Annotated in this window: 49 protein-coding genes (2 of these 49 only partly in view); 30 read left to right on the forward strand and 19 right to left on the reverse strand. The window is 64.0% G+C overall.

What is annotated here, in order from left to right; all coding sequences use genetic code 11:
* A protein-coding gene (locus AC0QDI_RS03025) for a CHY zinc finger protein (RefSeq protein WP_474665103.1) crosses the window boundary here: on the reverse strand, window positions 1-137 show its 5' portion. The gene continues 214 nt to the left of window position 1, outside the view; the window shows 137 of its 351 coding nt (coding positions 1-137); its start codon is at window positions 135-137; the stop codon falls past the left edge of the window.
* A gap of 179 nt (window positions 138-316) precedes the next feature.
* Window positions 317-1633: an outer membrane protein assembly factor BamB family protein gene (locus AC0QDI_RS03030; RefSeq protein ID WP_474665651.1), complete on the reverse strand. Its 1317-nt coding sequence runs from the start codon at window positions 1631-1633 to the stop codon at window positions 317-319.
* Between the two features lie 513 nt (window positions 1634-2146).
* Here AC0QDI_RS03030 and AC0QDI_RS03035 point away from each other — a divergent pair.
* Window positions 2147-2419, forward strand: coding sequence for a HalOD1 output domain-containing protein (locus AC0QDI_RS03035; RefSeq protein WP_474665105.1), 273 nt, complete (start codon window positions 2147-2149; stop codon window positions 2417-2419).
* Window positions 2420-2838: 419 nt separating this feature from the next.
* On the opposite strand, the gene gvpO is transcribed toward AC0QDI_RS03035, so the two are convergent.
* From gvpO to gvpA, 3 genes are all read right to left on the reverse strand, one after another.
* The gene (gene gvpO, locus AC0QDI_RS03040) at window positions 2839-3393 is read right to left on the reverse strand and encodes a gas vesicle protein GvpO, halophile-type (RefSeq protein WP_474665107.1); all 555 of its coding nucleotides are present in this window, start codon (window positions 3391-3393) and stop codon (window positions 2839-2841) included.
* A 61-nt stretch (window positions 3394-3454) separates the two neighbouring features.
* The gene (gvpN, locus tag AC0QDI_RS03045; protein ID WP_474665109.1) at window positions 3455-4489 is read right to left on the reverse strand and encodes a gas vesicle protein GvpN; all 1035 of its coding nucleotides are present in this window, start codon (window positions 4487-4489) and stop codon (window positions 3455-3457) included.
* 6 nt (window positions 4490-4495) lie between these two features.
* On the reverse strand, window positions 4496-4774 hold the full coding sequence (gene gvpA / locus AC0QDI_RS03050) for a gas vesicle protein GvpA (RefSeq protein WP_098726914.1): 279 nt from the start codon (window positions 4772-4774) through the stop codon (window positions 4496-4498).
* Between the two features lie 449 nt (window positions 4775-5223).
* On the opposite strand from gvpA, the gene AC0QDI_RS03055 reads away from it, so the two are divergent.
* The 8 genes from AC0QDI_RS03055 to gvpM all read left to right on the forward strand — a co-directional run bounded on the left by AC0QDI_RS03055 (window position 5224) and on the right by gvpM (window position 9898).
* Window positions 5224-5847 (forward strand): GvpL/GvpF family gas vesicle protein, encoded by a 624-nt coding sequence (locus tag AC0QDI_RS03055; RefSeq protein ID WP_474665111.1) that lies wholly within the window; start codon window positions 5224-5226, stop codon window positions 5845-5847.
* Window positions 5848-5849: 2 nt separating this feature from the next.
* Window positions 5850-6104 carry a gas vesicle protein GvpF gene (gene gvpF, locus AC0QDI_RS03060; RefSeq protein WP_474665113.1) on the forward strand — a complete coding sequence of 85 codons (255 nt, stop codon included), beginning with the start codon at window positions 5850-5852 and terminating at the stop codon, window positions 6102-6104.
* Window positions 6104-6703, forward strand: a complete 600-nt coding sequence (locus AC0QDI_RS03065; protein WP_474665115.1) for an Hsp20/alpha crystallin family protein — start codon at window positions 6104-6106, stop codon at window positions 6701-6703. The genes gvpF and AC0QDI_RS03065 overlap by 1 nt, the downstream gene beginning before the upstream one ends.
* Window positions 6696-7619 carry a hypothetical protein gene (locus AC0QDI_RS03070; RefSeq protein WP_474665117.1) on the forward strand — a complete coding sequence of 308 codons (924 nt, stop codon included), beginning with the start codon at window positions 6696-6698 and terminating at the stop codon, window positions 7617-7619. Before AC0QDI_RS03065 ends, AC0QDI_RS03070 begins: the two co-directional genes overlap by 8 nt.
* Window positions 7620-7702: 83 nt before the next feature.
* On the forward strand, window positions 7703-8287 hold the full coding sequence (gene gvpJ / locus AC0QDI_RS03075) for a gas vesicle protein GvpJ (RefSeq protein WP_474665119.1): 585 nt from the start codon (window positions 7703-7705) through the stop codon (window positions 8285-8287).
* Entirely contained in the window at window positions 8284-8628 is a 345-nt protein-coding gene (locus AC0QDI_RS03080; RefSeq protein ID WP_474665121.1) for a gas vesicle protein K, read from the forward strand. The genes gvpJ and AC0QDI_RS03080 overlap by 4 nt, the downstream gene beginning before the upstream one ends.
* On the forward strand, window positions 8625-9578 hold the full coding sequence (gvpL, locus tag AC0QDI_RS03085; protein ID WP_474665123.1) for a gas vesicle protein GvpL: 954 nt from the start codon (window positions 8625-8627) through the stop codon (window positions 9576-9578). The genes AC0QDI_RS03080 and gvpL overlap by 4 nt, the downstream gene beginning before the upstream one ends.
* Window positions 9575-9898 carry a gas vesicle protein GvpM gene (gene gvpM, locus AC0QDI_RS03090; RefSeq protein ID WP_474665125.1) on the forward strand — a complete coding sequence of 108 codons (324 nt, stop codon included), beginning with the start codon at window positions 9575-9577 and terminating at the stop codon, window positions 9896-9898. The genes gvpL and gvpM overlap by 4 nt, the downstream gene beginning before the upstream one ends.
* A 174-nt stretch (window positions 9899-10072) precedes the next feature.
* On the opposite strand, the gene AC0QDI_RS03095 is transcribed toward gvpM, so the two are convergent.
* From AC0QDI_RS03095 to AC0QDI_RS03105, 3 genes are all read right to left on the reverse strand, one after another.
* Complete coding sequence (locus AC0QDI_RS03095) at window positions 10073-10288, reverse strand: hypothetical protein (protein WP_098726923.1); 216 nt, start codon at window positions 10286-10288, stop codon at window positions 10073-10075.
* A gap of 380 nt (window positions 10289-10668) precedes the next feature.
* Window positions 10669-11679 carry a Gfo/Idh/MocA family protein gene (locus tag AC0QDI_RS03100; protein ID WP_474665127.1) on the reverse strand — a complete coding sequence of 337 codons (1011 nt, stop codon included), beginning with the start codon at window positions 11677-11679 and terminating at the stop codon, window positions 10669-10671.
* A gap of 565 nt (window positions 11680-12244) precedes the next feature.
* Window positions 12245-13306 (reverse strand): zinc-dependent alcohol dehydrogenase family protein, encoded by a 1062-nt coding sequence (locus AC0QDI_RS03105; protein WP_474665129.1) that lies wholly within the window; start codon window positions 13304-13306, stop codon window positions 12245-12247.
* Window positions 13307-14495: 1189 nt separating this feature from the next.
* Between AC0QDI_RS03105 and AC0QDI_RS03110 the strand changes: the two genes are divergently transcribed.
* Both AC0QDI_RS03110 and AC0QDI_RS03115 read left to right on the forward strand, forming a co-directional pair.
* Window positions 14496-15260 carry an IclR family transcriptional regulator gene (locus AC0QDI_RS03110; RefSeq protein WP_474665131.1) on the forward strand — a complete coding sequence of 255 codons (765 nt, stop codon included), beginning with the start codon at window positions 14496-14498 and terminating at the stop codon, window positions 15258-15260.
* A 184-nt stretch (window positions 15261-15444) separates the two neighbouring features.
* The gene (locus tag AC0QDI_RS03115) at window positions 15445-16680 is read left to right on the forward strand and encodes a mandelate racemase/muconate lactonizing enzyme family protein (protein WP_474665653.1); all 1236 of its coding nucleotides are present in this window, start codon (window positions 15445-15447) and stop codon (window positions 16678-16680) included.
* 345 nt (window positions 16681-17025) lie between these two features.
* Here AC0QDI_RS03115 and AC0QDI_RS03120 read toward each other — a convergent pair whose 3' ends face one another.
* On the reverse strand, window positions 17026-17892 hold the full coding sequence (locus AC0QDI_RS03120) for a fumarylacetoacetate hydrolase family protein (RefSeq protein WP_474665133.1): 867 nt from the start codon (window positions 17890-17892) through the stop codon (window positions 17026-17028).
* A 113-nt stretch (window positions 17893-18005) separates the two neighbouring features.
* Here AC0QDI_RS03120 and xacF point away from each other — a divergent pair, with 113 nt between their 5' ends.
* The 3 genes from xacF (at window position 18006) to AC0QDI_RS03135 (ending at window position 23519) form a co-directional block, all read left to right on the forward strand.
* Entirely contained in the window at window positions 18006-19445 is a 1440-nt protein-coding gene (xacF, locus tag AC0QDI_RS03125) for a 2,5-dioxovalerate dehydrogenase (protein WP_474665135.1), read from the forward strand.
* A gap of 751 nt (window positions 19446-20196) precedes the next feature.
* Window positions 20197-22527, forward strand: coding sequence for a glycoside hydrolase family 3 N-terminal domain-containing protein (locus tag AC0QDI_RS03130; RefSeq protein ID WP_474665137.1), 2331 nt, complete (start codon window positions 20197-20199; stop codon window positions 22525-22527).
* 83 nt (window positions 22528-22610) lie between these two features.
* Window positions 22611-23519 (forward strand): HEAT repeat domain-containing protein, encoded by a 909-nt coding sequence (locus AC0QDI_RS03135; protein ID WP_474665139.1) that lies wholly within the window; start codon window positions 22611-22613, stop codon window positions 23517-23519.
* Window positions 23520-23594: 75 nt separating this feature from the next.
* On the opposite strand, the gene AC0QDI_RS03140 is transcribed toward AC0QDI_RS03135, so the two are convergent.
* Both AC0QDI_RS03140 and AC0QDI_RS03145 read right to left on the reverse strand, forming a co-directional pair.
* A complete protein-coding gene (locus tag AC0QDI_RS03140; RefSeq protein ID WP_474665141.1) occupies window positions 23595-23828 on the reverse strand; it encodes a hypothetical protein in 234 nt (77 codons plus the stop codon).
* A gap of 59 nt (window positions 23829-23887) precedes the next feature.
* Entirely contained in the window at window positions 23888-25957 is a 2070-nt protein-coding gene (locus tag AC0QDI_RS03145) for an alpha-glucuronidase family glycosyl hydrolase (protein WP_474665143.1), read from the reverse strand.
* Window positions 25958-26213: 256 nt separating this feature from the next.
* On the opposite strand from AC0QDI_RS03145, the gene AC0QDI_RS03150 reads away from it, so the two are divergent.
* The 5 genes from AC0QDI_RS03150 to AC0QDI_RS03170 all read left to right on the forward strand — a co-directional run bounded on the left by AC0QDI_RS03150 (window position 26214) and on the right by AC0QDI_RS03170 (window position 32615).
* Complete coding sequence (locus AC0QDI_RS03150; protein ID WP_474665655.1) at window positions 26214-27884, forward strand: ABC transporter substrate-binding protein; 1671 nt, start codon at window positions 26214-26216, stop codon at window positions 27882-27884.
* A 36-nt stretch (window positions 27885-27920) separates the two neighbouring features.
* On the forward strand, window positions 27921-28919 hold the full coding sequence (locus AC0QDI_RS03155; RefSeq protein ID WP_474665145.1) for an ABC transporter permease: 999 nt from the start codon (window positions 27921-27923) through the stop codon (window positions 28917-28919).
* Window positions 28909-29928 carry an ABC transporter permease gene (locus AC0QDI_RS03160; RefSeq protein ID WP_474665147.1) on the forward strand — a complete coding sequence of 340 codons (1020 nt, stop codon included), beginning with the start codon at window positions 28909-28911 and terminating at the stop codon, window positions 29926-29928. The genes AC0QDI_RS03155 and AC0QDI_RS03160 overlap by 11 nt, the downstream gene beginning before the upstream one ends.
* The gene (locus AC0QDI_RS03165; protein ID WP_474665149.1) at window positions 29928-32150 is read left to right on the forward strand and encodes an ABC transporter ATP-binding protein; all 2223 of its coding nucleotides are present in this window, start codon (window positions 29928-29930) and stop codon (window positions 32148-32150) included. The genes AC0QDI_RS03160 and AC0QDI_RS03165 overlap by 1 nt, the downstream gene beginning before the upstream one ends.
* Window positions 32151-32249: 99 nt before the next feature.
* Complete coding sequence (locus AC0QDI_RS03170; RefSeq protein WP_474665151.1) at window positions 32250-32615, forward strand: hypothetical protein; 366 nt, start codon at window positions 32250-32252, stop codon at window positions 32613-32615.
* A gap of 40 nt (window positions 32616-32655) precedes the next feature.
* Here the strand turns inward: AC0QDI_RS03170 and gfo6 (AC0QDI_RS03175) are convergent, their stop codons facing one another.
* A complete protein-coding gene (gfo6, locus tag AC0QDI_RS03175) occupies window positions 32656-33744 on the reverse strand; it encodes a D-xylose 1-dehydrogenase Gfo6 (protein ID WP_474665153.1) in 1089 nt (362 codons plus the stop codon).
* A 134-nt stretch (window positions 33745-33878) separates the two neighbouring features.
* On the opposite strand from gfo6 (AC0QDI_RS03175), the gene AC0QDI_RS03180 reads away from it, so the two are divergent.
* A complete protein-coding gene (locus AC0QDI_RS03180; RefSeq protein ID WP_474665155.1) occupies window positions 33879-34334 on the forward strand; it encodes a universal stress protein in 456 nt (151 codons plus the stop codon).
* A 262-nt stretch (window positions 34335-34596) separates the two neighbouring features.
* Here the strand turns inward: AC0QDI_RS03180 and AC0QDI_RS03185 are convergent, their stop codons facing one another.
* Complete coding sequence (locus AC0QDI_RS03185) at window positions 34597-36603, reverse strand: endo-1,4-beta-xylanase (RefSeq protein WP_474665157.1); 2007 nt, start codon at window positions 36601-36603, stop codon at window positions 34597-34599.
* Between the two features lie 199 nt (window positions 36604-36802).
* Here AC0QDI_RS03185 and AC0QDI_RS03190 point away from each other — a divergent pair, with 199 nt between their 5' ends.
* Both AC0QDI_RS03190 and uxaC read left to right on the forward strand, forming a co-directional pair.
* On the forward strand, window positions 36803-37741 hold the full coding sequence (locus tag AC0QDI_RS03190) for a mannonate dehydratase (RefSeq protein WP_474665657.1): 939 nt from the start codon (window positions 36803-36805) through the stop codon (window positions 37739-37741).
* A gap of 59 nt (window positions 37742-37800) precedes the next feature.
* Complete coding sequence (gene uxaC, locus AC0QDI_RS03195; protein WP_474665159.1) at window positions 37801-39168, forward strand: glucuronate isomerase; 1368 nt, start codon at window positions 37801-37803, stop codon at window positions 39166-39168.
* Window positions 39169-39172: 4 nt separating this feature from the next.
* On the opposite strand, the gene AC0QDI_RS03200 is transcribed toward uxaC, so the two are convergent.
* On the reverse strand, window positions 39173-39943 hold the full coding sequence (locus AC0QDI_RS03200) for an SDR family NAD(P)-dependent oxidoreductase (protein ID WP_474665161.1): 771 nt from the start codon (window positions 39941-39943) through the stop codon (window positions 39173-39175).
* A 144-nt stretch (window positions 39944-40087) separates the two neighbouring features.
* On the opposite strand from AC0QDI_RS03200, the gene AC0QDI_RS03205 reads away from it, so the two are divergent.
* The 4 genes from AC0QDI_RS03205 to gfo6 (AC0QDI_RS03220) all read left to right on the forward strand — a co-directional run bounded on the left by AC0QDI_RS03205 (window position 40088) and on the right by gfo6 (AC0QDI_RS03220) (window position 46663).
* Window positions 40088-41017, forward strand: a complete 930-nt coding sequence (locus tag AC0QDI_RS03205) for an NAD-dependent epimerase/dehydratase family protein (protein WP_474665163.1) — start codon at window positions 40088-40090, stop codon at window positions 41015-41017.
* A gap of 72 nt (window positions 41018-41089) precedes the next feature.
* Window positions 41090-42535 (forward strand): MATE family efflux transporter, encoded by a 1446-nt coding sequence (locus AC0QDI_RS03210; RefSeq protein WP_474665165.1) that lies wholly within the window; start codon window positions 41090-41092, stop codon window positions 42533-42535.
* A gap of 65 nt (window positions 42536-42600) precedes the next feature.
* On the forward strand, window positions 42601-44841 hold the full coding sequence (locus tag AC0QDI_RS03215; RefSeq protein ID WP_474665167.1) for a glycoside hydrolase family 3 N-terminal domain-containing protein: 2241 nt from the start codon (window positions 42601-42603) through the stop codon (window positions 44839-44841).
* Between the two features lie 748 nt (window positions 44842-45589).
* A complete protein-coding gene (gene gfo6 / locus AC0QDI_RS03220) occupies window positions 45590-46663 on the forward strand; it encodes a D-xylose 1-dehydrogenase Gfo6 (protein WP_474665169.1) in 1074 nt (357 codons plus the stop codon).
* 208 nt (window positions 46664-46871) lie between these two features.
* On the opposite strand, the gene AC0QDI_RS03225 is transcribed toward gfo6 (AC0QDI_RS03220), so the two are convergent.
* Window positions 46872-49127, reverse strand: coding sequence for an NADP-dependent malic enzyme (locus tag AC0QDI_RS03225; protein ID WP_474665171.1), 2256 nt, complete (start codon window positions 49125-49127; stop codon window positions 46872-46874).
* A gap of 97 nt (window positions 49128-49224) precedes the next feature.
* Window positions 49225-49353: a hypothetical protein gene (locus AC0QDI_RS03230; RefSeq protein ID WP_474665173.1), complete on the reverse strand. Its 129-nt coding sequence runs from the start codon at window positions 49351-49353 to the stop codon at window positions 49225-49227.
* A 1255-nt stretch (window positions 49354-50608) separates the two neighbouring features.
* Between AC0QDI_RS03230 and rdfA the strand changes: the two genes are divergently transcribed.
* The 3 genes from rdfA (at window position 50609) to AC0QDI_RS03245 (ending at window position 54809) form a co-directional block, all read left to right on the forward strand.
* A complete protein-coding gene (gene rdfA, locus AC0QDI_RS03235) occupies window positions 50609-51235 on the forward strand; it encodes a rod-determining factor RdfA (protein WP_474665175.1) in 627 nt (208 codons plus the stop codon).
* Between the two features lie 66 nt (window positions 51236-51301).
* Window positions 51302-53254, forward strand: a complete 1953-nt coding sequence (locus AC0QDI_RS03240) for an archaea-specific SMC-related protein (RefSeq protein ID WP_474665177.1) — start codon at window positions 51302-51304, stop codon at window positions 53252-53254.
* Window positions 53255-54023: 769 nt separating this feature from the next.
* Window positions 54024-54809 (forward strand): SRPBCC family protein, encoded by a 786-nt coding sequence (locus AC0QDI_RS03245; RefSeq protein ID WP_474665179.1) that lies wholly within the window; start codon window positions 54024-54026, stop codon window positions 54807-54809.
* Window positions 54810-54863: 54 nt separating this feature from the next.
* Here the strand turns inward: AC0QDI_RS03245 and AC0QDI_RS03250 are convergent, their stop codons facing one another.
* Complete coding sequence (locus AC0QDI_RS03250; RefSeq protein WP_474665181.1) at window positions 54864-55454, reverse strand: DUF2238 domain-containing protein; 591 nt, start codon at window positions 55452-55454, stop codon at window positions 54864-54866.
* 100 nt (window positions 55455-55554) lie between these two features.
* Window positions 55555-56184 carry a metal-dependent hydrolase gene (locus AC0QDI_RS03255; RefSeq protein WP_474665183.1) on the reverse strand — a complete coding sequence of 210 codons (630 nt, stop codon included), beginning with the start codon at window positions 56182-56184 and terminating at the stop codon, window positions 55555-55557.
* A gap of 289 nt (window positions 56185-56473) precedes the next feature.
* Here AC0QDI_RS03255 and AC0QDI_RS03260 point away from each other — a divergent pair, with 289 nt between their 5' ends.
* Window positions 56474-56887 carry a hypothetical protein gene (locus tag AC0QDI_RS03260; RefSeq protein WP_474665185.1) on the forward strand — a complete coding sequence of 138 codons (414 nt, stop codon included), beginning with the start codon at window positions 56474-56476 and terminating at the stop codon, window positions 56885-56887.
* Window positions 56888-56984: 97 nt separating this feature from the next.
* Here the strand turns inward: AC0QDI_RS03260 and AC0QDI_RS03265 are convergent, their stop codons facing one another.
* Window positions 56985-57671 carry the 3' portion of a hypothetical protein gene (locus AC0QDI_RS03265; protein ID WP_474665186.1) on the reverse strand. It continues 210 nt past the right edge of the window, so the window shows 687 of its 897 coding nt (coding positions 211-897); its start codon lies off the right edge, out of view — the gene reads right to left on this strand; it ends in the stop codon at window positions 56985-56987.

The raw sequence follows: 57671 nt of genomic DNA on the forward strand, positions 1-57671 counted from the left end.
CACCGAAAACAGGGATAGTAGCGCTCGCAGCAGGCGAACTCGAACGCGACGACGTCGCGGTCGGTGTCGTAGTGGGCACACCGGGTTTCCGGACCGACGTCGACGCCGTGGACGGCGTGGCCTCCGATCGATTGCACGAGTGGCTCGACGACGAGGGGATGCTTCGGTGTTGTGGTCGGATGGGAGTGTGAGTTGGCTCCAGGATCAGTTCGCCTGAAGCGCTAGTGCCCCTATAGGGACAGGGCCATTGCGCGGCACGCAGAACGCGCGCCGCGGTTCGTGGTCGTGTTCGGGCCCGCTCGAATCGTCGCTAATTCTAAGTCTCCTCGTTTGCCCCCTCTCCCCCCGCATCCAGTGCGTGCACTGATGTACTGTCGGTTGAAACGAAGACGGAACCACCTGCGAATCTCGGCTCGCTAACGTCGGTATCGGCAATAAAGTTCCACTGTTCGTCGCCGGTGGCCGCATCCAGTGCGTTCAACCGATAGGCGTCCTCGAAGTCCGTGTCAGTTCTGCTGACGACATAGAGGGTATCTTCGACGACGGTTATCGGCGAGAGCAATAGATTACCGGCGAGAAAACTCCACTGTTCCCTGCCCGTCTCCGGCTCGATCGCGTGAACGACGCTATCGTCGCCTCGCCAAAACGCCGTTCCGACATAGAGCGTGCCATCGACCTGCGTCACCGTGCCGACGGAATTATCCGCCTCGAATTGCCACTTTTTCTCCCCCGAAACCGCATCAATGGCGTACAGGCTGGCACACGCCGGATGGTCGACGCAATCCTCCGTCCCGGCATACAGGGTGTCGTCGAACACGGTCACGAACTCGAGTCTCGATCGTTCGGTACCGGGTTCCGGATTCACCGTGAACCGCCACCGTTCCTCGCCGGTGGTCGCGTCCAGCGCTGAAACGTAGTACTGAACGTCGAAGTCGTCCGCCTGGCCAGTTTCACTGCCGAACGCCCCGAGGAATAGCGTATCATCGACCACCGAGAGTTCGGTCGTTGCTTGGCTACCGACGTCGGCGCGCCATTCTTCCTCGCCGCTAGCCACGTCCACGGCAAACACGTTCCCTTCGAAATCAGAAACGTAGAGCGTGCCGTCGTCCGTTTCGGCGAAGAAGTCCGTTCCGAGGTAATGGTGATTTATACCGTAGCCGACCTTGAAGTCCCATTGGTGTTCTCCGGTGGCCGCGTCCACCGCGGCGACGCAAAATTGCTTCGGGATGAAGACGGTGTTCTCCGCCACGTGTATCGGTGCGACGGTCTCATCGTAGTCGTCGAACTGCCACTTCTGTTCGCCCGTGTCTGCATCCAACGCGTACACTGCGGCTCCGTTTCCGTCATCCACTTCCCGACCGAAGGAATCGTCAGTCGTCGCGAAGACGGTGCCATCAACCACGATGGGCGAATTGTGAAATCTCGTGTCGTCGACGCCGAATTGCCACTCTTCGTCGCCCGTCGATGCGGACAGTGCGTAAACGGCATCGGGGTTACTCACAAAGAGTGTACCATCCGCTACGGATGACAAGGAAGGCCCACGAAGGTAGTCCGAATTGTCGAAATCGACTCGCCACAGTTCTTCACCCGCACTCGGTTCTGCGTCTCCGTCACTTTCGCCACCGGTAGCTATCCCGGTACCGACTCCCGAAAGGAGGCACGTACCCGCAGCACCGGCCAGGAACCTGCGGCGAGGAGTTGATTCGAACGACCGTTCTCCGAGTGACCCACTATCGTGTTCACCCATACTCCCGCGGAAAGCATTGTCGATCATTATTATATATTAGCTAGATGATTATTATACGTCAAACAGTTTTACGGAACTCCAGTCAATTCTTGCAAAGACCGAAATCTTCCGTTGGCTTAAATACCTCAACAACGCGCGAGTTGTTCGAAATCAACCATCTTTCGTTGAAGAGCCTGAAACTCGAGCCACAGTTGCGCGTTCTATTCAGGACAGCCTCGACAAATTATCTGGCGGGCGTCAGTAGAAGTATGCGAGAGACAGAGGATGAGTTCAGCACGTCAGGTTTGATTGTTTCGCCGTGGGACCTTTGAATCAATCACCCGGTATACCTGCTGATCAAGCGCTTCGGTTACACTTTCAAACTCGGTATTTATCTAGTTACAACCACTGAAATCGATAATGGGACTCGAAGATCCGGATCAGCAGTTGCTGGTTGAGTACGAAATTCCGGAGGGTGAATCTGTGAGTATGGCAGCTATCCATGCTGTAAGCTCGCTAAAAGAGTGTGAGCCGTGGGAATTGAGTCCGTTATATAGGACGATTGATCCAGAACTGCTGGATGATCTCTGTGAGTCACAGGAAAATGGGATAGTCAAATTCGTCTACAGCGACTTTCACATTACTGTTGAGAAGGGCGAGTATCTTTTACTTCGACCAGCAGATCACGAGTGACTGCCAAATTTGCGCTCCGTATCTTGTACGACGCTACGGACAGTATCTGAAATTGGCGGGAAGTCCAGCGTTCAGTTCGCACACGTAGTCATCGCGGTGTTCAGCAAATTTGCGAGTGAATAGAAGATTGTGAACCACCGTTCCGCTTCAACTGTCCCTCAGGTTGTAGTCGACGGAATTTGATCCCCCCGGATATGCGCACGAACCATCGAGCATCGTGTGTATACTAAGTCGAATTACCTGACGCCGACGAGTGATCGGCACTCGCCGCCGACGGCGGCCCCTCGATCTGAGCGATCACACGGTGAAAAATCACGACGAAAAGGGCCCGACGGGAGTGAGCGACAGCGGCCGGCGTTACCACTCGAGCGGCCTCGAGCGAACGGGTCTCGCTCGAGCGGACGAGCACCGATCGGCCGTTACTCGAACTCGGCGGTGTCGCCGCGCCGGTAGCGGTCGAGTCGGCGGTAGCCGTGGACGGTGGCGTCCGTGTCGAGTTCGATCTCGTAGCGGCCGATAATGTCCTGGGTATCGGGGACGGCTCGGCGTTCGACGACCTCGACGACGGCGCGCCAGCCGTCGTCGGTCGGTGAGATCTCGCTGACGCCGTCGAACTCGTGGCCGATGAGTTGCCCGGCGGTCGACTGCACGGTGTTGCGGACCGCGAGGATGCCCGCGATCTCCTCCTGTTCGATGTCGGCCGCCTCGTCGACCTCCTCGGGGTCGGTCTTCTCCTCCGCGGTCATCGTCGTCGTCCCGCGGGATCGGGGCTGCTCGACGTCGCCGCTTTCGGCCGCGTCGTCCGTTTGGTCGGCCTGTTCTTCCTCTTGGGTTGTCTGACTGTCGCTCACTGTTTGATCACTCTCGTCGTGCTGGTAGCAGAAGCCGTCGTCCTGTGCCGGCCGTGAGCAGCGCTCGCCGTCCGTGGTACGTGCCTTGCACTGCTCCTGTGATTGGGTGTCGGCTTCGGCCATTGGCTTGGGTTTGGTTCAGTTTGTGGTTCGCTCGGATCGATCCGATCGCCGCCGTGGTAGCTCAGATCGTCTCGGTGATCTGCGATCGCAGGTCGTCGACGTCGCCGTCGTTCTCGCCGACCATCTTGGGCGCCAGGACGTCCGTGAAGACGTTCGCCAGCGCTTCGTCGCCGAACTCACCGTCCTCGTCGCTCTCGGCGTGGCCGTCGAAGACGGTCAGCCCCTTCGCGGCCGTGATCGCCGCGCGCGTGCCGACCACGATCTCGAGTTCGTCGCGAAGCGCCCGCGTCGTGTCGACGATGGTCGCGATCTCGTCGTCGGAGAGGTCGACGTGGGCGGCGACGATCTCGCGCTCGGTCTCGTCGTCGTAGTAGTCGACGCGGACGCCGATGAACCGATCGAGCAGCGCGTCCTGCTGTTCGTGGACGCCGGCGTACTCCACGTCGTTGGACGTGAGGATCGCCCGGAACTCGGGGTGGACGTCGATCGTCCGATCGTCGCCGCGTTTGCCCGGCCGCTCGAGGACGCCCTCCTCGAAGACCGAGAGGAGCACGTTGTGGGCGGCGGGGTCGCTGCGCGAGAACTCGTTGTAGACGAGCGTCGCGCCCTCTCGCACCGCGACGGACAGCGGGTTGTCCACCCAGCGTTCGCGAACGATCTCCGTCTTCTTGCTGACGCCGCTGACGAACTGATCGTTCTCCTCGTACCGCTCGCCGCCGGCGTGGGAGCCGACGAGCGCGGCGGTGTCGACCGCCTCGTCGCCGTTGAGCCAGACGACCGGCCGGCCCCGCTCCGCCGCGGCCGACAGCGCGAGCGCCGTCTTGCCACAGCCCGTCGGCCCGATCAGGTGAACCGGCTGGTCCGCCTCGAGCCAGCCGTCGATCCGATCGCGCAGCGACCGGACCGCGTCGGTCTCGACGAACGGGTCGGGGACGACCGTTTCGGGATCGGAGAGGGGGCTGTCGCCGTTTCGTTCGCCTGCGTTCGGTGCCGTTCGCGCGAGCTCTTTCTTCGCTTTGCGACCGTTCTTCTGCTCGCGGCTGGCCGTGATCTTCTTGACACGGACCTTGCGCTTGCGCGAAGTGTCGTCGGCCATGGGGAGTTATTCCGCCGATTTCGGCGACGATTCGGGGCGGGGCTCGACCTCGAGCTCTTCGAGTTCGTCGAGGTCGCCCTCCGCCGTGGCCTGCTCAATTTTTGCGATCTCCTCCGCGTAGTGCAGGAAGGTGTCGACCGAGGCCACCACGACGCGGGCCTCGATCGTCAGCAATTCGATCCCGACGACGGAGATGCGCGCCCAGACGTCGATGACGACGCCCTTGTCGAGGACGCGATCGAGTACTTCTGCCAGACTCGAGGAATCGGGTGTTCGTTGTGACATACCATCTTCCGTTTGAGCGCCGTCTCGTAACACGACTCGCACTGCGACTGCAAGTCCCCCTTTCTCGCGGCGGTCTCTCACCGTCTTAACTCCCGATACCGGCGGTCGTCGGCATCGCGATTCGTTCGGGTGATACCGCGGGTTGCAGCTGCAAGCACCACGATAACCCGCCGGGGAACCGAACTATCCGTGACGATACTCGAGTGCTCGACACGGCGCGCACAGCGGCCGCGAGGAGCACAGCTATCGCAGCCCCATGTCATCCAGATGTTCAATCACCGAACCGAACGGATCACGCACGCGTCTATCGAACCGCGTCTCTCACGGATACCACGGGTTCGAGGAGCGGTACGCGCGTCTCGGATACGGAGCGGTGCCGACGGGCGACGACCACCGGGCTCGAATCAGCGACGAGACAACGATATGAGTAACCAACGAGTGATCTACCGATGAATAACCGGTACGTCTACGGCGTCGTCGAGTCGGATACCGTCGAATTCGAGACCGACGCGGTCGCGGGTGCCGACCGCGTCTACACGATCTCACACCGGCGCCTCGGCGCCGTCGTCTCGGATATCGACACGACCGATCCCGAGGAGACGGACGAGGACGCCCAGATCCACGACGACGTCCTCCGAGAGATCATGGCGTACGACGGCGGCACGACCGTCGTCCCCATGCAGTTCGGGATGGCTTTCGAGAGCGATCGGGCGCTGAAGAACGTCCTTCGGGGGGCGCGACCGGCGTTCCGACGCGCGATGAACGACATCGAGGGCAAGATCGAACTCGGACTCAAACTCGTCCGCGAGGAAGACGCCGACGTCGACCGCGAGACGATCGAGGCGGACGTCGCGGACCGCCTCGAGCCCATCGCCGCACAGTCCGTCGAAAACGACCTGTTCAGCGACCGGCTCGTCCTGAACCGCTCGTACCTCGTCGACGAGGACGAACGCGAGACGTTCGACGACGCGGTCGCCGACTTCGAGGACGACCACGACGAGCTGATGGTCCAGTATACGGGGCCGTTCGCACCCTACAGCTTCGTCGACGTGAAAATCGGAGCCAAACAGTAACCATGTTCATCCTCGACGACCTCCTGTTCCGGCCGTTCGTCGGCATCGTCGACGCGCTCCACTCCATCGCGCTCGACGAGATGTACGACGTGGAGGCCCTCGAGGGTGAACTCAAAGAGAACCAACTACTGTACGAACTCGGCGAACGCTCCGAGGCGGAGTATCAGCGTCGCAAGGAGGAACTCGAGGCGGAGCTCGAGACCGCCCGCGAAGTCCACGAGCGACTGTCGAGCGGCCGCGTAGAGGTGAAACGATAATGAGCGAACTACCCCCGAACGACGACCGCGACGAACCGGACGACGATCGATCCGACGAGCACCGAACCGACGACAGCCAGATCGACGAGAACGATCACTGGCTCTCGAGCCTGCTGTCCGCCCTGGAGTCGCTCGATGACGGCCCGGCGTCGCGTTCGGGTCGTCACCGCGGCGATCGAACGATCTTCGATTACGACATCTCGATCCGATCGGGCGACGATCTCGCGGACGATTCGCCGCTCGGACGGAATCCGTTCGGCGACGACGGATCGCGAGGTGGGAACAGCGATCGATCGCGAAAACGACGCATCCGATCGTCGGGTCCCTCGAGCGATCACCACGTCGCGACTCGAAGCCACGACGACGAACTGCTCGTCACCGCGGACGTCGCCGGTGCCGATCCGGACGCCGTCACGGTCGGCTTCGACGACTCGATGCTCGTCATCGCCGTCGAGGACTCCGAACTCGATCGTATCGAGGTTCCCTGGCGCGAGACGGAATCGCAAGCGACGATCAAGAACGGGGTGCTCACCGTCCAGATCAGGCCGGAGCCGACGGACCGGTCGAGCACCGAGGAGACGGAGGGAGACGATGAGTGACGCCGAATCCGAGGAGACGTTCGACGCGCTACTCGAGGACGCGACCGAGAGCCTCGGTCGACTCGAGGAGATCCTCGACGAGAGCGGCGCGATCGACGACCTCGACGACGACACCCTCGAGACGGTCGTCGGCGACCTCGACAATCTCGTTCGGGTCGCCGAGGAAGTCGGCGAACTGCTCGAGGCGATGGATCTCAGCGATCTACCCGAGGCGGTCGACGGGGACGAACTCCTCGACGCCATCGAACTCGGCGAAATTCCCGACGTGCTGGCGAACGAGGACGACGGCGTCACCGAACTCGTCGATTTCACGGAGCTGTTCGACGCGATCGACCTGCTGAGCGCCTGGAACGCCGCGGATTTGACCGACGTTTGGGAGAACAAGCGCGAACTCGACGACGCCGTGGACGACCTCGAGGACGGCGACGACGCCGGGATGGTCGAAGACGCCGTGTCGGATGTCGCGAACGGCGACGACGATGGCGATGGCCTCCTCGAGGGCGAAGACGGGGACGGCGTGCTCGACACGGGAATGGACGCCGGCTCCGCTGCGAAGGAAGCGCTCGGCGACATCGACGTCGCCGAGGACCCGGCGGCCTACCAGGCGGCGATCCAGCAGCAGGCGATGGAAGGCATCGACGCCTTCCGGTCGGCGCTGCTCGAGACGCACGAGACGTTCGAACGACTCTACGAGTTCAACCGCGAGAAGATGCGCCGGCAGGACACGAGCACGAACTCGCGAAATCCGACGGCGTCGTCGACGATTCCGATCGAACGAAACGATCTCGGTGGCGGTGCGCGCTACTCGACGGTGCCCCAAGCGGTCAAGCTCTCGACCGCACCGACGCGGAAACGGATCTACGGCCGCCGGTTCGAACTCGAGCGGGAACGACAGCGGAGAAAGAACAATGAATGACCCACTACCGCGGCGACCGAACGGCTGTGAGGGGAGGACGACTGACTACGGCCCCGAGCGGAGCGACGCCGGAGGTGAGTGCCATGGTCGATGAGTTCCAGCCCAGTCGGCAGCAGGCCGACCTCGCCGAGGTCGTCGAGATGCTCCTGGACAAGGGGATCGTCATCAACGCCGATATCGCCGTCTCGATCGGCGACACCCAGCTGCTCGGCGTGCAGGTCCGGGCCGCGATCGCCTCCTTCGAGACCGCGGCGAAGTACGGCCTCGAGTTCCCCGAGGGGACGGACATGCGCCGCGTCGCCGAGGCGGTCGACGATCCCGAACTCGCGGAGGCGGACCGGCCGAATCCGGTGATCGACTCGACTCGAGGGGTCAACGTCACCGCCGACGAAGACGACGCTGACGGCGAATCGAACGCCGACAGCGGCGACCGCGACGCGGACGGCGGCGAGTCGACCGAGAGTAACACCGCCGGCAGCGACGAAGAGCTGGTGAGCGAGCGCCTCGGGGCCAGACCGAACCCCGATCGACCGACCAGCGGCGGATTCGACCTGCTCAGCGATGAGTCGGAATCCGACGCGGATTCGAGCGAGAACGAAGCGGAGTCGGCTGACGAGGAGTCAGCGGAGAACGAGGCCACCCCGGAAGCGGAGGGTGACGGATCGTGACGTCGATCGACGTCGGCGACGGCGAGGACGCGCGACAGGGGCTCGTTACCCTGGTCATCACCGTCGTCGAAATTCTGATCGACGCCCTCGAGCGCGAGGCGGTCCGCCGCATGGAGTCGGGGAACCTCTCGGACGAGGAGATCGAACGCCTCGGAAGCCAGCTCGCGACCATCGAGGCCGAGATCGAACAGCTCAAAGCCGACGAGGAGATCGAGGACGGGGTCGACGATCTCCGGGGCGATCTGGACGGGCTGGTCAACGACGCGATCGAACAACTGCACGGCGAGCCGACCGCCACGCAGAAACCGGGCTACTCCGTGTTCGGAGGTGAGGGCGAATGAGCTCCGACGGCGCGAACGACGGTGACGGTGCCGCCGAACGGCTCGAGGGGCTCGACGAGCAACCGGCCGGCGAGCGCGCCGAGACACCGTCTATCGACGAGGGGCGCTACCTGTACTGTCTCGTGAGGGCCGACGAGGCCGCCGCCCTCGAGACGACCGGCGTCGACGGCGAGCCCGTTTCGGTTATCGTCGAAGACGGAATCGGAGCCGTCGTTCACGCGTGCGACGGTCTCTACGACTCGGCGGACCTCGCACAGATCCGCCGCTGGCTCGTCCGCCATCAGACGGTCGTCGACGAGGCGGGACAGGCCTTCGGAACGCCGGTTCCGTTCCAGTTCGATACGATTCTGCGCGGCGACGACGCCGCCGTCCGCGAGTGGCTCCGCGAGGAGTCCGAGACCCTCGAGCAGGCGCTCTCCGGACTGGAAGACCACTGGGAGTACCGCGTCGAAGTCGTCGAAATCGATCCGATCAGCGACGAGGCGCTGGTCGAACGCGACGAGCGACTGCGCGAACTCGACGAGCGGATCGGCGGCTCCGAGGAGGGAACGGCGTTCCTGCTCGAGAAGAAGTTCGACCAGCGGTTGACGGAGATCCGGGCCGCGCGGCGGGAATCGCTGACCGCCGACCTCGAGGAGCGACTGGCCGCAAACGCGCGGGAGGTCCACGCGCTCGAGCGATCTCCGAGCGCGAAACTCTCGGACGAGATGGCCGAGAGCGAGTCGGGGACGGGCGGGGACTCGAGCGCGTCGGCCGACGGCGAAACCCTCTGCCGGCTCACGCTGCTGGCCCACGAGGACGACGAGGAAGCCATCGGCTCGATACTCGACGACGTGGCGTCGAACGAGGGTCTCGAAGTCAGGTTCACGGGACCGTGGCCGCCGTACACGTTCGCACCGGAACTAGGCGGCGGGAGCGCAGCGGGCGAACCGGCAAACCAACAGCCATGAGGCCGCAGAAGAACGACGACGCGCTCGTCGACGTGCTCGACGTGTTGCTCAGAGACGGTGCGATCCTCCGTGCCGACGTGATCGTCTCCGTCGCGGAGATCCCGCTGGTCGGGATCAAGCTCACGGCGGCCATCGCCGGCATGGAGACGATGACGGAGTACGGCCTCTTCGAAGAGTGGGACGCCACCCGCCGGAACGCGGCCGTCAGCCGACGCCAGTACGATCGACCGGAACTCGAGGAGGACCGCACCACGTTCGACGAGCTCAGTGTCGGTCGCTCCCACGAGGACGCCGAGGACGGAGACGAGCCGTCGAATTGATGCGATCTCGAGACCTTCGACTCGAGACTGCTGACAGGACCGAGACGATCGAACGCGGCAAACGACGACGGGACGATGCGATCGACGGAGAGAGAACCGTCACTACTGCACTCGTAACCGTCCGACCCAGTTCGGTTCGCCCGTTTCCGTTCCCCCGAGAGGGGAGGGCGATGGTCAGGCGTACTTTGGACGTTCGGTCGTGTGCTCGACCTCGCCGGTGACTGTCTCTTCCTCGCTATCGTCGTCGTAGACGTACTGGCCGGTCGCCCCACACAGGGTGCACTCGTACGTCTCGGAGATCTCGTTTATCATTTCGCCGTCCTCGAAGTAGACGCGACTCTGCGTGATCTGCAGGAACTGGGCGGTCTCGCAGTTAGTGCAGGTGATCATACTCGTTCGATAGCCAGCACCAGATGTAGTTATCCGGCTTGTAACCGAAAGGCGAAGACGACTATGAGGGTCTTACTTGCCGACCGCCATCGAACGGGGATCCGGACGACTCGCCCCGTCGCTCTCGGTCGAGCGAGGGAGAGTAACTGTTTCGTACCCCGGGACGGAGGCGGGATCGGCCCGATGACTCGACGACGTGCATATCGGCGAAAAGCCGCTTTTCCAGACGTAACGAGACGGTTATCCTCTCACTTATCGGGGTGAAACCGAGCGGCGACGACCGTTCGCCGAAGGGCGAAACGAAACCGAGGGAAGCGCGATCGGTGCGACCGTCGGAGCGAACCGATCGCGGCCGCATCGATGCGGTGGCGGAGCGACGATCATCGGTCGACGGGAACTCGATCACCGGTTCGAGCCGCCTCGTAAGCCGCCTCGGTCAGCGCCGTCACCCGGAGCGCGTCCCGGACCGTCGCCGGCGGCTCGGTTCCGTGTTTGACGCTCTCCAGGAACGCGTCGGCCCGGGTCCGTTCGTCGCGGGGATCGATGTAGGGAACGTGCTCCCCGGCGTCGGAGTCGATTTCGACGACCTCTCGGGACCCCCACTGCGTTCCCTCGAGGTAGACCGCACCCTCTTCGTCCCAGAGGTGGACGTGCTCGCGGACCGACGGCGCGTCGCCGTGAAACGAAAACGTGCCGGTCGCACCGTTTTCGAACCGAACGTCGAGGTGAGCGCGGCGGTCGACTCGCTGCTCGTCGTCGTGAAACGCCATGCTCGCGGCGACGGACGCCGGCTCGAGGCCGGTCGTCCAGCAGACGGCGTCGAGGACGTGGCTGCCGGTATCGTAGAGGAAGCCGCCCCCGGACAACTCCGGATCGAGCCGCCAGGTCCCCCGCGAGTCGTCGATCCACCCCTGCGTGATGGAGGCGGTCAGCCACTCCGGTTCGCGCTCGGCGAACCGTTCGCGCGCCGTTCGAAACGCCGTCTGGAGGTGACGCTGGTAGCCGACCATCACGGTCCGATCGCTTCGCTCGACTCGATCCGCGAGGTCGCGGGCTCGCTCGAGGTCGGTCGTCAGCGGTTTGTCGCAGTAGACGTGACAGTCGTGCTCGAGGGCGGCGACGACTTGTTCGGAGTGGAGGGTGTGCGGCGTCCCGACGAGCACCGCGTCGAGGGACGCCTCCGCGAGCATCGTCTCGTACTCGGCGTACTGCCGATCTGCGGACACGCCGAACCCGCGGCCGACCTCGTCGCGGAGCGCCGAATCGAGATCGCAGACCGCTCGGACGGTCGCGTCAGGGTGACGGTGGAGCTGCCCACCGACGGTGGTCCCGATGTAGCCCAGTCCGACGATACCGATCCGAATCGGTCGCGATCCGTCGTCGTCACTCATACGATTCCGAACGGGTTGCAGCCCCATCCCTCTGGAGGCGTCGCAAGCAAGCACCTCCCGCCCGTCGACCGGTTGCATCCGATCTCGAGGCGGGCGAGGGGCGAGGGTCCGACCGGTCGTCTCCTCGAGTTCGTCCGTTCGGCCACGCGAATCCGTTCCGCCCGGTTCGGCAACACGAGTGAGTCCCAACGGCCGGGGTGTATCGAGTACCGCCCGGTAGCTGGGTGCTACGATCGGAGTAGACGGTGCTTGCGTTCGGTTCGGAGCCGCTACCGGCGGCCAAGCGACTGCATAACAATGTGTAACACGCCCAACGTCCGATCTGCGGGGTGGTAACTCCCCGCCGGGTACGCGCTCGGCCCAACTGTGCGCTGACCGGCCGATTGCGTGCGTTCGTGCCCGGATCGCTCGGACGTGGACTCGCCCCCGCTTCGAGTACGCTCATGTCTCTCACGCCCAGGGCGGTTCCCGCCCGCCCGGGTTTCGCGGGCTGCAAACCGGAGAGCTGCGGCTCTCGGGGCGGAGCCCAGCAGTGAAAACCGAGCGGGACGATCCCCGTTCGCGCTCAGAACTCCGTGATGACCGGAATGCCGACCGTTCCGTAGTCGTCCATCGAGGCGAGCGTCTCGGGTGCCTCCTCGAGCGACAGCGTCTCGCCGATGATCTTGTCGGGCTCGAGGGTGCCCTGTGCGATCAGGTTGAACAGTTCCTCGTAGCGGACCAGCGGCATCCCGAAGGAGCCGTGGAAGTCGATCTCCTGCATCGTCATGACGTCGACGGGGAGTTCGATCTGGCCCTCCTCCTCGCCGGTCGTCAGCCCGACCTGGACGTGGCTGCCCCGCGTGCCGAGGCTGTTGACCGAGTTCTTGCAGGTATCGGCGACGCCCAGTGCGTCGATCGAGACGTCGGCACCGCCGTCGGTGATAGCCTGGACCGCCTGGGCCGAACTGTCGACCTCCGTCACGTTGACCGTCTCCCGGGCGCCGAGTTCCTCGGCGCGCTCGAGTTTGTCGTCGACGAGGTCGATCGCGATCGGGTGGGCACCCAGCGCGTCCGCGATGTGGATCGCCGAGAGGCCGACGCCGCCGCAGCCGTGGACGGCGACCCAGTCGCCGGGTCGAAGGTCGGCGCGGTCGGCCAGCGCGTGGTAGGCCGTCATGAACCGGCAGCCGAGGCCCGCCATCTCAGTGAAGCCGACGTCGTCGGGGAGTTTCACGCAGTTGAAGTCGGCTTCCCGAACGGGGAACGCCTCCGCGAACGCGCCCTGGGAGTACTCCGAGAGGCCGAGCGGAAGCACCGTCTCGCAGTTGTTCGCCCGCCCCTCGCGGCAGTGCGGACAGGTGCCGTCGCCGAGGTGGAACGGCACCGCGACGCGGTCGCCTTCCGCGAGCGTCTCGACGTCGCTCCCGACCGCCGAGACGACGCCTGCGGGCTCGTGGCCGAGGATCTGCCCTTCCGGGACGCCCGCGCCGATCCAGCTCCAGTCGCCCTGCCAGGCGTGCCAGTCGCTCCGACAGATGCCACACGCCTCGGTCTCGACGATTACCTGGTCGGCTCCCGGCTCCGGATAGTCGACATCTTTGACCGCCAGCGGTTCCCCATGTTCTTCGAGTACGGCTGCTCGCATGTTCCAACGGTAGTGGCAGCGAGTATAAAAGTGTAGGCGGTACGCCGTCGAGTTATCAGAAACTGCTCATGAGTTGTTCCCCGTTGCTCGAGTGGAACGGGCCGGAGTTCCGGCCGGATTCCTTCGATACCGATCGGTGCCGAAGCAACCTCGACAACGGGATACGGATGTACAGTGAAGCTGAAACGATATCGGGACGAGGTCGGACGGCTCCGTCGAATCGGACGAACGGCTTCGGGAATCCGTTCGCTATCGTCCCCGCCTCCTCAAGCCTCGAACAGAACACCCTATTCTGAATGACTATATGAAAAAATATGAAAGCGATAATATATTTATTCGGTTGATGCGGGGACGTTTGCAGAAGAACGCTCGAAAGGGGGAAGAACGTGACGAAAGAAGCCGATTCGAGTCGAAATCGATGCCACTCAGCGATAGCTCCGACGGCGCGAGGAAGCGATTGACCGGAGATGGCACACCGAGCTATCTAGCCCTAAAACGGCCCTGAATGGCATTGTAGCGCATATTATGGCCGGCGTGTGCGGCTAAAGACCCGAAACCCGACTTTATGATGGACTTATTATGATTTTAGAGAACTGTCTATAATCTATTAAATATACAGATCGGATCTCGCGTCGAACGGTCGGTCGTTGCTGTCGACCGCTGTTCCTTACAGGCATACGCTTGTAATCACAGTGTCGCCGATACCGGAGAACGATCGACGGTTCGACTGGAAACCGCGTTCGCAACCATTACGAGCCGGCTAGTGGTCGTTTTTCGACCGGCCACGGTCTCGTTTCAACGAACTCACCGGACGTTACGTAATAACGAACGGAGGTCGAAGAGGGGGTGTTTTCTATCGATAACCCTTACTCGCGCGTACGACCCGTTTCCGTATCGTTTTCGGGTATTCCCTCGTCGGTTAGGGAATAGACGTGCGAGGTCGTTTATTTCCGTCTGTCGGGTAATATACCGGTACCGGCCCTGAACAACCGTATAGAGTGATCGTTCATTCATGCCGAACCGTTGTTTCGTTTGTGAGCGACGGTGCAGCAGACTCACATATCGGAAGCGGCAGTACTCGTCGGCCCTCCACCATCGCTGTATCCGAAATCACAGTCGTCATACTGGGTTGCCCGTTCGTGAATGTTGAACACACAAATATTTATACTAAACGCTATCTAGCCACTGTATGGGTAAACGAGCGAACAATCCCGTTAAATCGGTCGTCACGACGTTCACTATTCTCCAGACGTTACGCCGACTCGATGGGGCCGGGGTCACCGAACTGTCGAACGAACTCGAGCTACCGAAAAGCAGCGTATACAACTATCTCAGTACGCTCGAGCAGGAGGAGTACGTCGTCAAAGAGGACGGGACGTATTATCTCGGACTCCGATTCCTCGATTTCGGCCGGTACGTGCGCCAGCGAGACGATCTCTACGAGACGGCCCGCCCCGAGATGGAGGCGATCGCGGACGAGACCGGAGAACTCGTCAACCTGCTGGTCGAGGAGCACGGACAGGGCGTCTACGTCTGTCGGGTGCGCGGCGATCAGGCCGTCAACGTCGCGGCGAGTACCGGCCACCGGGTGCTGCTCCACAACACGGGGCTGGGGAAGGCGATCCTCGCCCATCTCCCGGCGGAGCGCGTCGACGAAATCCTCGACGAACACGGGATGTCGGCCGACACCGCGCACTCGATCACCGACCGCGACGAGCTCAAGGCCGAACTCGAGACGATCCGGGACCGCGGCGTGGCGTTCGACCGAGAGGAGCGAATCGACGGACTCTGTTGCGTCGCCGTCCCCGTTCTGGACCGCGACGACCGCCCGATCGGGGCGCTCAGCGTCGCCGGGCCGAAGAGCCGCATGAAAGGCGACCGGTTCGAGACCGAACTCCCCGAACTCCTCGAGAGCGCCGCGAACGTGATCGAGCTGAACCTCACTTACTCATAGCGCATGGTCACGCGTCGTCTCCCCGATTCGTCGCATCTGTTCCGCATTGGTGAACGACTCGTTCACGCGGCCTGCCACTCGGTGACGCCGTCGATCGGTTGAGCGAGAGTACTCGCGGATGATTTATGAGTGACGTGCGATCAGCTCAGACGGAAGCTTTAGTAGCACCTGCCGTGATTCACGACTGTCGATGGATTACAGACAGCTGTCCGACCCGAACGCAGAGTATACGATGCGCGACCTCTCCGCGGAGACGATGGGCGTTACCAACTCCCGCGGGCCGCGCGACGTCGAAATTACCGATGTCCAGACGACCATCGTCGACGGAAACTACCCGTGGACGCTGGTCCGCGTCTACACCGACACCGGCCTCGTCGGCAACGGCGAATCCTACTGGGGGGTCGGCGAACGGGAGATCATCGAGCGGATGGCTCCCTTCATCGAGGGCGAGAACCCGCTCGACATCGATCGACTCTACGAACACCTCGTCCAGAAGCTCTCCGGCGAGGGCTCGATCTCCGGGAAAGCGATCTCCGCGATCTCCGGGATCGAACTCGCACTGCACGACGTGGCGGGGAAGATTCTCGACGTGCCCGCCTACCAGCTCATCGGCGGTAAGTACCGCGACGAGATGCGGATCTACTGCGACTGCCACACCGAGGAGGAGGCCGACCCCGACGCCTGCGCCGACGAGGCCGAACGCGTCGTCGAAGAACTAGGCTACGACGCCCTGAAGTTCGACCTCGACGTCCCCAGCGGCCACGAGAAGGACCGCGCGAACCGTCATCTCCGTGGGCCCGAAATCGAGCACAAAGCCGAAATCGTCGAGAAGGTCACCGAACGCATCGGCGACCGCGCCGACGTCGCGTTCGACTGCCACTGGTCGTTCAGCGCCGGCAGCGCACACCGACTCACCGAGCGCCTCGAGGAGTACGACGTCTGGTGGCTCGAGGACCCGATCCCGCCGGAGAATCACGACGTGCAAGAAGAGGTCACCAAACGCACCTCGACGCCGATCACCGTCGGCGAGAACGTCTACCGCAATCACGGTAACCGTCGGCTGCTCGAGAATCAGGCGGTCGACATCGTCGCGCCGGACGTGCCCCGCGTCGGCGGGATGCGCCAGACGCGGAAGATCGCCGACCTCGCGGACATGTACTACGTGCCGGTCGCGATGCACAACGTCTCTTCGCCGATCGGAACGATGGCCAGCATCCACGTCGGCGCGGCAATCCCGAACTCGCTGGCGGTGGAGTATCACTCCTACGAACTCGGCTGGTGGTCGGACCTCGTCGAGGAGGACATCATCGAGAACGGCTACGCCGAAGTGCCCGAAAAGCCCGGACTCGGACTCACGCTCGACGACGACGCCGTCGAGGAGCACCTGGCCGACGGTGTCGAGATGTTCGATGCGGCGTGAGCCGGAGTCGGGCTCACGGAGCGTTGCTCCGTGTTGTTCGATGACGGATAGCGTCATCGGGCTCGCAAATCTCTGATTTGCGTTGTTGACGAGGCGTGAGCTTCGTCGAGCCGAAGTCAGCGGGACGATCCCGCCCGGTATAAGCGGTCGTCCCGTCCCATAGACGGTCTGTCCCACCCGATTCTTCTCATCCGGTACGATCGCGGCAATCGGCTCTCGACGGTGCGACAACGAACGTGCTGAGAGAGATTTCCGATCGCGAGACGCCGTCATCACCGTCTCCGAAAAAATCTTCGCTGGAGTGGCTCCCCCGGATGGATCGCATCCCTGGGCCGTCGATATCGATCAGACTTCGATGACGGGGTTCGTGAGTTCGCCGATTTCGTCGATCGTGATACGGACCTCGTCGTCGGGCTGGAGCGTGAAGCCGTCGTCCGGAACCAGCGAGGTGCCGGTAAGCAGGACGCCGAGTTCGGGAACGATGTCGTGGTCACGCCAGTACTCGACGAGTTCGTCGCAGGTGCGGGCCATGTTGCCGATCGAGGTCTCGCCCTCGTAGAGGACCTCGTCATCTCGAGTGATTTCCATCGCCATCGTTAGCTCGTGGGGATCGCCGACCTCGGCGGCGGAGGCGACGCAAGGACCGATCGAACAGCAGCGTTCGTACATCTTCGCCTGGGGCAGATACAGCGGGTTCTCGCCCTCGATCTCTCGGCTGCTCATGTCGTTGCCGATCGTGTAGCCGACGATCGAACCGTCGTAGAGGACGATGCCGAGCTCCGGTTCGGGAACGTCCCACGCGGAATCCGATCGGATCCCGACCGCCTCACCGGGACCGACCGTTCGGCTCGGCGTGGCTTTGAAGAAGATCTCGGGCCGTTCGGCCTCGTACGCGTGGAGGTACATCTCCGGCATCCCGCTTTCGGCCTCGCGCGCCTCCTCGCTGATCTCGTAGGTGACGCCCGCCGCCCAGACTTCCTGGGGAACGAGCGGGAGCGTGCCGTCGGTAAGCGAGTCGAGAGGGACGGTCGGGGCCTCGCCCGTGAGCTCGCTCGCCATCTCGTCGATCTCGAGGGCCGCGATATCCGCCGCGGCTGCGAGCTCCCCGAAGCTATCCAGTCGTGGTTTCACGGCAGTCAGATCGTACGCTGTCTCGTCGTCGACAGCGATGAGTCTATGCTGGTCGCCAGTCGATAGGCGTTGATACCGCATGCAGGCATCAACTACCTAATCCATTATAAATGTCTCGTCCCCGGACGATTTGATCGGCCCGGAAGCGTCGGAACGGCAAGAATTATGAGCGGACGGCGTTATCGGGTAGACGTATGACAGACCAGCGGCTGAACTACGTTAGCGGCGAGTGGACCGAATCTCACACCGGCGAGACGTTCGAAACGACCGATCCCGCGAACCCCGCAGAAGTCATCGCGAGCTACCCGCAGTCCGATAGCGAGGACGCCCAGCGAGCGGTCGAAGCGGCGCGCGACGCGAGCGACGAGTGGGGATCGACGCCCGGTCCCGAGCGCGGTCGAATCCTCGCGACGGCCGGTTCGCTGCTCGACCAGCGCAAGGACGAACTGACCGAACTGCTCGTCCGCGAGGAGGGCAAGACCCGAAGCGAGGCCGGCGGCGAGGTACAGCGCGCGATCGACATCTTCCACTACTACGGCGCGAAGGCGAGCGATCTCGGCGGCACGGTCAAGAGCTCGAGCGCGCGCGATACGAACCTCTACACGAAGACCGAGCCCCTCGGCGTCGCGGGCCTCATCACGCCGTGGAACTACCCCATCGCGATTCCGGCCTGGAAGCTCGCACCGGCGCTGGCCGCGGGTAACGCCGTCGTCATCAAGCCCGCGTCGATCGCACCCGGCGTCGTCCACGAGATGGCCGACGCGCTCGAGGAAGCGGGCCTCCCCGCCGGCGTCCTGAACATCGTCACCGGCCCCGGCAGCGAGGTCGGCGGCACAATCGCCAGTCACGAGGCCGTCGACGCCGTTTCCTTCACCGGCAGCACGGCGGTCGGCAACACCGTCTACGACACGGCGACCGAGGATGGCAAGCGCGTCCAGCTCGAGATGGGCGGCAAGAATCCGACGGTCGTCAGCGACAGCGCGGACGTCGAGGAAGCGGCCGAGATCGTCGCCAACGGCGCGTTCGGCGTCACCGGGCAGGCGTGTACGGCCGCCTCGCGTGCGATCGTCCACGAGGACGTCTACGACGAGTTCGTCGATGCCGTCGTCGACCGCGCCGACGCGATCGACCACGGTCACGGGCTCGACGATCCCGGTATGGGCCCCCACGTCAGCGAGTCGGAACTCGAGAGCACGCTCGAGTACGTCGACATCGCTCAGGAAGAGGGCGCGACTCTCGAGTTCGGCGGGTCGGCGCTCGACCACGAGGGCTACTTCGTCGAGCCCGCGGTCTTCTCGGACGTCGACTCCGAGATGCGCATCGCCCAGGAGGAGGTCTTCGGCCCGGTGCTCGCGATCATTCCCGTCAGCAGCTACGACGAGGCGATTCACGTCGCCAACGACGTCGACTACGGGCTCTCGGCGAGCGTCGTCACCGACGACCACACCGAGGCGAACCGCTTCGTCGAGGAGGTCGACGCCGGCGTCGTCAAGATCAACGAGAAGACGACCGGCCTCGAGCTTCACGTGCCCTTCGGCGGCATGAAGGACTCCTCGAGCGAGACCTACCGCGAGCAGGGCGACGCCGGACTCGACTTCTACAGCATCTCCAAGACGGTTTACGACAACTACTGAGGGATCGACTGCCGCTCGAGTGCGATTCCGACGCGACGCGATTTTTCGGTGCCGCCGATCCGCCGCTACTCGAGAGTGATCGTCGAGTGCGGCGAGCGCCACCCCGGAACCGAATCCAACGGAGCGTCAGCCACCGTTTCTCAAGAACGGACTGGCGTTATCTAATGGCGAACAGTAAGCGACAACATCCCATATTCTGGGCAGTATTTACAGGGATACGATTGTAAGAACATCCCGCGGCGGCCGAAACGGCTCTGCGGTAAAACGGACGGGTTGGGAGGGCGAGATTATGCGTCAACGGCAATGTGACGCCCTGTGACGGGTGCTGGATTGAGGCAGGTCCCGTTCAGCAATCACGGACGGAAATAGTAGCAGCCTGAAACTGCCTGCTCGGGGATCCGCTCGAGGAACGGTGTCTCGTGGTATGCGACCGCCTCTCAATCGACGGGAGCCGATACTACCGCCTCAACGATAGTGAAATCGTGTTTTTCATAGATGAACAGCCGGTTAGCAGGAATGATACTCAATTCGGCGGTGGAAAACCGTCCGACAGCGGAGACTAACGGTACACGGGCGACGGATGCGACAGTGATGAATACCGCGCAAAATGCAACCAGACGACTCCGAGCGTCCGGTTATCGGCTACTCGGCTCCCGGGACGACTCCGGATAGCGATCCGTTCGACCGCACCGACCCATCGGAGCGAGTCGAGTCCGAATTATTAAGCCATTGGCTTGGGAGAGTAGAGACGATGCAAGCTAGTTCAGACCGTGGCGTCAGCGGGACGCCGACCGAGCGGCGCGTCGCGGCCCTCCTCGAGGAGATGACGCTCGAGGAGACGGCGGCGCAGCTCGGCTCCGTAAACGCTGACAAACTCGTAGATGAAAATGGGGAACTCGACGAGGAAGCCGTCGACGAGCACCTTTCGAACGGTATCGGCCACCTGACCCGTATCGGTGGCGAGGGGAGTCTCTCCCCGACCGAAGCGGCCGAACGGACGAACGAACTCCAGGCGTATCTCCGAGACGAGACGCGACTCGGGATTCCCGCGGTCCCTCACGAAGAGTGTCTCAGCGGGTACATGGGTCCGGAGGGGACGACGTTCCCACAGATGATCGGGATGGCGAGCACGTGGTCTCCCGAACTCCTCGAGTCGGTCACCGACACCATCCGCGACCAGTTGGAGGCCATCGGCACCGCACACGCGCTCTCTCCGGTCCTCGACGTCGCCCGCGACCTCCGGTGGGGGCGCGTCGAGGAGACGTTCGGCGAAGATCCCTATCTGGTCGCGGCGATGGCACGTAGCTACGTCGAGGGACTGCAGGCCGACGGCGACGGCGTCACCGCGACGCTCAAGCACTTCGTCGCCCACGGCGCCGGCGCGGGCGGGAAGAACCGGAGCTCGGTCAACCTCGGACGGCGCGAACTCCGCGAGACGCATCTGTTCCCCTTCGAAGCGGTCGTCCGCACGGCGAACGCCGAGTCGGTGATGAACGCCTATCACGACATCGACGGGATCCCCTGTGCCAGCGACGAGTGGCTCCTGACCGACGTCCTCCGCGGCGAGTGGGGATTCGACGGGACCGTCGTCTCCGACTACTACAGCGTTCGCCACCTCGTGACCGAACACGGTACGGCGGACACGAAACGCGAGGCCGGCGTCCAGGCGGTCGAGGCCGGCATCGACGTCGAACTCCCGTACACGGACTACTACGGCGAGCACCTCGTCGAGGCCGTCGAGGCCGGCGAACTCGCCGAGGAGACGGTCACCGAGGCGGCTCGTCGCGTTCTCAGCGCGAAGGCCCAGAAGGGACTCCTCGACGACTCGACGGTCGATCCAGATACGGCTGCGAAGCCGTTTGGCACCGACGAGGCCAGAGCGGTCACCGAGCGCGCCGCCCGCGAGTCGATGACGCTCCTGAAAAACGAGGACGAGTTGCTCCCCCTCGTCGGCGAGGAGACCGACTCCGTCGCGGTCGTCGGCCCGAAAGCCGACGACGCGCAGGAACTCATGGGCGACTACGCCTATCCAGCCCACTACCCCGAGGAGGAGGTCGAACTCGAGGCGACGACGCCGCTTGATGCCGTCCACGACCGAAGCGACGAGTACGGGTTCGAGGTCCGCTACGAGCGGGGCTGTACGACGACCGGTCCCGAGACGGAGGAGTTCGAGGCGGCTGCGGACGCCGCCGCGGATGCGGACGTCGCCCTCGCGTTCGTCGGCGCACGCTCCGCCGTCGACTTCTCGGAATCGGATAAAGAACGGATCAACAAGCCCAGCGTCGCCACCAGCGGCGAGGGCTGTGACGTGGTCGATCTGGGGCTCCCCGGCGTCCAGCGCGACCTCGTCGAACGCGTGCACGAGACGGGGACGCCGGTCGTGGTCGTCGTCGTGAGCGGCAAGCCCCACTCCCTCGAGTGGGTCGCAGAAGCGGTCCCGGCCGTCGTACAGGCGTGGCTCCCCGGCGAACGCGGCGGCGAGGGCGTCGCCGCCACCCTGTTCGGCGAACACAACCCCTGTGGCCACCTGCCCGTCTCCATCCCGCGCACGATCGGGCAGCTCCCGGTCCACTACAATCGGAAGCCCAACACCGCGAACGAGGAGTACGTCTACACGGAGAGCGCTCCGCTCTACCCCTTCGGTCACGGCCTGAGCTACACCGACTTCGAGTACGGCGACCTCTCGCTGTCGGCCGACGAGCTCCCGCCGGCAGGGACGATCACCGCAGCTGTGACCGTCGAAAACACCGGCGACACCGCGGGCGACGACGTCGTTCAGCTGTACGCGAGCGCCGAGAATCCCGATCAGGCCCGTCCGGTACAGGAACTCGTCGGGTTCGAACGCGTCTCCCTCGAGCCGGGCGAGACGAAACGAGTCCGTTTCGAGGTCGACGCCTCGCAACTCGCTTACCACGACCGGGACTTCGACCTGACTGTCGAAGAGGGACCCTACGAGTTCCGCGTCGGCCACTCGGCCGCCGAGGTGGTCACGACTGCCTCCTTCGAGGTGACCGGGACGAAGGAAGTACCGCGGACCGGCCGAACGTACTTCACCGAGACTGACGTCGCGAACGTCGAGTAACGACCCGGACGGTCGAGGGACCTATCGGGCCGTCTGGTAGCATAACCCACACGTATTTATCGGTCGGCGCGTATCACCCCGTTATGGCGATGGATTCATCGGTGCCGCTCGACGGACTCGATCCCGAGTCGATAGCCCTGGACGACATCGACGACGCGGAGATACGCGCCTCGCTCTCGTCATCGGATCCGCTAGTCCGACAGCGAGGCGTCGACGTCTGTGAAACGCTCGCCGCGGAGGGAGTCGACGCCGTGCGACCGGTCCTCGACGAGGTCGCGTCGCTCGCCAACGACGATTCCTCCCCGGTCGCACTGCGCGCGATTACCGTCCTCAAGACCGTCGCCGAACGCGATCCGGAAGCGCTCGAGGGGCGGCTGACTGACCTCGTCGACACCGCTGGCGCCGATATCGTGGACGTACAGCTGACCGGCTCGAACGTCCTCGCCACGCTCGCCGTCGAGCGCCCCGAGCTCGTCGCGCCGTTCGTTCGCCAGTTGCTCGAGGGCATTCGAGTCACCGAGCCCGATCCGCAGGGCGAAGACCGCAGCGACGTGGTAACCGACGAGGTGACTCGGCGCACGATACAGGATCACGAGAACGAAGAGCGCAGGCGGCGAATCTCCGCCCGCCAAACGCTGAGTAACGTCGTCGTTGCCGCCATCGAATCGGAACCCCGGTCGGCGTTCGACGACGTCGATGCGCTCGTCGCGCTGCTGGACGACGCGTATCCGTCCATCTCTGGCGCCGCGATCGACGCGCTCGCCCAACTAGCGGCGGCGAAGCCGGCGGTCGTCGCCCCGGTGAGCGACCGTCTGATCGACCGTCTCGACGACGACAGCGTCGTCGTGCGTGCGCGTACCGTTCGAGCGCTCGGTCACCTCGGTGACGACGCCGCCGTACCGAAACTCCGGGACGTGGCTGCGACGGACGCCAACCAGGACGTTCGAGAACTCGCAGACGAGACCGCGAACTTCCTCGCTAACGCGTCGTAATCACGACTTCTCACGAACATCGCGAACGCGTCGTCATTCTGGACCGCATCGAGAACCGGCTTCGAGCGAGCCGATTTATTCGTTCATCTCGCGTTTCGTGCAGTACCAGTACGCGCCGCTGAAGAAAACGAACGCGCCGACCACGAGAACGATATCGATGATGAGGATGGGATACGCCTGGTCACCGGGCCCGACGAACGCGGCCGAGAGCGCGAGGAGGAGCCCCGAGATGATCAGCAGGGCGATGATGACCTTCATCTGCTCGCGCTGAGCGGCGATGAGGTCGAGCAGCGTCGACGTTTTCGACATGGTGTGTGAGTAGCGAACACGCGTGAAAAATTTATCGGTGATCGCAGCGCGGACCCGAACTACTCGTCTCGAGCCCGCCCTCGCTCGTCGGGGATGCCCGAGTACTCGCGGAAGTACGTGGTGAGCACGTCCCGCCACCGCTCGGCCTGTGCGACCTGTTCGTCGAACCGCTCGGCGACGTGGCGGTATCGCCGCTCGTCGACGCGTCCCTCGAGCGAGCGCCACTGGTCTCGAAGCCGTTTAATCTCCTCGACGCCCGCGAAGCAGTTGTCGTAGAGCCGCTGGACGACGGTCGTTCCGTCCGCGAGTTCGTGGTCCCAGGGGAGGTGGTGGAAGAAGAGAAGCAACTCCTCGGGGCAGGTCTCGACGGAGCCGTAGCGCTCGGCGACCGGATCGCGATACTGCGTGACGTAGCCGCTCCCGCTCTCGGTTCGGTCGACGCCGATCCCGTCCTCGCTCGCGCCGTGGTAACCGGGCCACTCCTCGGGCGACGGGTAGTAGTGGTTCTCGAGGTACTCCTCGCCGTTGTGCATCATGTGCATGAGCCCGAGGCCGCCGGTCTCGTAGTCGATGCAGGCCTCCCACGAGTCGTGGAGGATCTCGGTGACGGTGTCGACGACGTCCTCGTCGGAACCGAACGTCAGTCGGACCCACTCGCGGGTGATCGCCTCGGCGGAGCGGTCGGGGTCCCAGGCCGCGCGGCCGAAGGCGTAGAGGTTCGCCTGGGCGAGGTAGTGGCCCGTCCAGTTGTAGTCCTCTCCGACGTTGCCGACGCCGACGACGCCCTCCCCGTCGCCGCGGAAGAGCGAACTCACCGGCGTCCCCTCGCCGTCGGCGTGCGTGTCGAACTCGAAGATCTCCGTCCACATCGGGAGGTGGTATGTCGCGTGGACGCCCTGTCCGGTGTACTCCTGCGCGATCTGTAACTCGAGCCCGAGGTCCGTCTCCGGCATCGCGCCGAACAGCGTCGACACGGGCTCGCGGGGCTGGAAGTCGATTGGCCCGTTCTTGATCTGGACGGTGACGTTCTCGGCGAACTCGCCGTCGAGCGGTTCGAACGTGTCGTAGGCCTGTACCGCCCGGTCCTCGTGCGAGCCGTAGACGAAGGCGCGCCACCAGACGCGCCCGCCGTGTGGCTCGAGCGCCTGCGCGATCGCGTTCGCGCCGTCCACGTGATCGCGGTCGTAGTCGTAGGGGCCGGGTTGGCCCTCCGAGTCAGCCTTGACGAGAAAGCCGCCGAAGTCCGGAACCAGATCGTAGATCTCGTCGGCTTTCTCTCGCCACCATTCCCGGACCGCCTCGTCGAGCGGGTCGGCGGTGTCGAGGTCGCCGACGAGCATCGGCGCTGCGAAGTTGACCGAGAGGTACGGCTGGATGCCGTACCGGCGAAACAGCGACGCGAGCCCGGTGAGGTCCTCGAGACGACGCGACTCGAGCAGTTGCCATCCTTCGAACGCGTCGAACGCGGCGTTCGCACTCGTTCGCTGTGGCTTCGTCGTGTTGACGTTGTTGAGGACGATACCGTTGATTCCGACGGAGGCCAGTAGGCGGGCGTAATCCTCGTATCGCGACCGGAGGTCGGGAAGTCGTTCCCAGTCGAAGATCGACTCGCCGGCGTACCCCCGTTCGACCGAGCGATGGAACGGCGTGTCCCACTGGTTGAGCAATCGGTTCGCGTACGCTGGCTCCTCGCGCACGTCGAGGTCGTCGATCGGCTTTCTAGTGCTGAGCAGCCGGAGGAGGTGGAACGTTCCGTACACCAGTCCCCGATCGGTGGGGGCAGTGACGACGAGGCAGTCCGCGCCGTTCCACGTGACCGACCGAATGAGGTAGCCCCCGTCCTCGAGGTCGGCGATGTCGTCACCCGGAACCGACTCGGCGATCATCGCCATGTCGTCCGGCGTGCCGATGGCGAGGAATCCGTCGACCGTCGTCGGTGGATGCTGCCAGAAGTGAGGGTCCGCTCCGAGAAGCCCGGGCAGTGCCCGTCGGAGTTCGTCCCGGATCGCGCCGCACTCGGGTGACTTTTCGGCAACGTACGCGTGTCTACACCGGTGTTGGTAGGACTCGAGTCGTCTTTCGCTCGCCACTCGCTCGTACCGAAGCCAGCAATCGTCGTACTGATTCATCGAGGGATGGTCGAGTCGTCGTCGGCGACCGGTAAAACGATAGTGGTCGATCAGCCGTCAGGCCGTGGATCGTTCGCTTCCGGTTCCAGCGTGTCCTCCGAGAGAACGGAAGCGGTGCAACAGCGAAAGTCGCTCTCGGAGACGAATCATACCAACTCCACATCATAATATTTATTACCAACTATGGTTATCGTTCACGTGTATGGGAACAGATAGCAGTCCCGGTGACTACAGCGATGCGATTAGTCGCCGAAAAATGTTAACGGTGGCAGGAGCGTCAGGGGCGGCCGCGCTCGCTGGCTGTTTGGGTGGTGGATCGGAGGACGGCACGTTCGTCAACGCGTACACTGGCAATCCGGCCGATCTTCACTTCAACACGTCGGGCGTACAGAACTACCGCTGGCCCGCGGGGCGATCGGTATTCGCTCCGTTCCTGAAGTACTCGTTCAGTGAAGACGAGTTCCTTACCGGGGCGCTCGAGGACCTACAGGTCGAAGAACAGGAAGTGACGCTGACGTTCCGCGACGATCTGAAGTGGGACGACGGAGACGACTGGACGACCGACGACCTCGACGTTCAACTCCAGTTGGCGGAGATGTCCGGTAGCTCGATCTGGGGATATCTCGATGACTACGAGATCGTCGACGAGAAGACCGCGCGCCTGTTGCTCTCCGGGCCGACGAACCCGCGAATCATCCAGTTCGAACTCACGAATTTCTTCGTCGATACGAAAGCGGACGTCCACGAACAGTTCCTGGATCAGGACGTGTCGGAATTCCTCCAGTGGGCGTGGGAGGACCCCGTTGCCAGTGGGCCGTTCTCGTTCGTGAGCAAGGACCGACAGGCGTTCGAGTTCGAACAGAATCCCGAGTTCTACAACGCCGACAACGTCAACATCGAGAAGTTCATGATCGAGAGCTATGACGGGAACACCGCCCAGCATCAGGCGCTTATGTCGGGAGAGGACGCCGACGCCTCTCCGAGCCTGTTCGTACCGCCGGATACCGTCGATCAGTTCCCGGACCACGTCGTCGAGGTCCAGATCCCGGCCAAGTGGGGCTATGGAATCGTGTTCAATCACGACGATCCCCACTTCGGACAGCGAGCGGTCCGACAGGCGGTCGCACACGTCATCAACCGACAGAAGCTCGTCGACAACGCCGGTCCGCGGTCGAAGTTCGTGACGCCGTCGCCCTGCGGTATCGCACCCAAGGACCAGGAGTACTGGCTCGACGACTGGCAGGACGACTTCGAGACCTACGGCGCCGACGAGAGTCAGACCGACGAGGCGACCCAGCTGCTCGAGGACGCCGGATATACGCTTGAAGGCGGAACCTGGCAGGACTCCAGCGGTGACACCATCGGTGGGGACTACAACTCACCCTCGGGGTGGACGGACTGGACGACCATGACCAATACCGTCATGAGCCAGCTGAACGACTTCGGTTTCGACCTCTCGATGAACACGGTCCCGACGAACGACTGGTTCAATCAGTACTCCAACAGCAACTTCGCGATGGGGAGCCTTTACTGGCTCCCTGGCGGATCGCGGTCGTCGTTCCCGTACTTCCCGCTGCGCTACCAGCTGTGGGAAGAGGAGATCGGCGGCGGCCACAACTACCGGGAGAAGGCACAAACCGAACAGACGATTCCCGACAGAGACGGCGGAGAGATGTCGATCACTCCGCTCGAGACGGTCGATCAGATCGCACGGCAACCGAACGACGACGAGGCACGGTCGTACGTCCAGGAGGCGGCGTGGCACAACCACATCGAACTTCCCTTCCTCGGGCTCGTGTCCAAACACGAGCAATCCTGGGTGACTGACGACGAGTGGTCGATCGCCGACGAGGACAGCCCCAATAGACAGGTCAAGTGGCCGCAGTTCTGGTGGCCCCACGAGGGCGAACTACAGTACGACGGGTGATCCGGCGACACGATTCCGTTTTTATCATCATTCAAAATGAACTATTACCTTAAACGGACGTTGCAAATTCCGTTGACTATTCTCGCAGTGACGACGCTCACCTTCGGCCTGATCCGGCTGCTTCCCGGCGGTCCGTTCACGCAGTTACGGCTCCGGCTCCTTCAGCAGGGAGTCCCCGCCGATCAGGTCGACGCGCGTATCGAGGCACTGCAGAACATCAGACCTGATGCACCGCTCTGGCAACAGTACATCGACTACATGATCGGCGTCGTCCAGTTAGATCTGGGGCAGTCGATCTCGAGGAACGAACCCGTCATAGACCTGGTGGCTCAAGCGCTCCCCTGGACCGTCTTCCTCGTCGTGACGTCCACGATACTGATGTTCGTCATCGGCGTGTTGCTCGGCTCGATCCAGGCGTACTGGGAAGGCTCGCGGTTCGACCAGATCGCATCGGGCGGATCGATTCTCCTGATGTCGGTCCCCTACTACATCTTCGCCGTGGTCTTCCTGTTTTTCTTGGCGTACCAACTCCGCTGGTTCCCGACCGGGAACGCCGTCGAGCGAGGCCTCGACGCCTCGCAGCCCCTCCTGTACTTCTCGAGCGTGCTCTACCACGCTGCCCTCCCGATTCTGGCGTTTACGCTCGGTGGGGTCGGATCGACGGCCCTCAACATGCGCGGGAACGGCATTCAGGTGCTCGGCGAGGAGTACGTCGAAGTCGCCAGACTGCGTGGGCTTTCCGACAGCCGGATCGCCACTCGGTACGTCGCCAAGAACGCTATCCTCCCGATGTATACGGGGCTCCTCCTGATGATCGGGTTCCGTCTCGGGGGGACAGTCGTGCTCGAGGAGATTTTCTCGTACCCCGGTCTCGGCTTCCGGATGATTGATGCGCTCCATGCGAGAGATTATCCGCTGATGATGGGGTGTTTCCTGGTCATTACGGTGACGCTCGTCGTCGGGGTTTACATCGCGGACATGACGTACGGGCTGATCGATCCGCGTATCAGTGTAGGTGAGTCAGATGAGTACTGAACCCGATACTACTGCCGACGGCATCGACTGGCGTTCGGAGACGTCGGACGTCGAGATGAGTCGCCGCGACCGCCTGAACGAGTTCTACGAACAGAAGATTTACGCGCCCGCCGCCGTCGCGTGGTCCGACAGACGAACGCGGATCGGGGTTCTCATCCTGAGCGTCTACCTCCTCATGGCGGTCGTCGACCTGCTCGGCCTCTGGCGCGATGCCAGTCCGAATCAGGCCGAGGAGGCGTTACTCAGTCCGTTCGAGAACATGGCGTATCCGCTCGGGACGACCCGTTCGGGAGTCGATCTGCTGGCCCTGATCATCGACTCGACGCCGTTCATCCTCCTGATGGTGCTCGCGGGTGGGGTGTGGGCGACCACTCTCGCAGTCATCGTGGGCACCGTCTCGGGGTACAAGGGCGGCACGATAGACACCGTCATCACGGCGATCTCCGACTTCTTCATGGCGATCCCGGGTCTCCCGCTCGTCATCGTTCTGGCGCTCGCACTGAGTCCGGAGAATCCGATTCTCCTCGGGGTCGTCCTGACGATCAACTACTGGGCCGGGCTGGGTCGATCGATCCGGTCACAGGTCCTCTCGATCCGGGAGGAGAGCTACATCGAAGCGTCCCGTACGATGGGGACGGGTTCGATACGCATCATCATCAAGGACGTGCTGCCGAACATCATGCCGTACGTGATGGTCAACTTCGTGCTCGCCGCACGCTACACGATCTTCGCGTCCGTCGGTCTGTACTTCATCGGCGTGTTGCCGTACACGGGACAGAACTGGGGCGTTACATTGAATTACGGGTACGAGCAAGGTGGCCTGTTCTCGATGGGCGCCTTCCACTGGCTCCTCGTCCCGATGGTCGCCATCGTCGGGCTGGCCTTCGGGCTCGTCCTGCTGAGTCAGGGGATGGACCGGATCTTCAACCCCCGCGTCCGTACCCGTCTCACCGGGGAATCCGAGTCCACCAAGGAGGAGGAAACCGACACGACGACGGAGATGATATAATGGCTACCGACAGCACATCCAGCAATCGAGTCGTATCACAGGAGGCCGTCGAAGATCCGATCTTCGAGGTCCGAAACACGAGCGTTACCTACAACGAGGGCAAAACGCGCGTCCTCGAGAACGTCAACGTCAGCATCGAGCGAAACGAAGTCCTCGGTATCGTCGGCGAGAGCGGAAGCGGGAAGTCGATGTTCGCCTCCGCACTGCTCGATGCCATTCCCGATCCCGGCGTCCTCTCCGGGCAGATCACGTACAACCGCCAGGACGGTTCGTCGGTCGACCTCCTCGAGTTGAGCGACGAGGAACTCCGACAGTTCCGCTGGGAAGAGGTGTCGATGGTGTTCCAGGGCGCGATGAGTTCGTTCAACCCGACGATGAAGGTCGGGGCCCACTTCACGGAGACGCTCAAGGCCCACGACAAGAACGTCTCGGAGGGACTCGAGTTCGCCCGTGAACTCCTCGAAAACCTCTATCTCGAGCCGGAGCGGGTCCTCGACGCGTATCCCCACGAGCTCTCCGGCGGGATGCAACAGCGGGCCCTGATCGCGTTGAGTATGGTTCTGGATCCGGAAGTGCTGGTGATGGACGAGCCGACGGCCGCGCTCGACTTGCTGATGCAGCGGTCGATCCTGACGTTACTCGACGACTTGCAGAGCGAGTACGACCTGACGATCGTCTTCATCACCCACGACCTGCCGCTGGTCGCGTCGCTTGCCGACCGGATGGCGATCATTTACGCGTTCCAGTTCGCCGAGATCGGGCCGCGCGACGAGATCATCGGTAACTCGGCGCATCCGTACACGCGAAAGCTGTTGAACGCGACGCCGAACATCGATGCGCCGCTGGCGGAGATGCAGCCGATCCCGGGCGAAGGTCCCGCTCCGGTGAACCTTCCGTCTGGTTGCCGGTTCGAACCGCGGTGTCCGCTCGCGACGGAAAAGTGTCGGACGGACGATCCGCCGCTAGCCTCGGTCGACGCGGACGACACCGCTCATCGGTCGGCGTGTCACCACTGGGAGCAAGCCCGCGACGAGATCGAGCTCAATTTCGGCAAGACGAGCGACGACTTCGAGAACGCCGCTTCCGCCGAGACGGCGGAACCGATCGCGAAAACACGCCACGAGGAGCCGGTCGAGACGCCGCTCCTCTCGCTCAACGACATCGAGGTCCACTTCGAGGAAGAACAGGGACTGCTCGAGCGCTTCACCGAAGACCCCCGCGTCGTCCGAGCGGTCGACGGCGTCTCGCTCGATATCGAGGAACAGGACCTCGTCTGTCTCCTCGGTGAGAGCGGCTGCGGGAAGACCACGCTGGGGAAGACGATGATCGGCCTTCAGGAGCCGACCGGCGGCGCGATCGAGTATCGCGGCCAGGATATCTGGGAAGCCAAAAAGGGTGGCGGCGATATTCCGTACGACGAGATCCGGTCGGCGCTCCAGATCATCCACCAGGATCCGGGGAGCGCGCTCAACCCCAACCGACGCATCGTCGACATCCTCTCGGAGCCGCTCAGACACACCCATCCGAACATCAACCGGACCGAGCGCCGGAGTCGGATGCACTCCCTGCTCGAGCGCATCGGCATGGCCCCGGCCGACGAGTTCCTCGATCGGTACCCCCACCAGCTCTCGGGCGGCGAGAAGCAACGCGTCGCGCTCGCTCGCGCACTGCTGATGAATCCGGACGCGATCCTCGCCGACGAGGCCATCAGCGCGGTCGACGTCTCGTTACGTATCGAGATCATGGACCTGATGCTGGAACTGCAAGAGGAGTTCGAAACGTCGTTCCTCTTCATCTCACACGACCTCTCGAACGCGCGGTACTTCGCCGAACACGGCGACGGCCGAATCGCCGTCATGTACCTGGGCGAGATCGTGGAGATCGGCACCGCCGAGCGCCTCATCCACGATCCGCGCCATCCGTACACCGAAGTACTCCGATGGGCGACGCCGGACCTCGACCTCGATTCGATGGAGGCCAGCGAGCCGCCGCTCAGAGAGGTCGACGTTCCGAACCCGGTCGATCCACCCTCGGGCTGTCGGTTCCACACGCGGTGTCCCGTCGCTCGCGAGGCCTGTCGCGAGGAGCACCCGGACCTGCAGGAGGTCTCCGACGGGGACGGAAAGGCCGCCTGCTTCCGCGAGGATCCGAATCACGAGTACTGGGACAGCGAACCCCTCGAAGGGGCCGTCGAGACGCGCGAAGAACTCGCGGAGCACTGAGACGCGCCGTTCCCTCGCGTTCAATCGAATCCCCTCGTTCTCGAGGGTGGCCGACCGGCGACACCACTATTATTACGCGAGCGGCCGTACGTCCCACTAATGACACGCTACGAGCCCGATTCCGTCGATGGAACGCTCTTCCTCGCCGCCGAAAACGACCGGATCGAAATCGGTGCGATCGACGACGTCGTCGACGCGATCGGTGACGAGACGCACTCGATCGAGTACGACCAGAAACAGCGGACGCAGCCGTGGCTGGAAACCGACGACGGCGTGCTCGAGATCGACGTTCGCGAGACGGTGACGACGCTGCCCTACACCGAAGAAACGGTGTCCGAGCTCCGCGAGTACGATATGGGAACCGAACGCTACGGGCTTCCCAGGCGAACCGTCGAGTTCGCGAACCGACTCGTGGAGATCCTCGAGCAACAGGGAGAGAACGAGCCGGCTACCGGCGGACGGTAGCGACTGCTGTGGTCGGAGAGCCCGATTTGATTCGCTTCACCTACTGAACCGACACGTTGCTTCCGGTCTCGGCCGCCTCGTAGATCGCCGCGAGCGTTCGCATATCGACGAGCGCGTGGTCGCCGTCGGGCGAGATCGGTTCCGTTCGGAGGACGCGGTCCGCGAAGTAGTCGAACTCCTCGGTCATCTCGTCGCCGAACACGTCGCGCCGACCGTCGTCGAGTTGCAGTTCTCGGCCGTCCGTCCGGAGGGTCACCGTCTGGGGCGACTCGCCGAGGAACGTCGGCTCGAGTATCAGTTCACCCTCGGTACCGACGACCCGGAGGTGCCCCGAGAGGGAGGCGTGCTGGCTCGCCGTGCAGGCGGCGAACGTTCCGTCGTCGAACTCGATCGTGAAGGTTGCGTGCTGGTCGGGCACCTCCCGGAACGCCTCGTCGTCGGAGCGCATCTGTGCGGTCACGCTCGCGGGGTCGGCGTCGAGGACGAATCGGGCGGTGTTGAGCGGGTAGATACCGAGGTCCATCACCGTCGCGCCGTACCCCGCGAGGTCGGGTTCGAGCCGCCACTGGTCGGGGTCGCCGGAGACGACGTCGAGCATCTGCTGGCCCATGTGCCCGTGGACGGCCACCGGATCGCCGATCTCGCCGTCGGCGACGAGTTCGCGCATCCGCCGGACCCCCGGATCGGTCTGCATCCGGTAGGCGACCATCAGGGGGACGTCTTCGGTGACCGCGACGAGTTCCTCGGCGCGTTCGGCCGTCGCCTCGAGCGGTTTCTCGCAGAGAACCGCTTTCCCGTGCTCGGCGGCCGCCGCCGCGTACGGCAGGTGAAGCGCGTTTGGCGTACAGATGTAGACGGCGTCGTACTCGTCGACCGAGTCGCCGTCGACGAACTCGTCGTACGTGAGTGCGACCTCGACGCTCGGCGTCGTCGCTGCGACGTCCGCGCCCTTCTCGCGGGTGCTGCTGACGACCGCGGTCGTCTCGCAGAAGTCCGACGCTTCGATAGCGGGGATCGCCTGTTCGCGCGTCCACCAACCGAGTCCGACCACGGCGAGACGAAGCGTGCCCGATTCCAGTTCCGCCCAGTCGCGTTCCCGCACGGTTTCCAAGTACTCGCGTACCGACATGGTAGGTAGTTCGCCGCAATCAGCAAAAGTCTAGTGAACTACCCGCACCGGAGACCGGCAGCGTCGGTCGAACGGGCCCCTATCGATCCTCAGACGAGCCTAGTATTATACGGGATGAGGACGTGACACACTCCATGGAAGACGCATTAGTCGTACTCAACGACCGCGATGGCGATCGTGACTTGCTCCGCGAAGCCGCAGCGTACGCGACCGGCGCGGACGCCGACCTGATCCTCTACTCACCCCTCAGCGAGGCGCAGTTCGAGGAATCGGTCTCGAGCCTCGATCAGATCGGTCGCATCGAGAACAAGGATTACAGCGACGAGGATGCGATCGGCGTCGCCGAACAGATCGCCGAACAGATCGCCGATGAGGCCCTCGAGGACATCGATGTGGCGTGGTCCGTCGTGACTGATGTCACCGACGAGCTCGAAGCCAATCGCATCATCGACCTCGCCGAGAAACACGGTTGCGACCATCTCTTCACCCTCGGACAGCCACGGTCCCCGGCTGGAAAGGCCGTATTCGGCGACACGACCCAGCGGCTCATCCTAAACTTCCCCGGGTACGTGACGGTATCGATGAACTGACCACGCTGTCTCGCCCCGCCAGCGGTGACGGTCATCGTTTCTCACAGCGATCGGCGGACGGAGCAGCGCGCTTCGCGAGACGCTTCGTTCGGCGGACAGCCGGTGCAGTTGCGGCGAGCGACGAAACGCGTTTGCGGGGCACAGCCGTCGTATCGCGACAGTCGGCATCGTCGATCGCCGGAGAAAGTCGCGGAGCGGTCGACCGTTTTCGAACCTCCGTCCGCCTCGAGGGAGAGTCCAGTGACCGAACGTCAGGCGACGATCAGTTGCACTCCTTCGCGTCCTTTCCCTTCGAGCCCTCGTCGCCCTTCCCCGGCGGAGTGAGCTCGACCGTCACCGATCCCGTCTCGTCGTCGACGGTGACGGTCGTCTCGCCGGACAGCGCTCCCTTTTCGGCGGTGACCGTGTAGCTACCCTTGAAGCCGCGCGTGCCGTAGACGCCGTCGTCGTCGGTCTCGCCGGTCTCGTCGGTCCACCACTCCTCGAAGACGAGTTCCAGGAACTGCTCGCCGTGTGCCCGCAGGCTCCAGTCGGAGTCGTAGTAGGCACCTGTCGGCCGCCAGTGGTCGTCCGCCCAGAAGCCCCACGAGAGGACGCCTTCCACGGCTTCCTTGCTAAACGCCACCGTGAGGAAGTCCCGAAGGTAGTCCGCCTGGACCGCGACGTCCTGAGCGTTTCGCCGGTCGAAAATCTCGATGTCGAACTCGGTGACGAGGAGCGGGAGCCCGAACTCAGCGAACTGATCGAAGCCGGCGATCATGTCCTGGACGTCGAGCATCTGGTTGTACCGCTGCTGGTGGTGGCCCATGAATCCGATCCCGTCGATCGGGTAGTCGTTCTCGACTAAGTAGGAGACGTAGTCGTGGTACTGACTCCGCTGCCACTGGCCGCCGATGGCACCCATCTCGTTGGTGTAGAGCCCGGCGTCCGTGGCCTCGTCGGCGACCGACCACCAGCGGTCGACGGCGTCCCATCCCAACTCGTCGCCGTCGCGGAAATTGGACTGCCAGATCGGGTGGTTGTGCATGTCCCAGTCGGAGACCTGCCCCACGAACTCGGTGGCGTGGGCTTCGATCTTCCCCGAAATCTCCGCCTCGATCTCCGCAGCGGACTGGTCGGGGTCGACGTTCATGCCCCCGCCCCCGGCATCGCTATACTCCTCCCACAGGAGGTAGTGGCCGCGCGTGGGGATGTCGCGCTCGTTGAGCCAGTCGAGCGTCGCCCTGGTCGCGTCGTTGTCGATATCCCAGACGCCCTCCCAGGCGGGATACTTCAGCCCGTTCTCGACGACGGCCCTGTTGAAGTTCTCGAGGAACGTCTCCCGGTAGATCTCGTCGTCCTCGCCCTCGCCGGTGACGTGTTCGACGGAGACGGCGCTGCCGAAGTCGAACTCGTGGTCGGTCATCTCGAGGTCGACCGTCGCACCGTCCATCGGCTGTCCACCGGGGTTGCGCACCTCCACCTCGATGTTCGTCTTCCGAATCTCCTCGATGCGGTCGCGAGCATCCTCGCGCCACTCTGCGTCCTCGGCCCGCCCCTCGTAGTAATACGGCGGGAGCGTCTCGAACGAAACGTCCGACTCGCCGTAATCGAACAGCGCGATCCCGCCGAACTCGATCGTCTGCTCGGCGTAGCCGGTGTGGAACTCGAGCGCCGGAACCTGGTCCGAGCCGTTCGGTCTCGCGCCGATCTCGATGGGGAAGAAGTATCGCATCCACTCGCCGCTCGGCTCGATAGCCGCGCCGCGTTGGACGAAGTTGTCGCTGGACGCGGTGGCCCCGTCTGACGCCGCGTTTCGATACCCGAACGCCGCGTTCGCTTCGGCATCGTCGGACTCGCTTCGCACGTACGCGACGGCCAGGAGTAGGTCTCCCTCGTCGAACGACCGGTCGGTGATCTCTCCGCGATACGCGTACTCCGCCGGGTCCTCGGCTCCCCCGGGAATCTCGAGGCGTTCGGCTTTCGTGATCGGGACGGCGTCCGTGTCGACCTGAATCTCCGTCTCCGTCCCGCCACCTTCGAGCGAGAACGCGCCGATCGCCGCCTCCTCCGTCGTTCCGTAGACGTACGACCCCGCCGGGAGTTGTTTCTGTTGGCGACTCGAGGCGGTGAGTTCGTCCCGGAGCGCCTTATGGTAGTCCGTGGCTGAGTCGGCCGATTCCTGTGCCGTTACGGCGGGGCCGGCGGCCGCCGCCGAAACGCCGAGGACGCCGAGCGATTTCAGGACGGTCCGTCGTCTCTTCTCGTCGCTGGGAAACTTCTCTGACATGGGTACTGTTACCGCACCTGAATTGTTCCACAGCTTGCTATTTAATAGTGAGGGACAGGTACCGGAATGCGCCGTTCGCGCGGTCGTCCCCCCGGATTATCGCTCGGTTTACCGCTGGTAATCGTGCCGCTCAATCGGCGATGCGTCGCACAACAACTATTATCGGGCTTTCCGAAGGGAACGTGTGAACACGACGCTGATGCTCCCGCCGTCTCCCGACCGGCGGTGGACGCACGCCAAACAGCTCGGATTGTCGACGGCCGTCGTCCGCTTCTGGGGCGAAGACGAGTGGTGGACGTTCGACTCGCTACTCCGGACTCGGAACCGGTTCGCGGACCACGGGTTGTCGCTCGAGGTCGTCGAGGACCGCCCGCCGATGACGAAGACGGTGCTGGGCCGGGAGGGTCGCGACGAGGAGATCGAGACGGTCAAACAGTTGCTCCGGAACATGGGGCGGGTCGGTATCGACGTCTACTCCTGGGTGTGGACGGAGAACCCGGTCGGCGTGATCCGCACGTCCGACGCCGTCCCGCTGCGGGGCGACTCCCGGACCACCGCTTACGACCACGAGCAGTCCGAACGCGCGCCGGAGTACCCGGTCGACGTCACCGAGGCGGAACTGTGGGAGAACCTCGAGTACTTCCTCGACGAGATCGTTCCCGTCGCCGAGGAGGCCGGCGTCGACCTCGCGCTCCACCCCGACGACCCGCCCGTGGCGTCCGTCCGCGGGGTCCCCCGACTCGTCAATTCCGTCGAGAACGTCCAACGGGTTCTGGACCTTTACGAGAGTCCGAATCACGGGCTGACGTTCTGCCAGGGGAACGTCTCGGCGATGGGCGCGGACGTCCCCGAGACGATCCGGCGCTTCGGCGACCGGATCCACTTCGTCCACTTCCGCGACGTGGAGGGGACCGCCGAGGAGTTCGTCGAGACGTGGCACGAGGAGGGACAGACCGACATGCTCGCGGCGATGGAAGCCTACCGCGACGTCGAATTCGACGGTCCGATCCGTCCCGATCACGTCCCGAAGATGCTCGATGAGGGCGACCGCGAGGAGACTCAGGCCGGCTACACCGACATGGGCCGGCTGTTCGCTGTCGGATACATGAAAGGGCTGCTCGAGCAGACGCGCTCCTGAACGCGCCGGCGGCGGTCCCGTTCCGAGGTTTTATTGCCGCTCTCGAAACAGAGTCGCCCATGGGATTCATGGACGAGCGGTATCTGCTCGATTCGGAAGCCGCTGTGGAACTCTACGACGCCATCGCCGACCTTCCAGTCGTCGACCCGCACAACCACATCGACCTCGAGGAGGTCGTCGAAAACGAGCCCTGGAGCGACGTCTGGGAAGTCGAGGGCGCGACCGATCACTACGTCTGGCAGCTCATGCGCAAGCGCGGCGTCCCCGAGGAAAAGATCACCGGCGACGCCGACAACCGCGAGAAGTGGAACGCGCTCGCCGCGGTATTCCCGGACTTCGCGGGCAACCCCACCTACGACTGGGTCCACCTCGACCTGCAGCGCCGATTCGGCATCGAGAAGCCCCTGAACGCGGACACCGCCGACGACATCTGGGCGGAGACGAAGCGCCAACTCGCCGAACCGGAAATGCGGCCGCAGGCGGTGATCCGCGAGATGAACGTCGAAGTCCTCTGTAGCAGCGACGACCCGACGTCGCGACTCGAGTACCACGAGCGGGCCGAGACTGCGGTCGACGGCGTCGATATCCGCCCCACCTGGCGGCCGGATCGGGCGCTGAAGGTCGAGACCCCCGAGTGGTCGACGTTCGTCTCGGAGCTCTACGCCGTGACCGACGGTGACGTCGATCGCTTCGAGGGGTTCCTCGAGGCCCTCGCGGAGAGCCACGATTACTTCGTCGACCACGGCTGCGTCGCGTGCGACATCGGGATGGGAACCGATCCGGTCTCGAGGCCGGTCAGCGAGGAGCGAGCCGGCGAGATCTACGCGAAAGCGCGGCGCGGCGCGAGCCTCGAGGAAGAAGAGATCCGCGACTTCAAGGCGTTCCTGCTGGAGTTCATCGGCGAACTGAACAGCGAGGCCGGCTGGGTGACCCAGCTTCACGTCGGCGCGGTTCGCGACTACCGAGACTCCCTCTCCGAGGACGTCGGGCCGAACGCGGGCGGCGACGTCTCGACGCAGGATGTCGACCTGGTCGCGGGACTCGATCACTTTCTCGACGCCTTCGACGGGGAGATGGAGATCGTCCTCTACACCCTCGATCCGACCCACTACCCGAGCGCGACGGTCGTCGCCCGCTCCTACCCCACCGTGAGCATCGGGCCGGCGTGGTGGTTCAACGACAGCCCGCTCGGGATCGAGAACCAGCTCGAGCGGGTCGCGGCCGTCGACCTGCTCGCCAACTACGCCGGGATGGTCAGCGACTCCCGGAAGCTCGTCTCCTACGGCTCTCGGTTCGAGATGTTCCGCCGAACGCTCGCGACCGTCGTCGGCGAGCTGGTCGAGCGGGGACGGATCCCCTCCGACAACGCCGAGCGGCTCGTCGAGCACGTGGCGTACGACCGACCGAAGGAGCTCTACGGGCTGTAAGAGACTACTGTGCGCTGTCGTCGTAGCCGCCGTCGACCGTGACGACCTCGCCCGTCGTGAACGACGCGGCGTCGCTGGCGAGGTAGATAGCCGTGCCGACCATCTCGTCGGGCGTGGCGACGCGGCCCATCGGCGTGCGTTCGTCGACGGTCTCGCGGAACGCCGACCCCTCCTCCAGTTTCGGCCCGGCCATCTCCGTTTTGACGAACCCGGGAGCGATGGCGTTCACGCGGACATCCGGTGCGAGGTCCGCGGACACCGCGCGGGTCAGCCCGTTGACGCCGCTCTTCGCGGCGCAGTAGGCCGCGCGCTCCTCCCGGGCCTGATCGGCCGACATCGAGGAGACGTTGATGATGCTGCCGTCGTCCATCGTCCGGCCGAACGTGCGGCACGCCCGAAAGACCCCGGTGAGGCAGACGTCGATGTCCCGCTGCCACTCCTCGTCGCTCATCTCCGTTACGGGGGACTGGGCGACCGTCCCCGCCGAGTTGACGAGAACGTCGACGTCTCCGGCCTCCTTGATCGTCGCGTCCCGGAGCGTCTCGATCGATTCGGTGTCGGTCACGTCGCACGTGACCGCCGTCGTCGCCGCGCCGCGCTCGCGGAGTTCCGCCGTCACGTCCTCGACGGCGTCCCGTGACCGGCTCGTCGCCACGACGTCCGCGCCGTCCTCGGCGAATCCGAGCGCGATCGCTCGACCGATTCCTCGCGTCCCGCCGATGACGACCGCCGTCTTTCCGTCGACGCTCACGGACGTACCCGTTTCAGTGACCATGCCGCCGTGTTCCGCCGCCGGTGGTTTATGCATTTCTATGAATACCCCATCTAGCGGGAGGCCTCTCTGAACAGCGGTTCACGTCGACCGACCGAAGCAACGCTCTCCGTGGGTTTCATTAGTGCACCCGCCGACTGTCCGCCCGTGACCACGGACTCCTCGAGCATCGTCGTCACCGGTGCGCTCGGTGGCGCCGGACGGTGGATCGTAGACGGATTACTCGCCGACGGTTACGACGTGATCGGTCTCGACCGACGACTCCCCGCTGGCGGGGGACCTGCAGAGGCGGAGTTCTTTCAGGTCGACCTTACCGACTCGGGCGAGACCGCCGAACTCGTCGCGGCCGCCGAGCCCGACGCCGTCGTCCATCTCGCCGCGATCCCCGACCCGACGAGCCACGCCGGTTCGCGAGTGTTCGCCAACAACGTTCTGAGTACGTACAACGTCCTCGAGGCGGCCGGTCGGGCCGGCGCGGACGTCGTGTGGTCGAGTTCCGAATCGGCCTACGGGTTCCCTTTCGCCGAGAGCCTCCTCGCGCCCGAGTACGTCCCCATCGACGAGGCCCATCCGCTCCGCCCCGAAGATCCGTACGGCACCTCGAAGGAGGCCGGCGAGGCCGTCGCCGCGGCGACCGCCAGACGACACGGCGTGTCCGTCACGTCTATCCGCCCGTCGTGGGTGCAGTACCCCGGCGAGTACCAGACGAGCGGAAACCGGGAGCGCTTCGACCTCGAGGAACTGACCGAACGCCCCGAGGGAACTTCCCCCAGCGGCGGCGCGGGGAACTTCTGGTCGTACATCGACGTACGAGATCTCGCGTCGATAGTCTCGGCGGCGCTGGACGCCGACGTCGAGGGCCACGAAGCGTACCTCTGCCACGCCGCGGAGAACTATCTCGGCATCGAGACCGACCGACTCATGGAGGCCCTCTTCGAGGACGCGCCGCCCTCCGACCTCGAGGGGGACGCGTCCGCGTTCACCACCGCGGAGGCCGAACGCGACCTCGGCTGGACGCCACAGCACAGCTGGCGTGAGGCCGAAGACGAAGCCGTCGAGGGGCCGGACTTCGAGTAGCGCGTCGAACGGGCAGTCGGGCGGTGAACGAAAGAGATAGCTTTTAGCGGTCTCGAAGACGGCGAGTATACGTTGGTCCCTCGCACGAATCCGCTCCGATTGCTCCTGCTCGGTATCGGGATGGTACTCGCCCGTTTCGGGATCGTCTCGCTCGAGCGGGCGCGCGAAACGACGGACCTCGCCTGGCCGCGAATCGTCACCGGACTCGCCCGGATGTCGAAAGGCGTCGCGGACGTCGCCATGGTCGGCGTCGTCCTCGGACCGACGGCGATCGCGGGAATGGGATTCGCCGGACCGTACTGGGGGATGACGTTCGCCATCGGCGGCGGGATGGCGGCGGGAACGATCGCCCTCGTCTCGCAGCGATACGGCGCGTCGGCATACGACGAGATCGGGCAGGTCGTCCGCTCCAGTGCGGCCCTCGTCACGGCGGTCGCTCTCCCAGTGAGCGCGCTGTTCTGGGCCGTGCCAGTCGAACTCGTCTCGTTGCTGAGCGACGATCCCGTCGCGATCGGCTACGGCGCCGACTACCTGCGCGTCCTCGCGCTCGGCGTCCCGTTCGCCATTCTCAACCAGATCGGGAGCCGCGCCCTCGTCGGCGCGGACGACGCGTGGACGCCGATGGTCGTCCGGTCCAGCGGCGCGCTCATCAACGTCGTCCTCAACGCGGTGTTCATCTTCGCGCTCGACATGGGCGTCGTCGTCGCGGCGCTCGGGACCGTCATCGCCAGCATCTGCGTCACGACCGCGTTCGCGCTCGGCCTCGCGCTCGGTCACCTCCCGGGCGTCGGCGAGTTCCCGATTCGGATTCGCTGGGTCGACCGCTACCTCGAGCGGAAGATGCTTACGGACCTCGTCGCCATCGGACTGCCCGTCGTCGGTCGAAGCTCAGTGTGGACCGTCGCCCGGTTTCCGATCCTCGTCTTCGTGGGTCTCTTCGGCTCGCACGTCGTCGCGGCCTACATCATCAGTCGACGCATCTGGGGGTTGATGAACACGCCGGGATGGGGGTTCGGTCTCGCCGCGAGCAGTCTCGTCGGGCAATCCCTCGGGGCCGACGACGAGGAGACGGCGGCGCAGTACGGGCGTGAGATAACTATCTTCACCGTCGTCGTCTATCTGTTCGCAGCGGTCGCCGTCGCGCTCTTCGCACACCCGATCGTCCGGCTCTTCGTCGACGATCCCGCGTCGCCCACCGTTCCCGTCGCCGTCGCGCCCGTGTACACCGCGTGTATCGCCGTCGTCCCGCAGGGCGTCACGAGCAGCGTCGCGGGCGCGCTGGACGCGACCGGCGACACGAACTGGCCGTTCTACGGCCGTGCGATCGGGATGTTCGGCTTTGCCATCCCGCTGGTCTACCTCGGCGCGACGACGTCGCTCGGCCTCTTCGGACTCTCCCTGTCGTTTCTCGCCGAGAGCGTTCCAGGTGCGCTTATCAACTACTACCGGTTCCGCTCCGGGAAGTGGAAGACCATCGGCCGCGGCTATCGGCCGGGAGAGCCCGCAGTCGACGACTGACGCGCGTGGCGCGTGTGTGAGACGGTTGATAACGTTTATAGCGCTACGGTAACAATTCACGGACAATGGACGATCGATCCGAGACGCCGACGTACCGCCGGGAGTCGGCACCGACGTCGGAGCGCGTCGCGGACTTGCTCGAGCGAATGACGCTCGCCGAAAAGGCGGGACAGGTGACGGGGACCTGGGGCGGGAGTTTCAGGGAAAATCTCGACGTCGAGGACCTCGTCGAGACCGTCGCGCGGGACGGGATCGGTGCCGTCGCGCCGTTCGGCTGGGCCGGGTCGCTCACCAGCGATCCGACCGAAGCGGCACGGATCGCCAATCGCCTCCAGCGCGTCGCCGTCGAGGAGAGCCGACTCGGCGTCCCGATGCTGTTGAACGTCGACGCGGTCCACGGCCACGCCTACATCACCGGCGCGACGTCGTTTCCGAACGGACTCGGGGCGGCCGCGACGTGGGATCCGGACTTGCTCGAGGACAGCGCTGCCATCACCGCCCGGGAGATCCGCGCGACCGGGGCTCACCAGAACTACGGTCCGACCGTCGACGTGGGCCGCGAGCCGCGCTGGGGGCGGGTGTTCGAGACGTTCGGCGAGAGCCCGCACCTCGTGGGCGAGCTGGCCGCCGCGAAGGTCCGGGGATACCGCGGTGACGGGGTCGGTGATCCCGAGGGGGTGCTCGCCACTCTCAAACACTTCCCCGCTTACGGGGAGCCCGAGCGCGGCGAGGACGCGTCGCCGGTCGACATCTCCGAGTACAAACTCCGGAATACGTTCCTCCCGGCGTTCGAGCGGGCGCTCGCCGCCGGTGCGGACTCCGTGATGCCGTCGTACAACTCGATCAACGGCGAGCCCTCCCACGGATCGGCCGCCGCCCTCACGGAACTGCTCCGCGACGACCTCGGGTTCGAGGGCCACGTCGTCTCGGATTGGGACGGGATCCGCCACCTCCACGAGGCCCACCGGACGGCTCGCGACCACGCCGACGGCGTTCGACAGGCCCGCGAGGCCGGCGTCGACGTCGCGTCGGTCGGACACGTCGACCACGCCGACCGCGTCGTGGAACTCGTCGAATCCGGGCGGCTCGAGGAGGCGGTCGTTGAGGCGAGCGTGAAACGGGTACTCCGCGCGAAGTTCGAACTCGGCTTGTTCGAGGACCCCTACGTCGATGCGGGGACGGTGACGGAAACGCTCGGGTCGGAGGACCACCGCGAGACCGCTCGCGAAGTTGCCAGCGAGTCGATGACGCTGCTGAAAAACGAGGCAGTCCTCCCGCTCGAGGGCGACGAGGACGTCTTCGTCGGCGGGCCGAACGCCGACGACATGGTCCACCAGCTCGGCGGCTGGTCGGTCAGTCGCGACGACGGGCTGCCGGGGACGACGATTCTCGAGGCGATCGATGCGGGCACCGACGGCGCGGTGACCCACGCGGCGGGGACGACGCTCAACGAACCGGTCGACGTCGACGCGGCGGTCGAGAAGGCGGAAGCCGCCGACGTCGCCGTGCTCGCGCTCGGCGAGGGCTGGTACCTTCACGAATTCGGCCCGCAGGCCGAGGCGGGCGTCGCGACCGGGGAGTGGCCGACCCGAAGCGACCTTCGGCTGTCGGACGCCCAGCGCGAACTCGTCCGGCGGGTTCACGGGACCGGGACGCCCGTCGTCGGCGTGCTCGTGACCGGCCGGCCGCTGATCGTCGACTGGATGGCCGAACACGTCCCGGCGATCCTCATGGCGTACTTCCCGGGAACGGAGGGCGGCGTCGCCGTTGCCGAGACGCTGTTCGGCGAGAACGACCCGAGCGGTCGGCTCCCGATTACGATGCCGAAATGCCACGGGGACCTCCCACAACACCACGACGCGCTCGCTCATCCGACGCCGATCGGCGACCACGAACACCCCGACTCTTACGACCCGCTGTATCCGTTCGGTCACGGGCTGAGTTACACCGAGTTCTGCGTTGAGGATGTAGCGGTCGCGGACGGGTCGGGAACGTCGGCCGACGACGACGGACCGGCGGCGACAGTCAGCGTCACGCTCTCGAACGTCGGGGACCGTCCCGGAACGGAGACCGTGCAGGTGTACGCGACGCAGACGCACGCCTCGCGGGTCAGGCCCGAACGCTCGCTGGTCGGGTTCGAACGGGCCGAACTGGACCCCGGCGAGTCGGCGACGGTCGATGTCGCGATCGATCCGTCCACGCTCGGGTATTACAATCCCGATCGGGGACACGTGCTTGAAACAGGTGAGTACCGGTTCCACGTCGATGATCAGACGCAATGTACTCGCATTAGCGGTGACGACTGAACGTCACACCGCAGGAGAAAGCGGTTACAGCTGATCGCGAACTGACTCATTCACTGCACTTACGCTCTCGTTCGAAATGGATGCCGTTTTGGCGGACTACAGTCCGCTCGCAGCCTGTAGTCGAATGACTGTGGCCCGGTCTCTACCCGGAAAAGGGCACTTGGCCAACGGTCGGATTCCGGGGCTCTATCCGCGTTCTCCGAGATCGACCGTGCGTTATGTAATACCGAACAATCCGTGAGAAAACCTCACATGGTGGAAAGGAGATTACAGACTTATGCCTGTAATCACTGACCGCCGGTCGAATCCAATTTTCCGGACGTAGAGCCGGTATCGCGCTGGTTCCGGCAACTGACTCGAGCGGAGAGTGGGTGCTTCGAGCGGCTACAGGAGATTGAACTCGGTCGCTATAGTTCAGCAATCACGGACGGATCGGTAGCTGATGCAGCGAAGGCAAATAACCGTAACGAGGGTTGGACCGCCGCGTGAGTGAGTATCTCTGACAGAACCGGTCGGTACTTACCCAACGCCGAGATCGAACGAGCGTTTTCCATTACTGAATTTGTGGGGTGGAGAAATCGACAGGGAGGTTCACCAGGAAACCGAACGATACCGTGACAGTTCATTTTCATTACCGCTCCGACGAACGACGTGAGTGTGCCACCGACGGTCTCGAGAAATAGTGTCAACCGCTCCAGTGCGATGTGATCACCGATCGTTTTTTATCAGGTTGGTGACTAGGTCGGCTATGCTCGAGTGGATCGACAGCTACGAGGATCGGACCTGGCAGACGACAGACAGCGGGACCGTCAGATACGCCCTGATCGGCCTGGGATGGTGGACGATCGACGTCGCCCTTCCGGCGATCGCATCGTCGGATCTCGGCGAGGTGACGGTCCTCGTCAGCAGTTCGACCGACAAAGCGACCCGACTCGCCGACGAGAACGACGTCGCGAGCGGGATCAGCTACGACGAGTTCCACGACGGTGCGGCCGCGGGCGAGTACGACGCCGTCTACGTCGGCACGCCCAACGCCTTCCACCTCGAGTACGCCGAGACCGCGGCCGAACTGGACAAGGCGGTCCTCTGCGAGAAGCCGATGGAGGCGACCGTCGAGCGCGCCGAACGGATGGTCGCGACCTGCGAAGAAGCGGACGTGCCCCTGATGATCGCCTATCGCATGCAGACCGATCCGGCGGTGCAACGGGCCCGCGAACTGATCGCCGACGGCTTCCTCGGAGAGCCGGTGTCCGTCTACGGGCACAACACCCAGCGCCTGCTCGAGATGATCCCCGACCCCGACCAGTGGCGACTCGACGCCGATCTGAGCGGATACGGCACCTCGGTGATGGACCTGGGAATCTATTCGATCAACACGACCCGATTCCTGCTCCGACGCGACCCCGTCAGCGTGCAAGCCGAGATGGTCTCGACCCACGAGGCGTTCGCCGACGTCCCGGACGAGCGGTCCTCGTCGCTGCTGGTCTTCGAAGACGACGTGCAGATGATCTCGACCTCGAGCCAGCACGCCCACAAAGACACCCATCTCAAGATCACGGGAACCGAGGGGCGGATCGAGCTCAGACCGGCGTTCCACGGGGAGTGTTCGCTGCACCTCTCGCGCGGCGACGTGTCGGTCACGGTCGAGCACGGAAGCTTCGACGCCGAACGCGAGATGGAAGAGGAGTTCGACTATTTCGCGGACCGACTCCTCGGCGACGGTGACCTCTATCCGGACGGTCGCCACGGCCTGCGAGACATGCGGATCATCGAAGCGCTCCACGACTCCGCGGAACGAGGTGAGCCGGTCGCGCTCGAGTGACTGGCGACGGGAGGCCGAGAACGCGGCAACAACCGGAAGTGGACGTACGATCCGATATAGCAGCGCTCCGTCTCACTCTATGTATGCGCGAACCGACGTGATTCGGGCGACGCCGACCGGTGCCGCGAGCCAGCGGTGGATCCTGAAGCCGCTGTGATCGGTCGGTTCTCACGCGAACGACGACTGACGGCGGGGGCCAGTCAGCCGATCAGGACTCGTCGTCCTGCGCGTCGACAGTAGCGATGGCCGCGAGGTTCACGATATCCTTGACTTCGTCGCCCCGCTGGAGGACGTGAACCGGCTCGTCCATGCCGACGAGCATCGGCCCGATCGCGTCGGCCCCGCCGAGTCGTTGGAGCAGCTTGTAGCCGATGTTACCGGCCTCGAGGTTCGGGAAGACCAGCACGTTCGCCGGTTTCTCGAGATCGCTGAACTCGTAGGTGCCGGTCAGCATCTCCTCGACGACGGCGGTGTCGGCTTGCATCTCCCCGTCGACGGGGAAATCGACGGCGGGATCGGCACGGAGCCGACGGGCCGCTTCGCGAGGTTTCCGCGTCCCGTCGTTGTCGACGCTGCCGAAGTCCGAGTACGAGAGCAAGGCGGCGCGTGGCTCGACGTCGAACCGGCGGGCCAGCGCTGCGGTGTGGCGAGTGACTTCCTCGAGGACGTCCTCGTCTGGAGCCTGGTTGACCGTCGCGTCGGCCACGAAGACGACGCGGTTCTTGAACGTCAGCATGTAGACGCCGGCGGCGTAGTCGGCGTCGTCGGCGGTGCCGATCACCTGCAGGGGCGGCCGGAGCGCCGACGGATAGTGGTTCGTCAGTCCCGTGAGCATCGCGTCGGCGTCGCCGCGGTCGACCATGACGCTCCCGAAGTAGTTGGTGTCGTCGCGGATCATCGACTCGGCCTCGCGGCGGGTAACGCCGTTGCGCTTCCGTCGTTCGTAGAGGTGTTCCGTGTACGCCCCGTACTCGCCGCTCTCGGGGTCGACGACGTCCGGTTCGAACTCGAGACCGAGGTTCGCGACCGTGCTCCGAACCTCGTCCTCGTCGCCGATCAGAACCGGCTCGGCGATGCCTCGGTCGACGATCTGGGAGGCCGCCCGCACGATCGTCTCGTCGGTCCCCTCGGCCAGCGCGATGCGCTTCGGATCGGATTTCGCTTTGTTGAGCACCACCCGCATCATTTCGCGGGACTTGCCGAGTCGCGCCTCGAGCGCTTCGACGTACGCATCGGTATCGATCTCGGCGCGGGCCGCGCCCGACTCGATCGCCGCTCGTGCGACTGCGGGGGCGACTTCGAAGAGGACGCGCGCGTCCAGGGGCTTCGGAATGATGTAGTCCGGGCCGAACTGGAGGGGCTGATCGCCGTAGGCCTTCACCACCGAGTCCGGTACGTCCTGTTTGGCCAAGTCGGCCAGCGCCGACGCCGCCGCGACCTTCATCTCCTCGTTGATCTCGGTGGCGCGGACGTCCAGCGCGCCGCGGAAGATGAAGGGAAAGCCGAGGACGTTGTTGACCTGATTCGGGTAGTCCGAGCGACCGGTGGCCATGATAACCGTATCGTCGCGGGCTGCTTTGGCGTCCTCGTAGCCGATCTCCGGATCGGGGTTGGCCATCGCGAAGATTATCGGGTCGTCGGCCATCGATCGGACCATCTCCTGACTGACGATGCCGCCGGCCGAGAGGCCGACGAAGACGTCCGCGCCCGCTATCGCATCCGCGATTGCGCCGTCGGGCACGTCGCTGGCGAACTCCCGGTTGTACTCGTTCAAGTCGCCGGATTCGGCCCGTTCGGTGGTCAGAATCCCGTCGATATCGCACATCGTGATGTTCGCTCGTTCGACGCCCAGCGAGACGTAGAACTTGGCCGTCGCGACCGCGGCCGCACCCGCGCCGGCGAACGTGACCTCGAGCGACTCGAGGTCCTTGCCGGAGATCTCGACGGCGTTGAGCAGCGCGGCCCCGCTGATGATCGCGGTGCCGTGTTGGTCGTCGTGAAAGACCGGGATCGACAGGCGCTCGCGGAGGCGTTCCTCGATTTCGAAGCAGTGGGGAGCCGCGATGTCCTCGAGATTGATACCGCCGAACGTCGGCTCCATCGCGGCGACCGATTCGACGAACGCGTCCGGTTCGTCGAGGTCGAGTTCGATGTCGAACACGTCGATGTCGGCGAAGCGCTTGAACAGGACGCCTTTGCCCTCCATGACCGGTTTCGACGCCTGTGCACCGATGTCGCCGAGTCCGAGCACGGCCGAGCCGTTCGAGACGACGCCGACGAGGTTCCCTTTCGTCGTGTACTGGTAGGCGTCGTCCGCGCGTCCGGCGATCTCTCGACACGGCGCGGCGACGCCCGGCGAGTACGCCAGCGAGAGGTCGCGTTGCGTGTTCGTCGGTTTCGTCGTCGAAATTTCTATCTTCCCCGGCGGATCGGCACGGTGATACTCGAGCGCATCTTCGTCCATTGTTGTGCTCGTGTGTCGCTAGCGGACCGACAAAAGTGTACGCTTCTGATCGACCGAATTGCCCGGTAGCGGGCCGATCTGTGCCGAAAATCCGTTATCAATCGGCGGCGTGATGCGGAACGTGACCGCAATCGACGCACTCCCACGACCGCCGTTCGAGCGAGAGTTCCCCCTCGCAATCGGGACATCGGTACGTCAGTACCACTAGCTCTTCGGGAGCTGTCATAAGTCCCCCTTCGAGGTGGGGCGTAATAAACGTATCTCCGTCCGCTGGGACGGGCCCGGAACGAGAGTACCACGACGACGAACGGAAACCGGCGGTCGGTATCGCACGGCGATTTCACCGACACCAGTCATCTGGTAGCCACCACGGGCCAACTCGCCGAATCGAAGCGAACGGCTCGGGCCTGCGGAGTCGTACTCCGTTCGGTGATGAGAAACGATCACGATAGCTTCGCCGAGTTCGCTCGGGAATCAGTCGGCGGGAGCGGAGAACAGCTCTCTGTATCGGGCGTCCGGCTCGCGACGATCAAACCGGTACCCTGCGGGACAGTCCTCGCTGCCGGACTGATCGTTGGCCGACCGATCAGTGTCTCCCAACGGAATCCGGTGCTCGGATTGGAAGCCGAACGAACACGACACACCGTTCGGACACCCCGAACACACCGTTCGTTTCGGCCAGTAGCCGACCGGATTCGGGGCGGGATCGAGTAAAGAAGAACGTGCGTCCGAACGGCAACAAACGACGGTTCGTTCCTCGACCGCCACGGAACCGTTTCGCGAACGAAACCGTCGCTGACCGAACAGAATTACAGCCCTATCTCTGTAACCGTCAGTAGTCAGCAGACGGCGGGGGCTAACGGACCATTCCGGATCGGACCGTTTCGCTCCATTCTATCGGCATATCGACTGCTTGCTCCAACGGATAAGACGCCAGTTGAGAAAGTCAGTTCCCGTGCAGTATTGGCTGATATCTGATACTAATTGCACTAATTCGGTCCGCGTTCAATATCGTCTCTATCGGGCTCGGAACACACGTTTCACTGAAATATAGCACCTAGAAATAATATTTTATCACCGGTCATAAACCTTGTTTGTCATATAAAAAGCGGGATGAGCCGCCGGCAGATGCCATCCGCGAAAAAAGTCCGTCAGTTAAATGCCTGAACGGCCAGAAAGGAAACGTGTCGTTTACGGTGAAAAATGGGCCGCGATCGACGAGCAGCAAACGGTCGACCGCTTCGGCACAGTTCCCGCGGTGAGTGGGTGTCACATTCGGCAGCAGCGGTGCCCCGACACCCGTTACAGCGTCGATCGCCCCTGGAAGGTCCTTTCGGATCCACTGAAAACCACTGCACACCTGATCGCACGACGGCGTTGCGATCAGGTGTAACTCGTTTCGGTGGCCACTATACTATTGCCGCCAGCAACCCGGTGCGATAACCGCAACATTTGTACGATAGGCGTCAGTGACTACCGGTATGACGGACGACTCGAGCGGCGGTCGTCGGACCAAGGTCGAGCGAGCGATAGACGAGTACGACCTCGAGTCGTGGGGGGACCGCCTCGAAGCCGAGTGGATCGGCGACGGAACGGACCGAACGAGTCTCCGCGACCTCGCGACCGAGTTCAACAAGGCCGTCCTCCGAGCGGCCCTCCGCGATGCGGGCGGATCGGTGCTCGATTCCGATATCGAAACGCTCTATCGAACGCTGACGGACGACGACGTGTCGCGCTCTGACGCGGTCAGAAAGCGACGCGAACTGGAGCGGTCGGGGATCGACATCGACGCCGTCCGCTCCGATTTCGTCACTCACCAGACGATCTATACGTATCTCACGAACGTTCGCGACGCGTCCCTCCCCGAGGAGGACACCGAGGACCGACTCGAACGAAAGAAAGAGACCGTTCAGCGCCTCGCCGGCCGAACGCAGGTCGTCACGGAATCCACGCTCGAGGAACTGAGAAACGCCGAGGAGATTACGGACCGGGAGTACGACGTCTTCGTCGACGTCCGAACCATTTGCGCGAACTGCGGAACCGACTACTCCGTCGCCGAATTACTCGATCAAGGCGGCTGCGACTGTGAAGTCACGGAGACGTCGTAACGCGACACGTCGGAAAATCGGCCGTTACCGCATAGCATTTATAGCCGGCGGCGTGAAATAACCGTCGTGTCATCTCCAGAGTCAGTCACCTCGTCGATTACCGTTCTCGCGGAGAATATCGGCGGTATCGATAGTAGCGAGGTAACGCTTCAACCCGGTGTTAACGTCCTGACTGGACGGAACGCGACGAACCGAACGTCGTTCCTTCAGACGATCATGGCCGCGCTGGGCAGTCGGCGCTCCTCGCTGAAAGGCGATGCTGACGCCGGTCGCGCCGAATTGGAATTCGACGGCGAACGGTACGAGCGATACCTCGAGCGACGCAACGGGGAAGTGGTTTTCGACGGTGATTCCTATCTCGAGGATCCGGAGCTCGCGGACCTCTTTGCCTTCCTGCTCGAATCCAACGAAGCACGCCGAGCGGTGAGACGCGGCGACGACCTTCGCGAACTCATCATGCGTCCGATCGATACGGACGAGATCGAAGCCGACATTTCCACCCTCGAGGCCGAAAAACGAGACCTCGACAATCGCCTCGAGCGGCTCGAACAACTCGACTCCGAACTCCCGGGCCTCGAGTCGAAGCAACGGGAACTCGAGGACGAAATCGAAACGACGACCGAGGAAATCGCCGACCTCGAGGAGGAACTCGAGGCGTTCGATCTCGACGTCGAGGCGAGTCGCGATCGGAAAGAAGAGATCGAATCGGCGTTTGCCGACCTCCAGACGGCGCGGACCGAACTCGAGTCCATCGAGTACGATCTCGAGACGGAACGGGAGAGCTACGCCGAACTCGAGCGGGAACGCGACGAGCTAGAGGCGGAACTCGAGGCCTTCGACGGCGATACCGAGTCGCCGGATCGACTCGAAGGGCGGATCCAGGAGCTTCGCGCCAGGAAACGGTCGCTCGATACGACCGTTAGCGAACTGCAGAGCGTGATCCGGTTCAACGAGGAACGGCTCGCCGACGACGGGTTCGAGCTGGATCTCGAGGACCACGTCGAGTCGGCGGACGAAGACGACGGCGACATTACCGAACAACTCCTCGCGGACGACGACGTCGTCTGCTGGACGTGTGGCTCGCAGGTCGGCCGCGACCGGATCGAATCGACGCTCGAGCGATTGCGATCGCTCCGCCAGGAACAACTCGAGGAACGAAGCGAGTTGCAAGCACAGATCGACGAGCTCTCCTCGCGTCGGAAGGAGCTTCGCGAGCGAACGCAGCGACGGGGAGAAATCGAAACGCGGCTGTCGGCGATCGACGACGAACTCGAGCGCCGCGAACAGCGCATCGAGGAACTCGAAACCGAAGTCGAACAGCAACAAGCGCGTATCGACGAGCTCGAATCCGAGGCCGAAGCGTTCGAAAACGCGGAGTACGGCGACGTTATCGACACCCACCGCGAACTGAACCGTCTCGAGCTCGAGCTCGAGGGACTCGAAGACGACCGCGACGACGTGCAGGGCCGAATCGAGGAGATCGAAGGGAAGATCGAGGAGCGCAGCGAACTCGAGGAGCGCCGCGAGAGCGTCGAAGCGGAGCTGACCGACCTCAGAACGCGTGTCGACCGGATCGAAGAAAATGCCGTCGACGCGTTCAACGAGCACATGGAGTCGATTCTGTCGATCCTCGAATACCGAAACATCGACCGCATCTGGATCGATCGTCGCGAGAAGACGGTCCGGGAAGGGAGACGGAAGGTCACGCGAACCGCGTTCGACCTGCACATCGTCCGGTCGACCGACGACGGAGCGACGTACGAGGATACCGTCGATCACCTCTCGGAGAGCGAACGCGAAGTCACCGGACTGGTCTTCGCACTCGCCGGCTATCTGGTCCACGACGTCTACGAAATCGTTCCGTTCATGCTGCTGGATTCGCTCGAGGCGATCGACTCGACTCGCATCGCCGATCTCGTCGAGTACTTCGAGGAGCACGTCGACTGTCTCGTCGTCGCGTTGCTCCGCGAGGACGCCGAAGCGCTCTCGGACGAGTACGCCTACGTTCAGGAGATATAGGCCGCTCAGCGATGCCGATCCAGAACGACTGAATCGGTTCGTGCAATTCGTTCGATGCTACTGACAGTTTGTCGCATATGTTACAAATAAAATAATATCGGAAATAGATACAGTTCGGTATTTTCGGTTTAGTCCGGTGGTTGATAGTCGTCCGCCAAGGAAACTCGAGACCGAGATCCCTCCCCTCTCAGTGTCGTTCGCCGTCGAGCCGATTCGTCTCGGCGGTCTCGTATTCCCTCGAAAATCCGGAGGGATCTTCGGCGAGGGAATTCTTGTAAAATACGGAGGATAGTGTCGGGATATACCAATCAAAGATGCTATATGAACGCCGGGAAGAAGTAATCCGCAACCTGAATCGTCTAGTGGATCGATGGACAGGTACGAAACGACTAACTGGTGACAACGGGTCGGCGTGTACAGTACACGGGCCTGAGACGGCTCTAAGGACACGATTACCGGAATCGCCGGCGACCGAAACCGGTACGCGTTGCATTTGCAGTTGTAAGCTACAATACCACCGCCGTCTTGTTTGCCGTGTGAACTATTCCGAGCCGAGTCTGGCACGGTCCCGTTTGACGGTAGCACCGATACGGCCCCATTTGACGGTAGGACCGATGCGGCCCCGTTCGACGGTGGCACCGATACGGCCCAGTTCGATGATGGGACCGATTCGAGGGAGGGAGACGGCGCGTTCACCGACGGGTGAGCCGCTACTGCCCCGACGAGCGACCGTTCGCTCGTTCGAACTACCCGGCGCACTCGAGACAGTATGAGCGATCACGTCACGGAGCCGGCCCCCGGCGACTCGGCCGGCGAGACGGTCGATCCGGAACGCGGTCGCGACGACCGCTCGATCGGTCGTGGCGAACGACTGGCCGCCACCGCTTTCGGCGGCGCGCTGGTCGTCGCCGGACTCAGGCGACGGTCGCTCGTCGGCGGGGCGATGGCATTGGGGGGCGGTTGGCTCGCCGCTCGAGGTCTCAGCGGGTCGAGTCGGCCCCTCAGAACGCTCGGTTCAGTAGCGACCGACGAACGCGATGGACCGACCCTCGGCGGTGCTGACGGACCGATAACGGTCGAGCGAGCGATCACGGTCGGCGTCCCTGCGGACGAACTCACGGCGTACTGGCGCGACCCCGAGCAGTTGTCGCGAATCATGGGTCCCGTCGCCGAGGTGACGGGGGCCGGCGAAGACCGGCATCACTGGGAGGTACGACCGCCGCGGGGACCGACCCTGACCTGGGAGACGGCGATCGTGGACGACCGGCCCGGAGAACGCTTGCGGTGGGAGTCGGTCGAGGGAGCGACGATGCGGGCCGAAGGCGACGTCCGCTTCCGGAAGGCTCCGGGGGATCGAGGGACCCAAGTGACGCTTCGGTTGCAGTTCGATCCGCCCGGCGGCAAACTTGGGGCCGCGGTGGTGCAGCGACTGGGAATCGTTCCGAAGACGATCGCGGAAACGGCGCTGCGTCGGTTCAAGAGTCTCGCCGAAACGGGCGAGATTCCGACGCTCGAGGCCAATCCGTCCGCACGCGGAAGCGGCGATCTCGTGTGAACACGCGGCGCCGACCGGAGTCGACCGACCGGGTGGCGAACCACCCGTCCGTCGTCAGGGCCGAGAGTCGGGAGCCGACGACAGGTTCTCGTCGGTCGATATCAGGTTCTCGAGGAGAGAGTCACCGAGTACGACCACGACGAGAGCGCCGACGATATCGAAGACGAGGTCGAAGAACGTGTCGGCCGCCCCGTAGGAAACGAGCACGGGTTCGAGCCCGAGGCGAGTGGCGGTCGCGTGAATACCGTATTCGCCGACCTCCCACAGCACTCCGGCGCAGGCGACGATGGCGACGACCCAGGACCGCGGGTCGCGCCCGCGGCGACGAGCCGCGGCGAAGGTTAGTCCACCGAGAATCGTCGCCGAGTGCGTGTGAGTAACGTGGTCCCACCACCAGAGGTCGTCGTACGGACCCAGCATGCCGACGGTGTGGGTGAGCATCGCCGTACTCAGATACGCACGTTGCCACGGCCTGAACGTCACGTCGTACCGGCGTTCGACGGCTCCGGGGAGGAACGTCGCCGCGATCGAGACGACGGCGTTGAAAACCGCCCCCGGATCACGCCGACGGAAACCGACGACGAGGACGGCGAGGATCGCGTACCGGACACCGCGATCAGCCTCTCTGGCCACCGATGTCTGCATTGGTTGGGTGGCAGATTGTAGTCGAGGTGCATAACGATACTGAAAGGAGACGAGCCCGCGGTTGGCGGCGGTCGGCGGTCACTACCAGCACAGGGGTCGGTCACTTACCGCGTTCGGGTCCGTATCGAGCCGGGAGGAGTGTCAGGAGGCGATCCGGGAGCGTCCGGACCAGGTATCCCGCGACGAGGACTTCAGCGATCGTTGGGAGCAGCCGTCGAACGGCGGTGTAACCGACCGCGACGACCAGCGCGGCTCCCACGATCAAGCGGAGGACGCCGTCGAGAGCGATCAACAGCGGGACGGCGATACCGAGTGAGAGCAGCAAGTCCTCGGGCGCGCCATCGTACCGGATCCAGCGACGCGGGGCGAGCCACCGCCCTCGACGATGGTCGTAGACGGCGCGGCTCGAGGTCGCCTCCCACGGCCGCAGTTCCAACCCGCCGCCGAAGATATCCATCACGCTGTGGACGGCCGCACCGAGCAACAGGAGCGTCGCGGCGATCGTCGCCGTCGTCGGGACGAGTATCGCGAACGGAGCGACCGCGAGAGCGAGCACCGAATAATAGACGGGATAGTGCAGCGTCTTCCGATGACCGACGTACATATCCAGATCGGGGAGAATACCGCCGACCAGGCCGGCGGTGAGCGCGACGCCGGCGAATTCGGGGGCGATGGCGGCAAGCGGGAGGGCGAGAGCCAGCCCGACGAGCGCGTGCGTTGGCAGCATCATTGTGTCGTACTACAGGCAACACAGCCGTTTGAGTATGTCGGTCGGTGATGTCAGCATCGGTCGGCCGCCAGAGTCACGTCCTGCGGGTCCGCTCGGCCACGGATCAACACCCCATCGGGCTCGATCCCGTCGCAATCTGCGCGGATTCGAGCGCGTCGCGCCGGCTTTCCGTCGGAACTGCGCACTCGTGTCACCGCGACGCGACGACGATCCGACGAGCGACCGTCCGACGACCGTCGCGGTCTTCGAGGGCTACCTTTGATGGGGTTCGACGCGGAACCACAGCGTGATGGCCGCCGATGGATACAAACTGTTCGGTGTCTACCTCTCGGAGGACGTCTTCGACGCACTCGAGGAGTTCCTGTACGAAGATGCCGGCGTCGTCGACTACGAGGAGTACTTCGATCCGACCGCCTCGACGGTCCCCGCGGGCGATCCGGGGGCCGACGCAACCGACAGGTTCGTTTCGGCGGTCGTGGCGGACTTCGCGGAACTGTACGACGAGGCGGATTTCGAGGCCCCTCGAGGCGTCGATTCCGACGCGTTCGTCCTCGCTCATCTCGCGGCCGAGCCCCAAACGGTCGCCACCGCTCGCGAACGCTTTCAGGCGGCCGCCACGATCCGAGAGACGGACCTCCGGACGGTCCACACCGCGATCCTCTCGGCGTTTCTCTCTCGGGAGTCAGCACACCGGGATCACTGATTCCCGGAGCCGTCGGGACTACGGAACCGGCTGATTCAGCGGTCCTCGTTCGGCGAAGAGACGATCGAGAGAAACGGGTGCCCGCGGTGCTTCTATATCATCCGCCAGCGGCTTCTCGCGCGACGGTGGATTCGCTCGGATCGGTTCCGGTACCACTGGAGTCGTCTTCGCTTCCGCTACTGGTCGCAGTCTCACTGGTGGACGCATTTCCGTCACCGGACTCGTTTTCTTCGACGAAGTTCTCATCTTCGTCGTCAGTTGTGCTTTCGAGAGCGGGTTCCCCGTCTCCGTCGCTGCCATCGACGGTCGAGTTGCCATCGCGGTGGGACGTGTTCGTCTGTTCCTCACCGGAGGCGCTGGCGCTCACGTTTCCGGCGTCGGCAGCTTCGGTTCGATTCGAGGTGTTCGAGACGCTGTCGTTCGTCGGGCGACTATCGGTTGCGTCGGTCAGTCCGTCCGACTCATTTCCCGCCGCGCCTGTAGCGTCAGCATCGCCCTCGTCCAGTCCGACAGCGCCACCAGCCGTTTCACCGGCTCCGCTGTCCATTTCATCCGATCTATCGTCCGTTTCACCCGCTCCACCGTCCGCTTTGATAGCGTTCGTTGCAGTCTCGTTCTCGTCAGTATCACTGCTCTCGTTGGAGTCGGTCTTCGGGTCGGTCTCGCTGAGAGTTCCGTCACAACGTTTCGACGCTGTAGCCGTCCCGCCGTCCGTCGTTCCGTTCTCGAGGCGTCCGTCCCCGTCGCATCCCGCTGTCGCTGCCGAACCGGCCGCACGATCCGT

The organism is Natrinema sp. LJW11, assembly GCF_056135975.1.

What these genes read in the sequence shown, in the direction of transcription:
- AC0QDI_RS03035 (WP_474665105.1), top strand. Translation starts at nt 2,147, where the DNA reads ATGGGACTCGAAGATCCGGATCAGCAGTTGCTGGTTGAGTACGAAATT.
- gvpO (WP_474665107.1), bottom strand. Translation starts at nt 3,393, where the DNA reads ATGGCCGAAGCCGACACCCAATCACAGGAGCAGTGCAAGGCACGTACC.
- gvpN (WP_474665109.1), bottom strand. Translation starts at nt 4,489, where the DNA reads ATGGCCGACGACACTTCGCGCAAGCGCAAGGTCCGTGTCAAGAAGATC.
- gvpA (WP_098726914.1), bottom strand. Translation starts at nt 4,774, where the DNA reads ATGTCACAACGAACACCCGATTCCTCGAGTCTGGCAGAAGTACTCGAT.
- AC0QDI_RS03055 (WP_474665111.1), top strand. Translation starts at nt 5,224, where the DNA reads ATGAATAACCGGTACGTCTACGGCGTCGTCGAGTCGGATACCGTCGAA.
- gvpF (WP_474665113.1), top strand. Translation starts at nt 5,850, where the DNA reads ATGTTCATCCTCGACGACCTCCTGTTCCGGCCGTTCGTCGGCATCGTC.
- AC0QDI_RS03065 (WP_474665115.1), top strand. Translation starts at nt 6,104, where the DNA reads ATGAGCGAACTACCCCCGAACGACGACCGCGACGAACCGGACGACGAT.
- AC0QDI_RS03070 (WP_474665117.1), top strand. Translation starts at nt 6,696, where the DNA reads ATGAGTGACGCCGAATCCGAGGAGACGTTCGACGCGCTACTCGAGGAC.
- gvpJ (WP_474665119.1), top strand. Translation starts at nt 7,703, where the DNA reads ATGGTCGATGAGTTCCAGCCCAGTCGGCAGCAGGCCGACCTCGCCGAG.
- gvpL (WP_474665123.1), top strand. Translation starts at nt 8,625, where the DNA reads ATGAGCTCCGACGGCGCGAACGACGGTGACGGTGCCGCCGAACGGCTC.
- gvpM (WP_474665125.1), top strand. Translation starts at nt 9,575, where the DNA reads ATGAGGCCGCAGAAGAACGACGACGCGCTCGTCGACGTGCTCGACGTG.
- AC0QDI_RS03095 (WP_098726923.1), bottom strand. Translation starts at nt 10,288, where the DNA reads ATGATCACCTGCACTAACTGCGAGACCGCCCAGTTCCTGCAGATCACG.
- AC0QDI_RS03100 (WP_474665127.1), bottom strand. Translation starts at nt 11,679, where the DNA reads ATGAGTGACGACGACGGATCGCGACCGATTCGGATCGGTATCGTCGGA.
- AC0QDI_RS03105 (WP_474665129.1), bottom strand. Translation starts at nt 13,306, where the DNA reads ATGCGAGCAGCCGTACTCGAAGAACATGGGGAACCGCTGGCGGTCAAA.
- AC0QDI_RS03110 (WP_474665131.1), top strand. Translation starts at nt 14,496, where the DNA reads ATGGGTAAACGAGCGAACAATCCCGTTAAATCGGTCGTCACGACGTTC.
- AC0QDI_RS03120 (WP_474665133.1), bottom strand. Translation starts at nt 17,892, where the DNA reads ATGCGGTATCAACGCCTATCGACTGGCGACCAGCATAGACTCATCGCT.
- xacF (WP_474665135.1), top strand. Translation starts at nt 18,006, where the DNA reads ATGACAGACCAGCGGCTGAACTACGTTAGCGGCGAGTGGACCGAATCT.
- AC0QDI_RS03130 (WP_474665137.1), top strand. Translation starts at nt 20,197, where the DNA reads ATGCAAGCTAGTTCAGACCGTGGCGTCAGCGGGACGCCGACCGAGCGG.
- AC0QDI_RS03135 (WP_474665139.1), top strand. Translation starts at nt 22,611, where the DNA reads ATGGCGATGGATTCATCGGTGCCGCTCGACGGACTCGATCCCGAGTCG.
- AC0QDI_RS03140 (WP_474665141.1), bottom strand. Translation starts at nt 23,828, where the DNA reads ATGTCGAAAACGTCGACGCTGCTCGACCTCATCGCCGCTCAGCGCGAG.
- AC0QDI_RS03145 (WP_474665143.1), bottom strand. Translation starts at nt 25,957, where the DNA reads ATGAATCAGTACGACGATTGCTGGCTTCGGTACGAGCGAGTGGCGAGC.
- AC0QDI_RS03150 (WP_474665655.1), top strand. Translation starts at nt 26,214, where the DNA reads ATGTTAACGGTGGCAGGAGCGTCAGGGGCGGCCGCGCTCGCTGGCTGT.
- AC0QDI_RS03155 (WP_474665145.1), top strand. Translation starts at nt 27,921, where the DNA reads ATGAACTATTACCTTAAACGGACGTTGCAAATTCCGTTGACTATTCTC.
- AC0QDI_RS03160 (WP_474665147.1), top strand. Translation starts at nt 28,909, where the DNA reads ATGAGTACTGAACCCGATACTACTGCCGACGGCATCGACTGGCGTTCG.
- AC0QDI_RS03165 (WP_474665149.1), top strand. Translation starts at nt 29,928, where the DNA reads ATGGCTACCGACAGCACATCCAGCAATCGAGTCGTATCACAGGAGGCC.
- AC0QDI_RS03170 (WP_474665151.1), top strand. Translation starts at nt 32,250, where the DNA reads ATGACACGCTACGAGCCCGATTCCGTCGATGGAACGCTCTTCCTCGCC.
- gfo6 (WP_474665153.1), bottom strand. Translation starts at nt 33,744, where the DNA reads ATGTCGGTACGCGAGTACTTGGAAACCGTGCGGGAACGCGACTGGGCG.
- AC0QDI_RS03180 (WP_474665155.1), top strand. Translation starts at nt 33,879, where the DNA reads ATGGAAGACGCATTAGTCGTACTCAACGACCGCGATGGCGATCGTGAC.
- AC0QDI_RS03185 (WP_474665157.1), bottom strand. Translation starts at nt 36,603, where the DNA reads ATGTCAGAGAAGTTTCCCAGCGACGAGAAGAGACGACGGACCGTCCTG.
- AC0QDI_RS03190 (WP_474665657.1), top strand. Translation starts at nt 36,803, where the DNA reads ATGCTCCCGCCGTCTCCCGACCGGCGGTGGACGCACGCCAAACAGCTC.
- uxaC (WP_474665159.1), top strand. Translation starts at nt 37,801, where the DNA reads ATGGGATTCATGGACGAGCGGTATCTGCTCGATTCGGAAGCCGCTGTG.
- AC0QDI_RS03200 (WP_474665161.1), bottom strand. Translation starts at nt 39,943, where the DNA reads ATGGTCACTGAAACGGGTACGTCCGTGAGCGTCGACGGAAAGACGGCG.
- AC0QDI_RS03215 (WP_474665167.1), top strand. Translation starts at nt 42,601, where the DNA reads ATGGACGATCGATCCGAGACGCCGACGTACCGCCGGGAGTCGGCACCG.
- gfo6 (WP_474665169.1), top strand. Translation starts at nt 45,590, where the DNA reads ATGCTCGAGTGGATCGACAGCTACGAGGATCGGACCTGGCAGACGACA.
- AC0QDI_RS03225 (WP_474665171.1), bottom strand. Translation starts at nt 49,127, where the DNA reads ATGGACGAAGATGCGCTCGAGTATCACCGTGCCGATCCGCCGGGGAAG.
- AC0QDI_RS03230 (WP_474665173.1), bottom strand. Translation starts at nt 49,353, where the DNA reads ATGACAGCTCCCGAAGAGCTAGTGGTACTGACGTACCGATGTCCCGAT.
- rdfA (WP_474665175.1), top strand. Translation starts at nt 50,609, where the DNA reads ATGACGGACGACTCGAGCGGCGGTCGTCGGACCAAGGTCGAGCGAGCG.
- AC0QDI_RS03245 (WP_474665179.1), top strand. Translation starts at nt 54,024, where the DNA reads ATGAGCGATCACGTCACGGAGCCGGCCCCCGGCGACTCGGCCGGCGAG.
- AC0QDI_RS03250 (WP_474665181.1), bottom strand. Translation starts at nt 55,454, where the DNA reads ATGCAGACATCGGTGGCCAGAGAGGCTGATCGCGGTGTCCGGTACGCG.
- AC0QDI_RS03255 (WP_474665183.1), bottom strand. Translation starts at nt 56,184, where the DNA reads ATGATGCTGCCAACGCACGCGCTCGTCGGGCTGGCTCTCGCCCTCCCG.
- AC0QDI_RS03260 (WP_474665185.1), top strand. Translation starts at nt 56,474, where the DNA reads ATGGCCGCCGATGGATACAAACTGTTCGGTGTCTACCTCTCGGAGGAC.